The following is a 57671-nucleotide window of genomic DNA, read 5'->3' on the forward strand; positions in this document are numbered from 1 at the left end:
CCAAAGGTTGATCCTTCTCTTGCAAAAATCGTTGTGCGTCACATTGACCAAACAGCTGAAAGCGATATGGCTTTTGCTACACGCCTTGCAGAAGAATATGATGCGGTAGCAAAGCCCGTTGATGGCAAACTTGTGCTTGCCAAACGGGGTGAAGGCAAAGCCATTACCGGTGAAACACTCCCTATTGTTGTTATTCATGAGAAACATTGCACCTCTTGGGATTTTAAATACAGCGCACGAGATGAAGCAGGTGCAGCCAATGGCTTAGAAACGGATGTGGGAGACGACCAAAAAGCCGCTGCTGATGCACGAGAACCAGAAGAGATTGATGATGATGAAAACTTTATCCATATGGATGACAATGACAGAACAGCACCATCATCATCTGAATCGGAAAAAGCAGAAACAACACCTGAGAAAGAAGAAGAAGACAAAGAGAAAAAAGGCGGTGTTCTCGCAACCTATCATGATATCCGCAGTGGTGAAAAAAAAGAAGTCAAAGTTGGTAACCCACCGTTCCATGAACTCAAATACACCTACCATAACCAATCAGAGGCTGTTGCGGCCATTGCTGCTTATCGCAATAAATCATCACGCGGTAAGTCTTCTTTCTCATGTGATATCGGTGGTGATCCGTTTGTGCAAGCAGAAGCAAAGCTTGTTCAAGAGCCCCCTTTCCGCCCCTATATTCCAGCAGAATGGCGCATCAAGAGCGTTAAGCACAAACTTGATAAAACGGGCGGTTACACCACAAAAATAGAGTGCGAACTTTTTGATAAAGCGCAAGAAGATGCGGCTGGAAACGTTGCAAACACAACACCAGACAAGGATGATACCCTTGATCCAAACGCCCCACCAAACGCATGTGACGAAGGCGAAGGCGTCATCCATATGGATGAAGAGGATACATGATAGGTTATAAACCAGATGTAGAGCCCCTCATTAAAAAGATTGCTTAAGTAAAACACATCTCCCCTCCCCGTTCTTAAAATGGGGAGGTGGTTAAGATGCTTCTTCTAAAGCTGTCTGCTCCTTACAATTCTTTTGAATAGGTGTCAAACTCATTTGCAAATCTAAAGCATTCAAAACACTAAGAAAAGTAGAAAGTCGTGGATCACCTTTATCGCTTAAAGAACGATAAAGAGACTCGCGATTTAGTCCTGTCTCTTGAGAAACAGTTGTCATTCCTTGTTTACGCGCAATAATACCTAATACATGTGCAATATAGCCACTATTTTTGGTTTCTAAAGCATCATCTAATAAGATCTTAAAGTCTTCAGGCGTATTAAAATATTCACTTACATCAAATTTAGTAATTTCCATGTTTCATTTCCTTTACTAATTGAAGGGCTTTTTCGATATCTTTTTGTTGTGTGGATTTATCACCAGCATTTAATAACAAAATGATTTGTTTCCCTTGTTTTACAAAATAAATCCTATAGCCTGGTCCATAATTTATTTTTAGTTCACCAATGCCACGGAAATATTTCACGTCTCCTAGAAGCCCATATTCAAGGCGGAAAATACGTGCAGCAATTTTCTTTTGCACTTGTTTGTCTTTTAACGAGTCTAACCACTCTGTAAAATAGTGTGTTTTTTTAACAATAAACATTTGTAGTTTATATGCTACACAATAGATAATGTCAAATACATTCTTTTGTTCCAATGAACAAGCTACATAGGTTTTAACAAGCCATCCTTTCAAATGGGAAAAATATCAATTTTTTAATCCAGCTCTGCTTTTTGCGGAGCTTTTTTTATGGAGAATCATATGCGAAAAATATCATCAGAAGGGCTAGCACTTATCAAACAATGGGAAGGTTTGCGTTTGAACGCCTATAAAGATGCCATTGGGGTGTGGACAATAGGTTATGGACATACAAACAGTGCTGGAAAGCCTTTTGTTTATGAAGGCATGACCATCACGGAAAAGCAAGCAGAAGAACTTCTTTGCCAAGACTTAAGACAATTTGAAAATGTCGTTGAACGCGCTGTTACAGTTTCATTAACAGATGAACAATTCGCGGCGTTAGTGTCGTTTTGCTATAATATAGGAACAACAGCCTTTTGTAACTCGACACTGTTAAAAAAGCTCAATCAAGGTGAATATGAAGCTGTCCCTGCAGAGCTACAGAAATGGACCAAAGCAGGCGGGAAGCGTCTTGAAGGTCTCGCACACCGGCGCGCAGCAGAAACAGGGCTATGGGCAAAAGGGGCTTATGTTTCCTCCAATTATCAAACAGTAGAAACGCAAGTACCAACGGGGGTTTTCAAAGCAGAAGCACTTGCACCGATTATTGGTTCTTTTTCTGGGCTTGGTGGTTTGTTAGCAGGAAATGGACCAATCCAATGGGCTTTGGCAACCATTATGGTTTTAGCCGCATGTGCTGGTATTTTCTTTGTTGCTAAACACTTTCAGGAGCATCGTCTATGATCTTATGGATAAAAAGAAATCTGATGCTAACAGGTGCGGCTTTAGCCGCTTTTTTTATTGCATTAGCTAGAGCATTTACTCTTGGTAAAAAGAGTGAACAACAAAAGCAAACAGAAAAAGCTTTAAAAGCAGCCACAACACGGCTTGAGGTAGAAAATGAAATTAATCAAAAAAGTGATGCTGATGTGCGTGCTGCTCTCTCTGACTGGTTGCGAGACAAATAAATATGTTTCTTCTTATGTTGGCTGGTTGCCAATTTATTTAAGCCGGCAAGATCTGAACGCCATCAGTTCAAACTTAGCAAGAGAAATCTTAAAGCACAATAATCTAGGTGAACGCGTGTGTGGGTGGAAACATGGCTAGAAAAAAAACACAAGACGATATAGAGCTTACAGAAGCAGAAAAAGAAATACTTCAAGAAATCATCATGACCTACAAAAGTGTAAAAGTGATGTCTCGTTATACGAAATGGATTGTACTCATTATACTCTTATTAGCGCTTGATTTTTCACGTATTATGGATGCGTTTGTAAGTATTTTTACACAAAAACCAAATATCCAACTCTAAACATACTCTGAGACGCGCGAAATTCTTTAGAAAATGATTTCTTAATTTTGCTCGTCTCATGGAAGCGATAGAGAATGTCTTCGCCCATTTAAAATAGTGGTTCTCAAACAAAAAATTATTAGAGAACGTTGGAGGAAACAGATGAGCTTTGTAAAAGTATGTTGGAAAATCCTATTCCCGAACTTTTGTTAATGTTCCCGAACCTTAAAAAAGATTACAAAGAATAAATACGTTATACATGGGTAAAAACTGGATGGTGATCCCGACAGGATTCGAACCTGTGACCCACGGCTTAGAAGGCCGTTGCTCTATCCAGCTGAGCTACGGGACCCAACTGATTATTTTCTCAATTCAAAATAGCATCTTTAATTCAATGTGTCCAAGAGTGCTGCCGATCACTGCGAAAATTATCAGAATAAGAAATAGCACGTCGAATCGACGTACGTTTCTTTTCTACACGGTAAGAGATAGCATTCTTACGCGCAAAAGCAATCGCTTCTTCCTTCCTATTAAATCTGATTCTTACCTGATTATTCATATCAGACGTTGCCGTGTACCCCATAAGAGGTTCAAGCATTTTTGCTTTCACCGGCTCATACTCTAGAATCCAAAAACCTGTATTCCTCTTACCTGACTGCATAGCTGTCTTAGCAGGACTATAAATACGTGCGATCATGCCTTTTTCCTTCAGATTACACAACGCTTGAATGATAGTTTTCCACCACACGTACCCAATTGGGTCATTCTCACACACTTAATCAAATATGGTCGGAGCGATAGGATTCGAACCTACGACCCCCTGATCCCAAATCAGGTGCGCTACCAGGCTGCGCTACGCTCCGCCATTTACATTTACTTGATGCACATTTCCTAAAATTTTCACAACAGAAGTGCAAGAGAAAAACACACTTTTTTTTAATTTTGTTGCATTTCTTTACAAAAAAGCACGTTTTAAAAATTTTTTCCCTACTCAATAACATATTTATTGGCAAATAATAGAAAACAACCTCCGGAAAGAATCCAATCTATATTAAAAAAATAATGAATTTCTCTGTAAGGATTTCATAATTTTCATCCTGCTTTAAGCAAACTCTCACTGTATCAAAACGCATTCTACAGATACAATTTTAGAAAAAAACGACTTAAATATCATAGAAAAACTTTCCAAAAGAGAACACAAGCCAAAAAATCAGCTGTATTAAGCTTTTTCCCCTCTTTTTCTATCTTGCAAAGAACTCTTTTATTAAAAATCCTAGAATCTTCTACAATCCAAATCCATAAACAACAAACATTTTTTCAAAGCACGAAAGTTCCATTATAAATAAAATAAAGCGCTTTTTTAGAAAAATTTTCAAATGCAAAGATGGAAAGAATTCAACATCATACAATAAAATCTCAAAGCTATTTAAGATAAACACATGACTAAAGTAAAAAATACTATTTTTCACTCTTAACAGATATCAAAAAAGAAGAAAATTTAAATGACTTGTCTTGCCACATATTGAAACGATAATAGAAGGACAGAATAAGTAAGCCATGATAGGGAGTATTTACGGATTTCTTCTATTCAAAACTTCAGCAATAACAGCACGTGTTATTTTTCTTTTTCTTTGTAATGCCAACTGATCAACAGAATCAATAACACGCTTCAATGAAAATAAAGAACGTTCACAACGACTTACAAGATAATAAACCGTGTCTGGATGTACAATAAGTTGCCTATCGGAAAAAAGCTTAAATGCAACAGCTGTTAATAATGCATCATCAGGCTGATTAATTTCAACGAACATCACCGAATTAAGACGACTTTTTAGATCATTTAACTTTAAATTCCAAGCGGAAGGAAGTGTTCGTGCCGTCATCAATAAAGTAGCTTGTCGTGCATCAAGATTTGCTTGCTTAATACTGTTAATTAAATGAAAAAGTTCTGTCTCATTAATTTCACCTGCACCAATATCCTCTATTAAAAATGATCTGCCTAAAGAAGCCATAGTAACAGCCTGATCAATTTCATTGTGCTGAATCCTGAAAGCATCTGCTTTTTGGAGCCATATATTAGAAAAATGCGTTTTCCCAGATCCTTCTTTTCCAACCAAAACTGCAATAGGTAAGCTCCAATTGGGCCAATGATCAATAAGCTGAAAAGCCATACGATTGCTTTCCGTTACCACTAAATCCTCAAATTGAAAAATCGGATCATAAGGAAAATTTAAAGATAATTGCGTTTCACGCCCATTCATTTTAGCGGCTCCGAATTTCCCCTTCGCGAATACATCTGAGAACTAAGATAAGTATGAAGAGCAAAACGAACTAAAACGCCAACAGCCGCCGCCGCAGGAACAGCAACAAGCATACCAGTAAAACCAAAGAGTGAAGAAAAAGCAAAAAGTGAAAACATCAACCATACGGGATGTAATCCCACTGATGAACCTACAAGCTTGGGTTGAAGAATATAACCTTCAATAAATTGACCAATTAAAAAAAGTGCCATCACAACGATGATTCCTCCCCAATTATTGGGATAAAACTGGACCCATGCAATACCAACAGAAAGGACCAAACCACTCATTGTGCCGATATAAGGAACAAAGCTAATAAGACCAATAAACATACCAATCAAAAGACCAAAATTGAGTCCTGCAATCGTTAAACCAATAGCATAATAGCCTCCCAATATAAGACAAACTGTTCCTTGTCCACGAACAAAGCCTGCAATAGCTCTATCCATTTCATGAAAAATACTCCGAACGGTTTCAAGATGATCACGCGGTATTAACGAATCAATTGCTGTTACCATACGCGGCCAATCTAATAACATATAAAATGCCACCACAGGTGCCACAACAAATAGGCTAACGATATTAACGATAGATTTTCCTGACTTTAAAAGTGAATTCAAAAGAGACGTAATAAAATCAGAACCTTCTCCCAAAAATCCTTTAATATTATTCCGTAATTCATTTGGATCACTTCCAAAATAGCGCCTTATCCAATCAAAATCATGCTCAACAAAAAAGGTTTGAATACGATTAATATAAACAGGTAAACCATCACTCATAAATTGCTGTATTTGCCAACTAATAACAGGAATCAAAATAACTAAAGCAGCAACAAAGGTAATAACAATAAATAAGGTAATGAGGACAGTCCCAAACACACGGCGAATACCAAATCTTTCAAGTAATTGAACAATAGGATTGAGAAAATAAGCCAACACAATCCCTGCCACAAAAGGAAGCAAAATCGATCCAAAAACAAACATAAAAAGAACGAAAAAAATCAGCGTACTAAGCCAAAAAAAGATTTGCCTTTTCATATTATTCGGCAACGGTAATTGAGTATACGCTGGCACATAAGTCTTATAACGATCACGAGATGTATTCTCACCCACTTTCTTTCTCATAAGTTGCCAAGAAGACTGACCGTGATTATCTGATATCTTGCTCATAAAATATCCTAAAAAATTCTTCACAAAAAATTATAAACATCTTCTAAATAAGGTACAAGCAAAGTTGCTTATTTTCTTATCAATATCTCTTGCAGAGAGAACTCTATCATGGCATTGCATAATATCAAAACCCGATTTTCCATTAAAGGAAGGCTCCAATGAGCAATCAAGATCTTACAAATAATAAATCCAAAGTTGGTCTTACCTACGCAAAAGCCGGTGTAAACATCGATATGGGTAATGCCATGGTAGAAAAAATTAAACCCTTTATACGCGCGACAAAACGAGCCGGAGCAGATGCAGAAATTGGCGGTTTTGGTGGTCTTTTTGATTTAAAAGCAGCTGGCTTTACAGATCCTATCCTAGTAGCAGCCAATGATGGTGTGGGAACAAAATTAAAAATTGCCATTGAAGTAGGTCACCATAACACTGTAGGTATTGATCTTGTAGCTATGTGTGTCAATGATTTACTCGTACAAGGGGCTGAACCTCTCTTTTTTCTGGATTATTTTGCAACTGGAAAGCTTGACCCTGAACAAGGTGCTACGATTGTTTCTGGTATTGCAGAAGGATGTAAACAAGCCGGTGCTGCGCTTATTGGAGGAGAAACTGCAGAAATGCCAGGAATGTATGCAGAGGGAGATTATGATCTAGCCGGTTTTGCTGTAGGAGCATGCGAACGCAGCAAGCTACTCCCTTCAAAAGATTTAACAGAAGGGGATATTATATTAGGTCTAAGCGCCTCTGGAATTCATTCCAATGGCTTTTCGCTTGTTCGACGAATCATCCAGCAACATGATCTCAAATGGAATGACCCTGCCCCTTTTGCCCCCGAAAACAGCCTTGGTGTAGCACTTCTTACACCAACACGCATTTATGTAAAATCGCTTCTTCCCATCATGCAAAAATACGAAGGGATTAAAGCTCTTGCTCATATTACGGGTGGAGGCTTTCCTGAAAATATTCCACGTGTTGTTCCATCTTCTCTCTGCGCTGAAATTAATCTTTCTACCATCAATGTTCCAGCAGTATTTTCATGGATTGCCAAACAAGGTAAAATAGAAGAAGCAGAAATGTTAAGAACATTCAATTGTGGTATTGGCATGATCATTATCGTAGCACAGCATGCAGCTGAAACAATTACGCAAGCTCTTGAAAGAAAAGGAGAGAGTGTAACTCCCCTTGGCATTTTAACAAAACGCCAAGATCAAAATAAAGGAATACTTTATAAAGGGGTACTGCATTTATGAAAAAACAAATCGTCGTTTTCATTTCTGGTAATGGATCCAATATGGTCGCCCTTGCTCAAGCTAGTCAGCAAAAGGAATATCCTGCTGAAATCGTCGCAGTTATTTGCGATAATCCGCGTGCAAATGGTATTGAAAAGGCACAAAACCATAACTTACCTATTCATATTGTTGATCGCAAAATTTACAAAACAAAAGAAGAGCATGAAGAAAGTATTTTTACGATTTTAGATCAATATAAACCGGATTTTCTCTGCTTTGCAGGATATATGCGCCTTATCTCACCACGTTTTGTAAAACTTTACGAAGGACGAATTTTAAACATTCATCCTTCTCTTTTGCCTTCATTTAAAGGCTTAAACACACATGAAAAAGCTTTACAAGCAGGCGTAAAAATCACAGGTTGCACTGTTCACCTTGTTACAGAAGACATGGATGCAGGAAAAATCCTTGCTCAAGCAGCCGTTCCAGTCTATCCTCATGATACTGCTGAGAGCTTAGCACAAAGAGTTCTTAAAACAGAGCATAAACTCTACCCCGAAGCCTTAAAAGCATTTATTGAAGGGAACAGCAAAATGGTAGATACGCAGCAACAGCTTTTATCTTTTTGAGTGTATCAACAATCTATTAATCAGCATTTTTCAATATTTTAACATAATTTGTGCTCAGTATCTATAATTGAAAATCTCTATGAAATATTAACATAATAGAGTCTATCTCTTCATAAATTTTTGCGCAGAATGTGTGATTTTTTAAATTTTAGTTAATTTTTTAAATTCTTCTTCTTTATTCAGTTCTATGACATAGTTATAAGCTCTATTTATCAAAATACTCTCGTATTTCGCCTAAAAAATCTTAAAATACGCAATTTTTCTATTGCATAAAAATTTTTGCCTCATGACGAAAGTGTTTCTTTAACTGTTAGAGCTAACTCTTTGAGTGTAAAAGGTTTAGATAAAAAACCAAAAACAGCATCTTGTGGAAGATTTTTAGCAAAAGCATCTTTTGCATATCCAGAAACGAAAAGAAATTTGATATCAGGATAGTTTTTACGTACTTCCTTCAATAAAGTGGGCCCATCCATTTCTGGCATCACAACGTCGGAAACAATAATATCAACAGCTCCTTTTTGGTCCTCAAGAATAGAGAGTGCTTCCACCCCACTCGCTGCCTCTAAAACCGTATATCCTCTCATTTGAAGAGCTCTTACCCCCCCCATTCTGACCGCATCTTCATCTTCAACCAATAAAACAGTCGCAGATCCCGTTAAGTCTATATTTTTATCTTTTTCTTCATCTTTTTCAATCTTTTGAGAAATTTCTCCTTTTATATTGGGGATATAACGGGGAAGAAAAATATGAAATGTTGCTCCTTCACCTTCTTTACTTTCACAATAAATGCACCCACCGCTCTGCTTGATAATTCCATAAACCATTGATAAACCAAGGCCTGTTCCTTTTCCAACTTCTTTTGTTGTAAAAAATGGCTCAAACATTTTTTCTTGTATAGCAGCAGATATACCAGCCCCTGTATCTGAAATAGTCAATTGCACATACTCACCAATTACTAAACCAAGATGATTAAATTCAGCACTTTGTTGCTTTGTAATATTGTTTGTCGCAATCGTAACAATACCTCCATCTAACATGGCATCACGCGCATTAATAACCAAATTCATAATAACACGCTGAAAAGATGCTTGATCAACTTCAACACTCCACAAATCTCTTCCATGGATAATTTTTAACTGAATATTATTTCCCAAGAGTGGTACAATAAGATTGCGAATATCCGATAAAAATTCAGTAAAATCAACTTCTTCAGGTCGAAGTGTTTGCTTTCTAGAAAAAGCTAATAATTGCTGTACAAGAGCAGCTGCACGATTAGCATTATTTTTAATATTGATCAGATCAGCATGAGCAGGATCAGAACTACGATGCGTATTTAAAAGAAGATCACACGACATTAAAATTGCTGTTAAAACATTATTAAAATCATGAGCAATGCCGCCAGCCAATTGTCCAACAGCTTGCATTTTCTGACTTTGCATCATTTTATCTTCAAGCGTTTTTTGTTCGGTTGTTTCAATCACAGAGACAATAAGTAAATCTTGCAATGCATCACCATGATAGGGCGGTACAGACATAATATGAAGCCGTAAATGGCATTCTTCATTTTTTTCCAAAACAGTTTCTAGAGAAACAAAATAATTTTTATTTGTCGCAATTCTCTGAAAAGAACGCTCTAACTGCACACAATCACGACGAGAAATAACATCATAAAAATTGACTGCTTTGTCCACACATCCCGTGAGTGATGAAAAAGCTTTATTCATATGAACCAATTGCCCTTCATGATCCACCACGGCTATTGCAAAAGGACTCGCATCAAAATATTCTCCTAATATAGTGGGTAATTTTAATTGATCGTCCTCTTCTTTTTGTATTTGTTGTGGAATGATCACAATGCGATAAACGGCTTCCTCTTCTAAGAGAGAAGAAACAGAGATAAGACAATGGAATATTTTCTCACAAGTCGCTTGTGAATTTAAACATAACGAAAACTTATAAGGTAATGAGTAACCTGAACTTTGATATCTGTTGGTTTGCAAACAGATATCACTCCATGAGCTCTTAGCGCCAACGCTATCAAATAACGAATCAAAATTATATTGACCAATTGAGAAACTCGCTAAATCAATTGAAAACCATTCGGCAAAAACCGCATTAGCATAAAGAATAGTTCCTTGTGTATTAACTGATACAAAACCAATAGGAGCTTGATCCAAGTGATTGATAGCCTCTTGAAGGTTCGAGAAAAAAACTTCTCGCGTTTGTTGTAAATGCGAAATATCAGCAATACGCCAAAATAAAAGCTTTTTTTTCTGTTTTGTGATAGGTTGAACAGAAATATTATACCAAACAGATTTTTTTGGTGTAGCATCGGTAAAAATTGGTTGTTCTACTCTTAATTCCTCTTGCGCTGCAAGATTATTACAGGCTGCAACCTTTAAGCGATACGAAAGTGCGCCAGCTCCTGGAAGATCAGCAATAACCATATAACAAGACACTTCAGGCTTATAGGTCAGAATTTTTCGATAGTTTTGATTAGAATAATAAACAAAACCAGAAAGGTCAGAGATTACAATTGCATCATCGCTCCCATTAAAGATGCTAAAATCAAAATCTTCATGCAACCACACATGGTATCTTAAAATTCCCATTCCACACAAAACAAGTGTTGCAACGCCGATAATTGCTAGAATCAAAAAAGATATCAATATAGCCTTTTGCAAATAGCTTTGTGGATAAAAAAAACCTAAAATACCCACAATGAAAAGAGAAACTAATATAAAAACAACACTAAAAATCACAACTCTTCGATGAACAGAAGACGCTGATCTTTTATTATTATCAAAACCTTTATCCATCTCTCATTGCCTTAGATTTAGTTGTTTCTTATATCACAAAACTTCCTTTATATTCATTGTTATAAAGTATATACTATGATATTATCTCTAAGAAAGCTCACTTAATGTTAAAAAGTTTATTTCTTGTATTTAAGTGAACCTTTTAAGGGTGTGTTTATAAATTTATCTCGATAAAAAACGATATTTTCACACAAAAATGGGAGAAAATCTATGTATATCTGGTTATCAGAGCAAATAGGTGTATCTGCTGCGAAAATAACGATAAGCTTTTTGTTTTTTATAATAACAATCGTTGCTATTACCATAATTATCTTGTTTTTACGTCGTTTAAGTACGAGAAGATTCAGCATTAATAGAAAAAAAAGTCTATCACGATTAGCATTATGTGAAGTAATTTCTATAGATCGAGCACGCCGCCTTGTTTTAGTCCGTTGCGATAATAAAGAACATTTGCTCCTTATTGGTGGATTAACAGATGTGGTTGTAGAATCCGATATTACCGGTACATCAAAAATACAAAAGGGAGAAACGCTCACACATCCAAATTCCGCCCCTACAGAAAGAAACGATATACCGGATAAAAATCCCTCTCCTTTTACGAATCAAGCGGTAAAAGATTCAGCAATTACCGCCGAAATTGAGGGGCGGCAAGAACCATCTTTATTCATTCCTACCCCTCAAAAATAAAAATATACAATTTTATCACCACGAGTTTTGTTTGTTTATCATTTCAATGACCTTAATCATCGCGATAAACTCTTTCACGTCGTTCGTGACGTTCTTGCGCTTCCAATGACAAAACGGCTATTGGCCGAGCCTCAAGACGCTTTATACTAATGGGTTCGCCGGTTTCTTCACAAAAGCCATATGTCCCATTATCAATGCGCTCTAAAGCAGCATCTATTTTTGAAATAAGTTTCCTCTGACGATCCCGCGCACGTAATTCGATTGTACGATCAGTTTCACAAGAAGCCCTATCAGTCAAATCAGGTTGACCAACATTCTCTTCCTGCAAATTTTCCAAAGTCTCACGAGATTCTTTTAATATATCATTCTTCCAAGAAACCAATTTAGCACGAAAATACGCCTTTTGCCGCTCATTCATAAAAGGCTCATCTTCACTAGGGCGATATTGACCATCAATCTCTTCGCTCATGCAATAAAAAACCTCCACATATGCTATGTGCGGTCTATATATTGTGCAATACCCATCAACACAAGAGTAAAATGTTTTTTCATAACAATCTACAAATATGTCTAAATACACTGTTTAGATTTGATCGCTTTTCTATGTAGATTGGATTCTTGATCAAATCTCATCCAGAACATTTTTCTTGCTTACTGAGAAACTTCAAAAAGAAGGAAATCTAATATCAGATATCAGAGTCATCACTCCCCTGCTTTCTCATCGTTTAAAATCTAAATGAAGCAACAATAAATCATTTCAGCAATGCAAAAAAATAAAATCTTTATAAAGGCAAAGTGTGATATTCACGTTTTAAATACATCAAAGCATCTTTTTCTTTATTACAGTTGATTGCAACAACCTCACCAATCAAAACACAATGGGTTGCGTGCTCGTGCCAACAAATCAAACGACAATCAAACGACGCTAGAGCGTCTGAAAGACTAGGCGCCCCCGTTTGCAAAACTCCCCATTGAGCAGCATCAAAACGCTCATTTTGTGTAAGAGTGCAACACCTCGAAAAAACATCCGCTAATGAACGATGTTTTCCTGCCAAGCTATTAACACAAAAATTTCCATTCTCCATAAACACCTGATTCTTTAAATTATGGCGCATGAGACAAACAAGAAGGGTTGGAGGATTATCAGATAAAGAACAACACGCCGAAACAGTCACCCCGCGTCTTCCCTTAATGCCATTTGTTGTCACAATATGCACAGCTCCTGCAAAAAGACTCATGGCATCTCGATATTCTTGGGAAGAAACCGCAATATTATGTTGAAGTTCAGGCATCAAATATGTTTTATGATTCGACATATCTTTCACTTATAAAGCTTTAAAATTTCAAGCGATCTTTCCATAACAAAGACCTATAATACATATTTTTTCTTTTCCGTCATAACACAAAAGATATTTGTGTATACACAGCGATATGATAAAAACAGCCAATCAAGGAGATTTTAATGCCCCATTCTCATCTCATTTCGCCTTCACTCTTGGCTTCTGATTTTTCTAAACTTGGACAAGAAATGTTAGATGTTGTTGATGCTGGTGCAGATTGGCTTCATCTTGATATCATGGATGGACACTTTGTTCCTAACATCACCTTTGGTCCTGAAATAGTCAAGGCTCTGCGCCCATTAACCAAAGCAACATTTGATGTCCACCTGATGATCGCACCGGTAGACCCTTATTTGGAAGCTTTTGCAAAAGCGGGTTCAGATATTATAACCATTCATGCTGAAGCAAGTCCACATCTTCATCGTTCATTACAAACAATAAAAAAAATGGGAAAAAAAGCAGGAATTGCACTCAATCCAAGCACCCCTGAACATGTACTTGAATATTTGCTTGATCAATTAGATCTCATTCTCATCATGACGGTTAATCCCGGTTTTGGTGGACAAAGTTTTATTCCAGAAATAAAAGATAAAATTAAGCGCGTTAAAAGCATGATTGCAAACCGCCCTATTGATCTTGAAGTTGATGGTGGTATCACCGTTGATACAATTGGGATAGCTGCAAAAGCTGGTGCAAATGTATTTGTCGCAGGCTCTGCAATTTATAAAAACGGAAATAAAGAGCTTTACAAAACACGTATTAATGCATTGCGCCAAGCCGCAATCCTCTCACAAGAAGGAAAAAAATAATGATCGCACGTTATTCCCGCCCTGCAATGGTAGCAATTTGGTCTCCAGAAACAAAATATCGTATTTGGTTTGAAATTGAAGCCCATGCCTGTGATGCCCTTGCTCACTTAGGGATTATTCCGAAAGAAGCCGCCAAAGTCATTTGGGAAAAAGGGGCAGTAGCTAAATTTGATATCAATCGCATTGATGAAATTGAAGCAATTACCAAACATGATGTTATCGCATTTCTGACCCACCTAGCTGAATTCATTGGACCAGAGGCACGTTTTATCCACCAAGGCATGACATCATCTGATGTTCTAGATACAACGCTAAACATTCAATTGATGCGTGCTAGTGATATTTTGCTAGAGGATATAGATCAACTTCTTGAAGCATTAAAAAGACGTGCTTTTGAGCATAAAGAGACAATCACCATTGGGCGGAGTCACGGCATTCATGCTGAACCGACAACATTTGGAATCAAGTTTGCTCTCGCATACGCTGAATTTTCCCGTTGTCGCAAACGTCTTCTTGCAGCACGAGAAGAAATTTCTACTTGCGCAATTTCAGGAGCTGTAGGAACTTTTGCAAATATCGATCCCCGCGTTGAAGAACATGTAGCAAAAGCCTTGAGGATGCGTGCTGAACCGGTTTCCACTCAAGTAATACCAAGAGATCGTCATGCTATGTTTTTTGCAACACTTGGTGTTATTGCTTCCTCTATTGAAAGGTTAGCAATAGAAATACGCCATTTACAACGAACAGAAGTTCTTGAAGCAGAGGAACATTTCTCACCTGGGCAAAAAGGTTCATCGGCAATGCCTCATAAACGTAATCCAGTTTTAACAGAAAATTTAACTGGATTAGCCCGCATGGTACGTGCATTTGCACTCCCAGCCATGGAAAATGTTGCACTTTGGCATGAACGCGATATTTCTCATTCATCTGTTGAGCGTTATATTGCTCCAGATGCGACTATTACACTTGATTTTGCTCTTTCTCGCCTCACATCTGTCATTGAAAATCTCATTGTCTATCCAGAAAATATGCAAAAAAATCTCAATAAATTCCGCGGTCTTGTTCACTCACAACGGGTGCTTTTAGCACTCACGCAAGCAGGAATCAGTCGTGAAGATTCTTATCGGATTGTACAACGAAATGCGATGAAAGTTTGGGAACAAGGAAAAGATTTCTTAGAAGAACTCCTCAACGACAAAGATGTTACCAAAGCTTTAAGTGAAGAAGAACTTCGTGAAAAATTTGATCTTTCTTACCACACCAAACATATCAATACGATTTTTAAACGTGTTTTTGAAGAACAATAAAGGCGACATAGGAAACCCAAATCTATTCTACCTATGATCAAAAATCTATTGTAACAAAGAAAACAATTCATGAAAGCAAATCAACTCGATATTCTTATTGTTCCTGGCTACAAAGGATCTGGTCCAGATCATTGGCAAACACGCTGGGAAAAAAAATTGTCGACAGCCCGCCGCATTGAACAACTCCATTGGTCAAAGCCTGTTTGTGAAGAGTGGGTTAACAAAATTAAAACTGCCATCGCAAAAGCTCAAAGGCCTGTTATGCTTATTGCTCATTCATTAGGAGTTCCCAGCGCTATTCATGCAACGGTACAAAATACAGAAAAAATTTGCGGCGCTTTCTTTGTTGCACCTCCAGATGTCTCCAATGAGAAAATACGTCCCAAACATTTAATGACATTTGGCCCCTATCATCGTCAAAAACTGCCTTTTCCTTCTATTGTCATAGCCAGTCGCAACGATGAGTTTTGTCAATTTTCAGTAGCAGAAAAAATTGCCAATGATTGGGGATCACTCTTTGTTGATGCTGGGTATTCTGGCCATATTAACGCAGAATCCGGACACGGACCTTGGCCTGAAGGGCTTATGGTCCTCTCTCACTTTCTTGCAAAAATTTGATCAAAGAGAGGCAATCTTCTTTCTCATCACTTATGTATCTTCACCTTTGGGTAGACGTGTAATGACAAAAATTATAAAAGTATCATAGCAATATCATTGAGAAATTCTATCAATTAGGATAGTATCATTCACTAATGTTATTAAAACCTCTCAAGATAAATAGAGAATCATGATGAATCGTCGCCACCGTATCTATGAAGGCAAGGCTAAAATTTTATATGAAGGACCTGAACCAGGAACTTATATTCAATTTTTTAAAGATGATGCAACTGCCTTTAATGCAAAAAAACATGAGATTATCGACGGAAAAGGGGTTTTAAACAACCGAATTTCGGAACATATCTTTAGCCATCTTGGGCGTTTGGGCATCCCAACACATTTTATCAAACGTATAAACATGCGCGAACAGCTTATTAAAGCAGTGGAAATCATTCCGTTGGAAGTTGTTGTTCGCAATGTTGCTGCCGGCTCTCTTGCTAAGCGTTTAGGACTGGAAGAAGGAACCCCGCTTCCGCAAGCCATCATTGAGTTCTACTATAAAAATGATTCTCTCGATGATCCTATGGTAACGGAAGAACATATCACAGCTTTTGGGTGGGCTGTCCCACAAGAGCTAGAAGATATCATGCAACTTTCAATTCGTGTTAATGATTTTCTTTCTGGGCTTTTTGCCGGTGTTAACATCCAATTAATTGATTTTAAAATGGAATTTGGTCGCCTGTGGGAAGATGAAACGATGCGTATTGTTCTTGCTGATGAAATCTCACCTGATTCTGCACGACTATGGGATATGCACACACAAGAAAAAATGGATAAAGACCGTTTTCGTCGTGATATGGGTGGGCTTATTAATGCCTATCAAGAAGTTGCCAAACGCCTTGGTATTATGAATGAAAACGAACCAACACGACCAAGTGGTCCCGTTCTCGTAAAGTAAAAACAGGGCAAAAAAAACATCACCTTATATAAGTACCCCTCTTCAAAGGAGAGGTTCTTTTAACAAGCAGGAAGCAAAAAATGAAAGCACGCATTACGGTTACTTTAAGAGAAAGCGTTCTTGATCCACAAGGAGAAGCAATTGTCGGTGCTTTAAAAAGTTTAGCTTTCGAAGGCATTCAATCCATTCGTCAAGGAAAGGTTTTTGATATTGTTCTTGATGATCTACCTTCTGAAACCGCAAAGAAAAAACTTGAACAAATGTGTGAAGAGTTACTCGCAAATACTGTCATTGAAAATTATACAATCGAACTTTTTTAAGTGGAACACTCATGAAAACTGCCATCATTCAACTTCCTGGATTAAATCGTGATCGAGATATGGTTGCAGCATTACACCATATAACGGGAGTTGAGCCACTAAAAATTTGGCAAACAGAAACAACAATTCCAGATGTAGATGTTATTATTATTCCTGGTGGTTTTTCCTATGGAGACTACTTAAGATGTGGTGCTATTGGAGCGCGAACTCCCATCTTAAAAGCCATTCGTGAAAAAGCACAAGAAGGTACTACAATAATAGGTATCTGTAATGGATTTCAAATTTTGTTGGAAGCAGGATTATTACCTGGAACTTTAATGCGTAACGCTTCTTTAAAATTTGTTTGTCGTGAAATCAAACTTGAAGTCGTTAACGCCAAGACGAAATTTTCTCGATATTATTCTCAAGGACAAATTATTCGTTGTCCTGTTGCCCATCACGATGGAAATTATTTTGTTGATAGTGAAACATTAAAGCAAATGGAAGACAATGAACAAATTGTTTTTCGCTATGCAGAAAATACAAACCCGAACGGCTCAATGAAAGATATTGCTGGTATTGTTAATAAAGCTGGTAATATTCTTGGTATGATGCCTCATCCTGAAAACTTTATTGAACCCGCCCACGGAGGTATTGACGGTCGTTTACTTTTTCAAAGTGCTTTAGAGTTGGTAAATGGATGATGTTGAAAAAATACTCGCGCTCTATGATTGTCAAAAACAAGGATCTATACTATTCCTCGCATCGTAAATCTATGAACAAAGCTCTTCACAAACAACAATGGATATTATTTTCTAAACACATAAGTATTTAAGACCATTTTAGTCTTAAATCCCACCAAACAAACGAACAAAAACTTCAGATTAATATCTATAACTATTTATTATTAAACAACATTATTGCTTATAATATAAGCTACTAGATTAAAAAAATAAAAATGCTAAATTTCGATTAATTTAACGGATAAATACTCATGAAGCCTTGCAATAACATCATTATTACACCAGAACTCATTGCACAACACGGGCTAAAAGAGGATGAATATCAACGTATCCTGACGTTAATCGGTAGAGAACCAACATTTACTGAACTAGGAATTTTTTCTGCAATGTGGAACGAACATTGTTCCTATAAATCATCTAAAAAATGGCTAAAGACTCTTCCGACAGAAGGAAAATGTGTCATCCAAGGACCTGGTGAAAATGCTGGTGTTGTCGATATTGGCGAAGGGCAATGTGTTGTTTTCAAAATGGAAAGCCATAACCACCCTTCTTATATTGAACCTTATCAAGGTGCAGCGACAGGTGTTGGTGGTATTTTACGTGATGTCTTTACAATGGGAGCCCGTCCTGTTGCTGCTATGAATGCATTGCGATTTGGTGCTCCTGATCACCCAAGAACACGCCATCTTGTTTCTGGTGTTGTTTCTGGAATTGGTGGTTACAGCAATGCTTTCGGCGTTCCAACTATTGGTGGAGAAGTAAATTTTGATGAGCGTTATAATGGCAATATCCTTGTTAACGCTTTTGTCGCCGGTATTGCAAAGACAAATGCCCTTTTTTATTCTAAAGCGCAAGGTATTGGACTCCCTGTTGTTTATCTTGGTGCAAAAACAGGACGTGATGGTGTCGGTGGAGCAACAATGGCTTCTGCTGAATTTGATGATTCAATCAGTGAAAAACGCCCAACTGTTCAAGTAGGTGATCCTTTTACAGAAAAATGTCTCCTTGAAGCATGTTTAGAGCTCATGGAACTTGGAGCCGTAGTTGCTATTCAAGATATGGGGGCAGCAGGACTCACCTCTTCTGCCGTTGAAATGGGTGCAAAAGGAAATCTAGGGATACAGCTTAATCTCGATACAGTTCCTGTTCGAGAAGAAAACATGACAGCCTATGAAATGATGCTTTCTGAAAGTCAAGAGCGTATGCTCATGGTTCTTAAACCAGAACTAGAAAAGCAAGCAGAAGCAATTTTTCATAAGTGGGGGCTACATTTTTCTATCATTGGAAAAACAACCGATGATTTACGTTTTCGTGTATTTCATCAAGGAGAAGAAGTTGTCAATCTTCCCATCAAAGAGCTTGGTGATGAAGCGCCTGTTTATGATCGTCCTTGGAGTGAACCGGCAAAAAAAACACCCTTGAAAGCAGAAGACGTCAAAAAAGTTGAAAATCTTGGTGATGCGCTTTTGACCTTATTGAATTCTGCTGATCAAAGTTCACGGCGATGGGTTTATGAACAATATGATACCCTTATCCAAGGAAATAGCCTTGTTTGTCCAGGAGGTGATGCAGGCGTTATCCGTGTAGGAAACAACAGCAAACGTGCTCTTGCTTTTTCTTCTGATGTAACACCTCGTTATTGTGAAGCAGACCCTTATGAAGGAGGAAAACAAGCTGTAGCAGAATGCTGGCGAAATATTAGTACGACAGGTGCAACACCACTGGCTGCGACAGATAATCTCAATTTTGGTAACCCTGAAAAACCTGAAATTATGGGACAGCTGGTTTTAGCTATTAAAGGTATAGGAGAAGCTTGTAGAATCCTCGATTTTCCTATCGTTTCAGGCAATGTTTCTCTTTACAACGAAACAAATGGGGAAGCCATTCTTCCAACCCCCACAATTGCTGGTGTAGGACTTCTTAATGATTGGTCTAAAATGGTAACAATAAGTGGTATGCAAAATGGAGATATTCTTGTTTTAGTAGGAAATTTCGGCTCTCATTTAGGACAATCAATTTATGCACGTAACATTTTAAATATTGATGCAGGTGCCCCCCCCCCTGTAGATTTACAACTTGAAAAAAAGCATGGTCAATTTGTTCGAGATGCCATTAATAGCGGTTTTGTTCACGCCGCCCATGACCTTTCTGACGGAGGATTAGCGATAGCACTTGCTGAAATGGTGATTAAAGCAGGTAAAGGAATCAAAGTAACGTTAAGCAATAAATCACCCCATCATGCAGAACTTTTTGGAGAAGACCAAGGACGTTATCTTTTAGCCGTCAAACCTCACTCTCTCAATAGTCTTAAAGAGCGTGCACAAATCAATACAGTTTCTTTAACAGAGCTAGGTCAAGTTGAGGGAACTTCTCTCAATATAGATGGGATATTAACACTTTCAGTAGACAAACTCACAAAAGCCTATGAAAACTGGTTTCCACAATTTATGGGTGAAGAGTAAAAATTGTTTTTTTCTCTTAAACAGCCTTTATAAAAAATGAATAACATAGGAGAATAATGATGGCAATGAGTGCCCATGCAATTGAAACGCTTATTCGTGAAGGCATTCCTGATGCTACTGTAACAATTCGTGATCTTGCTGGAGATGGGGAACATTACGCTGCAGAAGTTATTTCTGAAAGTTTTCGTGGTAAAACCCGTATTCAACAACATAAAATGGTCTATGATGCCCTTAAAGGCAATATGGGAAATGACCTTCACGCCTTAATGTTGCAAACAAATATCCCAAAATAATCTAAAATTTCTTCTTGCATTCACTCATTTAATACGATTAAAAACAGTATGAATATAAATTACACACTTATAAAAATCTGAAATATCGAGGGATAAAAATGACCACTGTTCATGATTTTATTGACAACGAGATTAAAACAAACGACGTCATTTTATTCATGAAAGGAACACCTGACGCTCCGCAATGCGGGTTTTCAGGACAAGTTGTTCAAATCCTTGACTATTTAGGATTGAATTATAAAGGAATTAATATCTTAACTTCTAACGAATTGCGTCAAGGAATTAAAGATTACTCAAATTGGCCAACAATTCCACAGCTGTATATCAAGGGTGAATTTGTCGGAGGCTGTGATATTGTTAAAGAGATGTTTCAAAACAATGAGTTACAGGAACTTTTGAAAGAAAAAAATATTCCCTGTAATCAATCATAGGTATCTTTCATTTTATTCAGACTCTTAAAAAGAGCTGTTTTCAGACGAAATTTCTATTTCAAGGATGCCATATGTCATATTCAGTCGATGAACAAACGCATAGTGATGCGATTAGAAAAAAAATTGGCTATAAAGAATTTGTTATTCTTATTGCTTCGCTCATGGCTATTAACGCTATAGCTGTTGATATTATGCTGCCAGCTATGCCTAATATTTTAGATGGCTTAAATGTTCTCAATGAAAATGATCAACATTATATCATTTCGAGTTATCTTATTAGCTATGGTATTGCTCAAATATTTTTCGGTCCAATAAGCGATAGGTATGGACGACGTAAACTTATTCTTATTGGTCTTGCTTTTTATTCATTTACGGCGATTGGCTGTGCCTTTGTAACTGATTTTTCTCTCTTACTTATTTTGCGTATCTTACAAGGTATTGGAGGGGCTGCTATGCGGGTTCTTACAGTTTCCGTCGTACGTGATCTTTACAGTGGTCGAAAAATGGCAGAAGTTATGTCTATTGTTATGATGGTTTTTCTTGTTGCACCAATGGTTGGTCCCGCAACAGGACAGATCATTTTACTGCTCGGACATTGGCAATATATTTTTATTTTCATGGCAATGATTGGTTTCGGGTTGATGATTTGGATTCAATTCCGCTTGCCGGAAACTCTTTATGCGCAACGCTCTCTTTCCTTTTCTTCAGTCAAACATAATTTATGGATTGTAATAACCAATCGCACAACACTTTGCTATACACTAGCAACTTCGATTATTTTAGGCTGTATCTTTACTGCCGTTAATACATCACAACAAACGTATGAAGGGATCTATAATCTAGGACTTTGGTTCCCTATTGCCTTTGCAGTTGGTGCTGCATTTCAGGCTTTCTCATCATTCATGAACTCTCAACTCGTTGGACGCCTTGGAATGCGGCGTATTGCTCATACTATGCTTTTGCTCTTTTGTATCACTTCATGTGTATGGTTTATTGGCTCTATCTTAACAGATGGTATTCTTCCTTTTGCTTTTTACATGCTGTTATTCTGTATATTGATGTTTGCCTGCGGTGGCATTATGGCCAATTTCAATACACTCGCTCTCGAATCTGTGGGGGAAATTGCTGGAACAGCTTCTTCTGTATCCGGCTTTCTTCAAACATCTATCGGTGCAGGACTCAGCTTTTTTATTGCCCAACAATTTGATGAAACAACCATCCCAAACTCAGCAGGATTTTTCTTTTTGAGTCTCGCTGCCATACTTCTCGTCTTATGGGCTGAACGTGGGCATCTTTTTAGGCAATATCATAGCAATCCTAACGAATAAATATTACTACGAAAGATTAATAACATCTCTCTTGAACAATAAGGAGATAAACCGATCAGACAAATAAAACATCTCCAAATAGAACACTCTTGTGTTAAACAATCACATTGTTTGTTTAAAGGTACAGCTCTGTTTGTTTAAAGATACAGCTCTCAAAATATCAAATCATTTCACGACAGCCCCCATAAATGCTGTAATGTTAAAAAACAGTTTTGATTGATTTAACCTGAACAAGATCGAAATAGAAAAAACTCACGCTTTAGGTTTTTCTTTCAATATAAAAATAATAAATTATCCTTATAAATTAATATCTTACACAATCATGAAACCATAGGGAATTTTCCCCATTTATAAAATACATTTAATTAATAAATTTTCCTGATTTTGGAAATCCTTTTGGAACCAAACGTCCGACGCCTGCACGCGTTCCCATCCATTCAAAGAGATCGTCCGCCTGACGGTTAAAGATTCGTTCAGCTGTATCTTGCCAACTTAAGCCTTCTGATAAATTAAAAGTCTTGGCATCAACAACACCACCTTCTTTATAACGCTGTAAACGAACACCTTTACCGCGATTCATTTCTGGTATTTGTTCAATAGAAAAAATAAGCATTTTACGGTTCTCACCAACCACCGCAACATGATCACCATTTACTTGAACACAAAGCTTTACCTTATCAGGAGCTTTCACATTCATCACTTGCTTTCCTTTTCGTGTATTGGCGATCACTTCTGCAGAAGAAACAATAAAACCATTACCGTGAGATGAAACCAAGAGCAATTTTTCCTCAGCGTGATGCACAAAAGCTGTAAGAACATCGTGCTCATCATCCATATCAACTAAAAGACGAATAGGTTCACCATGTCCCCGCCCTCCAGGTAAACTATTTGCACCAATAGCAAAAAACTTTCCCCCCGTACTTATCAGCACAATCTTGTCGGTCGTAAATGCTGGAAATGCTAACTTTAAACTGTCTCCTTCTTTAAAAGAAAGTGCTTTATAATCGTTCAAATGTCCCTTCAAAGCACGCATCCACCCCTTTTCAGAAATAACAATAGTAATCGGCTCTTTTTCGATCATTGCCTGTTGAATATCATCAAGATCATGTCTAGGTACCTCTTCAAATGTCGTACGTCTTTTTCCTAAGAGTGTTTCAGGACCAAAAGTATTTCGAACTTTTTTGATTTCTTCTGAAATTATTTTCCATTGTTTTATAGGAGAAGCCAACAAATTCTGTAGCTTTTCTTTTTCAGCTTTCAAACTTTCAAATTCTTTACGAATTTCAAATTCCTCAAGCTTACGCAAAGAACGCAAGCGCATATTAAGAATAGCTTCAGCTTGATTTTCTGTTAATTCAAAACGACTAATCAGCTGCTTTTTAGGTTCATCCTCTTCACGAATAATCTGAATAACCTCATCAAGATTTAAATAGGCAATAAGATATCCATGAAGAATTTCTAATCGACAATCAATTTGATCAAGCCGATAATGAGAGCGACGAATAAGGACTTCTCGACGATGTTCGAGCCATTGCTGTAAGCTCTCACGCAAAGAGAGAACATTGGGTATTTTTCCCAAAGACAAAACATTCAGATTAAGGGGAAATCTTACTTCAAAATCAGTCAATTTAAAAAGAGACTCCATAAGAAGCTCCGGATCAACCGTACGATTTTTAGGAACCAGCACGATTCTGATATCTTCTGCTGATTCATCTTGGATATCCTCAAGCATTGGCAATCGCCGTGCAAGCAATAACTCTGCTGTTTTTTCAATAAGACGTGACTTTTGAATCTGATAAGGAATTTCAGTCACAACAATCACATAAGAACCACGGCTACCCGATTCCTGATGCCAACGTGAACGCAAACGAAAGAATCCACGCCCAACACGATAAGATTCCTCAATACTTTTTTTAGGCTCAACTAAAATTCCCCCTGTCGGGAAATCAGGACCAAGAACGAATTGATTTAATTCCTCATCATTTACATCGGGATGCGCAATCAAATGGAGCGCTGCATCACAAAGCTCAGCAACATTATGAGGTGGAATAGATGTTGCCATACCAACAGCAATACCAGAAGAACCATTTGCTAAAAGATTAGGGAAAGCTCCTGGTAAAACAACAGGCTCTTCATCTTCTTCATTATAGGTTAAACGAAAATCGATAGCATTCTCATTAATTCCTTCAATTAACAATGCAGCCACTTCAGTCATACGTGCTTCCGTATAACGCATGGCAGCAGCATTATCACCATCAATATTACCAAAATTGCCTTGCCCATCAACCAACGGATAACGAACAGCAAAACTTTGAGCCAAGCGCACCAAAGCATCATAAATAGACGCATCCCCATGAGGATGAAATTTTCCCATGACATCACCGACAATCCGCGCACATTTCGCATAAGACTGTCCTGGATTTAGTTTGAGAAGACGCATCGCATGAACAATCCGCCGGTGGACAGGCTTCAATCCATCACGTACATCAGGCAATGCACGGTGTGTAATCGTAGAAAGTGCATAAGCCAAATAACGTTCCTCTAAAGCAGAACGTAATTCTATTGGTTCAATATGTTCTTTATCAAAAGGTAAATTCATTTTATCAGACATAGTATTAAAATAACAATTCCCACAATAATAAGAAATTATTTTATAGGATTTATTTAATGAAATCTTCTATGAGTCGACTTTTTTATTAAAAGTCAATTACATAAAAACAAACGCCGCGATTAGAACATGAACAGAAAATTATATCAATTTGAAAAATTTATACATGTCCTTCCCCCTTGTCCTAAGTGATTTATTGAAAGCTTTGTCAAATCCGACAATAATTTAACTGCTCACAAAGAGTTATTTCATCTCTTTTTGGAATGACAAAAGCACCTTTCAAACATCATCTTTTATTATTTCAAACATCATCTTTTATTATAAAGGTAAATTGTATAACAACCCCATTCAGTTTTTCTATGAAAAACTAAAAAAATATTCAAAGCTTATAAAATTTAAACTTTTCAGAATAAGTTCATAGAATAGAAAACCGTATTATTCTCATAAAAACGAAGAGACACAATTCTCTGCTACAACATTGTAAAAACTTCAACAAAAAATAAATAATATATTGACTTATAAAGATAATTCATTTTTTTCAACTAAAATGAGACTCCCAAAACTTATAGAATTCTCTTATTTCTAATTTATTCATGATAAAACAATCACAATCATTTCCTCACCTATCACAAGGGGGAGAGGCATTATAAAAACAAGGAATAAAAATGCCTCGTAAAGAATCAACACAATGGCGTTTTTGTCTATCTAAATTTCACAAACAGCACACACACACGATGCTCTTGAGAGACATCAAAACTTCACTCTACATAAGAAAAAGATGAAAACAATCCATAATCAACTTTATGAGCTATTTTTGTGAGTAGGAGCCATACGGATTCCTAAATCACGTAATTGTGTGGGAGAAACATCAGACGGAGCACTCATCAAAAGATCAAGTGCCTGTTGATTCATAGGAAATAAAGCAACTTCACGCAAATTTTTAACACCTTGCAACAGCATAATGATGCGGTCAATTCCCGCAGCCATACCACCGTGTGGCGGAGCCCCATAATGGAATGCACGATAAAGACCACCGAAACGATCTTTCACAACTTCCTTAGAAAGTCCTACAAGTTCAAAAACTTTAAGCATCATTTCTGGTAAGTGATTACGAATTCCACCTGATGCAATTTCATAACCATTGCAAACAAGATCATATTGAAAAGCTTTAAGAGTAAGAGGATCTTGGGTCTCAAGAGCATTTTCTCCCCCTTGAGGCATGGAAAAAGGATTATGTGCAAAATCAATCTTTTTCTCATCTTCATTCCATTCAAAAAATGGAAAATCAACAATCCAAGCCAAAGAGAAACTCTCTCTATCGAGAAGATCTAATTCTTCCCCTACCCGTGTACGGGCTGCTCCAGCAAAAGATGCGAATTTTTTTGGATCTCCAGCCACAAAAAAACAAGCATCACCACTTTCAAGTCCAAGCTGTATACGGAGCGCTTCAGCTCGCTGTTGACCAATATTTTTGGCGATAGGCCCTGCTCCTTCAAAATTTCCTTTTTCTTCACGCCAAAAAATATAACCGAGCCCTGGTTGCCCCTCGCCTTGTGCCCATACATTCATACGATCACAAAAAGCACGACTTCCACCCGTTTTAGCCGGAATAGCCCACACTTGTGCATTCTCATCATTCGCTAAAATTTGAGAAAAGACTTTGAAACCAGAATTATAAAAATGTTGAGAAACATCTTCCATAATGATCGGATTACGTAGATCAGGCTTATCAGAACCATATTTTTGCATTGCTTCATCATAGGAAATGCGAGGAAAGCTCTGTGTCACAGTTTTTCCATCTGCAAATTCTTCAAAAATAGAACGCATAATAGGTTCCATAGTTGCTAAAACATCTTCTTGCTCAACAAAACTCATTTCAACATCTAATTGATAAAATTCACCAGGAAGACGGTCGGCCCTTGGATCCTCATCTCTAAAACATGGAGCAATCTGAAAATAACGATCAAAACCTGACATCATTAACAACTGTTTATATTGCTGTGGTGCTTGCGGTAGCGCATAAAATTTTCCCTGATGAACACGACTTGGAACCAAAAAATCACGTGCTCCTTCCGGCGATGAAGCTGTCAAAAGTGGCGTCGTAAATTCCGTAAAACCATTATTTTGCATAGCCCGTCTCATAGCCGCAATAATTTCAGTCCGACGCATGATATTTTTGTGCATAGTCTCCCGACGCAAATCAAGAAAACGATATTTTAATCGAATATCTTCTGGATAATCAGGCTCACCAAAAACCGGTAAAGGAAGTTCATCAGATTTTGAAAGAATTTCTACCTCTTGTGCAAAAATTTCAATCTCACCTGTTGGAAGCGTTGCATTAATAACCTCATCAGAACGTGCACATACCTCTCCATCCACACGAATAACCCATTCAGAACGCACTTTTTCAATAACTTTAAAAGCCGGCGAAGCAGGGTCAGCAACAATTTGTGTAATTCCAAAATGATCACGTAAATCCACAAAAAGAATTCCTCCATGATCACGAACACGATGAACCCATCCCGAAAGACGGACTTGTGCTCCTACATCACATCTACGAAGAGCCGCACAATGATGACTGCGATAACGGTGCATGTTTTTTGCCTTTGATTATAATATTCATATGCGCTACAAACGCTTTTTAATAACCATTTGTCAAGATATGAGAATAAAAACTCAAAAATAAAGTCAATAAAGGACAAATTTAATTTATCGAATTATAATAAAATGATGAATCTTATTACACAAACAACAGATCTTGAAATTGCACTTAACGCTCTACGTACCTCTGATTTTGTAACAGTCGATACTGAATTTATCCGCGAGACAACTTTTTGGCCTCAACTGTGTTTAATCCAGCTCGCATCACCAGATGTCACAGTTTTGATTGATCCCATAGCACCAGATATTGATTTACAACCTTTTTTTGACCTTATGATCGATAAAAAAGTTGTAAAAGTTTTTCATGCTGCGCGCCAAGATATTGAAACAATTTATCATCTTGGAGGTGTTATTCCTTCCCCTCTCTTTGATACGCAAATAGCAGGATCAATTTGTGGGTTTGGTGATTCTATCTCCTATGATCAAATTGTACAACGTTGCACGGGGCATCATCTTGATAAATCTTCCCGCTTTACAGACTGGAGTTGCCGACCTTTGTCTGAAAAACAACTGCTCTATGCACTTGCCGATGTAACCTATTTAAGAGATGTTTACCTGTTATTGAAAAAAAGGTTAGAAAAAAATCAACGTGCTCACTGGATGGATGATGAACTAACAATCCTTTTAAATCCTAAAACCTATGATATGCCAGAAGATGAAGCATGGAAAAAAGTGAAAGGACAAATTAAAAAGCCTCGTGAACTTGCTGTATTACAAAAGATAGCAGCTTGGCGTGAACGTGAAGCACGAAGATACAATATGCCACGTCGTCATATCATAAAAGATGAATGTCTTATAGAAATAGCAACCCAACAACCAAAAGATGAATCTGCATTAAAACGATTGCGCAGTCTTAATAAGAATTGGGATAAACTCTCAATTGCTCAATCATTAATCAAAGCTGTCCACGAAGGTTTAGAGGTGGATCTTTCTACTTTACCCCCCATTCCTAAACATAATCCACTCAATGATACGACGGTCGCTGTTATCGATCTTCTTAAAGTGTTATTAAAAATTGTTGCAAGCGAAAACAGCATTGCCCCTAAAATTATCGCAACATCTAATGATTTAGAAAAAATTGCCAATGGAGGAATAAAGAAAAATATTCCCGCTATGAATGGCTGGCGCTATGAAATTTTTGGTAAAAAAGCCGAACAACTGCTAAAGGGGCAGATAGGGTTTTACTTTAACGATGGAAAAATAAGCACAAAACAGCTTTAATTTACATTTTCATTTTTAAAAATCCATTACGCTACTTATTATCTACATAAATTGGTATGCCCTATGGACCAACGCAAATAGGATAACTAAAGCCTACTTCTGACAAAATTAAAAACTTAAATAGTAAACTCTTATTAAAAATGACAGCTAAATCTTTATCCGGTCAATCAAATAGCAATCTTATTAAAAAATCTAAAAAACAAACAGATCCTCATTTAAAAGTTTTAAAAAGAAAAAGTTCTTATAATAAAAGCGCATTCGTTACAAAAATAGCAGCCTAGCAATAGGAACAAACAAAGATATAATGCCTCACGTCACCCTATCGTATTAAAAAAACTACCGAGATTACAATCTAACAATCAAAACCATTCTCTTGCACACCATAAGCGGGGCTGGCGTATGGGTAAAAACTGTACAAGAAAGGACTAAAATGGCTCTTATGAATCGTCTCAAGTGCCAAGGACTGTCGCAACATTGGGAGCTAGCAAATATAATGATGGTGCCGGCTTGCTTCTTCACAAACGTAAAGATAGTGGTGCTCAATGGCTTTATCGTTATACAATTCATGGACGCCGCCGTGAAATGGGCTTGGGTGCCTTGAGAGATGTCTCTTTAAAAAAGGTCGTGACCCTATTAAAGTATGAAATCGCAGAAACCATCCTAGGTCATACAGTCGGAAGACAAGTAGAGCGGTGCCCTATCGTCGAACAGACTATCTAGAACAGCGCCGTGTCTATATGGATAAATGGACGGCTTATGTTACAGATCAAAGCTAAGATATGGGATACATAACCCCATTATTTGTGGATGACTTTCTCTCCCTTTTCTCTCATATCGTCTCAATAAGAAGCATAAATAATCACATCAGAAATTATATAATAAAATATTGTTTTTTATAAATTAAATACCTTTCAAAGGATTCGAAAATATGGTTAATAAATGCTTATGATTTGTTTCTATTTTTTATAGTGAAAGAATTTTATAATGACAGAAAATGATATTCTTTTAGCGGGCCGTGAAAGTGCAAAACTGTTTCATATGAGTGTTTCAACATTCCGGCGTCATATTACCAATGGATCTTTACCAAAACCTTTCAAATTTAGTTTTTTATCGCGTTTATTACAATCGAATCTTTTGAATGTCATCGAGCAAGCTAAATAGCAACGTCAAAATGACACAGCATAAAAAGAAAACCTTGTCACGTAAGGATGGACAAGGCTTTTCATTTTCACACGAAGCTTATGACATGCAAAATCCATTCTGTGATGCAAGTAACTGGATAAAAAAATTATATTTTCTTTTATGAATGCTCAGGGCATTACAAATGCCTTACGTGGGGGATGACACGGGCGTTATGGAACAAAAAGCCCCCCCGTTGTCCAGCTCATGATGATAGGTTGCCTAATTTATCCCTTGTCAATGGCACTATTATAAGACATAAAGCCCGAATAAATTAGAAAAAAATCAAAAAATTTCAAAAGCAAAAGGTTTTTTTATTATTTTTGATAACTTCTTTAATCGTCCAAGAGGACGTTCTCCTAATAACCCAGCGTAATTCTTTGGGATCTGCAAAATAATATGATCTGCTTTTTTACGCCACAATAGATGAGGTAAAATACCTGCAACAGAAGCACTAAAAAGATGAGCAATCCGCATAGTTTCGCCAAGAATACGTGCTTTTTCAATTATATTTTGAGTTGCTAATTGAAAAATGGGGAGAGATTCTTTATCAACCAGTAAACTTGTATTGCGAAAAAAAACAGCAAGCGCCGCATAAAGGCGCCCTTCATGAGAAATTCCTGGATAAGATCCTAAAGCTATTTGATTTGCTGCTTCATTGCCTCGATAATCTGGATGTATACGCCAACCAATATCCGCAAGAAGACAAGCGGCTTGACGATAACGGCATTCATTTTCAGTTTCTGAAATTCCAAAAACTTCAAAAGCATTCGTCGTAAAATCAATGAGTTCTTCTGCTTGTTTTGGTGAACGTGCCCGTAAAATAGCCATTTCTGTGCATGCTGCAATGAGAGGATCTGAAAGTCGAAGCGCCTGCGGCAATCGTGAATAAAGAAAACCTTCACGAACGCCAGCACCAGAAAAAATTATCTTTTCAAACTCCATACACTGAATGAGTTCAATAAGAACTATTGCCCCATAAGATAAAAGTTTCCGACGATTCTGAGAAACCGCTGCAATCCCTCTCATATTATCAATATTGCCACGTGCTACAAGACGTAAAAAGTTCTCCATTTCAACGGCATCAACTTCATAGCCATGCATAACAGGGAGCCGATAGTGTTTCATTGCCATATGGAGTTTTGCCAAATTACGCCATGTCCCCCCTACTGCATAAAAATAACGTGCTATACCTTTACGAGTCCGAACAACAGACGATTTATAAAGTTGCTCATGTACAATTTTTGTAGCTACAGCACTATCATTATTTGACATATACTGTAGCCTTAAACCACCCAATGGGAGAGTTATCCCTTCACCAACATCAGAATGATTAATATCAATCAGCTCAAGACTTCCACCACCAAGATCCCCAGAAATACCTTTTGGTTGATAAAAAGTAGACACAACTCCATATGCTGAATACATAGCTTCTTCACTTCCTGAAAGAAGATATATTTTACTTTGCAAAATATCTTCAGCATGCTGAATAAATGCTACGCCATTCTTTGCATCTCGTGCTGCTGCTGTTGCTAAAGTATAGACCTCATCTGCCCCAATCTGTCGACAAAGCGTACGAAACCGTTTCAGTGTTTGCAACGCCATTTTCATCGATTTTTCTTCTAAAAATCCTGTTTTTGCCACACCATGACCGAGACCACAAAGAATCTTTTCATTAAACAAAACCGTTGGTGAGCGAACAAGCCCCTCATAAATAACCAACCGAACAGAATTTGAGCCAATGTCAACAACAGCAACAGGCTTACGCCCTTTTAACCGACCTTGAGCATCTATATATGTCATTGGATTTTAATCTTTATGTATTTCGGCTTGTTGCCGACGCAACGCAATCAAGCGCGAAACAGAAGATTCAAAGGACTCTTTTCTCCCCGCAAAACTTGTATTAGCCATAAAATACTCCTGCGCATTAAACAGACTTTCACCTATCTGCGGTGTGATACGTTTTGATGTTCCATCCTTAAGTATATCAAAGCTTTGTTGATTATCAATGATATTAGCCAACATAATTTGTAAAAGAATTTTTTGACGCACTATTTTATTAAAAACTGGAACCAATATTTCAATACGATAGTCTAGATTACGAGGCATCATATCAGCAGAACCTAAGTAAACAAGTGCATTTTCATTAGGCAAATCTTGACCATTCCCAAAACAAAAAATGCGACTATGTTCAAGAAAACGCCCGACAATTGATTTTACACGAATATTATCTGAAATTCCTAGAATACGAGGACGTAAACAACATATCCCCCGCACAACCAAATCAATTTGCACCCCTGCTTGACTGGCACGATATAAAGCATCAATAATTTCAGGATCAACCAATGCATTAACTTTCATCCAAATAGCAGCAAACCTTCCCTGTTGTGCATGAGCAATTTCTCCCTCAATATGCTCTAAGATACGACCACGCAATGTTAAGGGTGAAAAAGCAATCTTCATTGTTTCATTCGGACGCTCATATTGCGCAATATAATTGAACAATAACGCAACATCATGAGCGATATCATCATCCTTGGAAAAAAAAGAAAGATCCGTATAAGTTTTAGCGTTAATGGGATGATAATTCCCTGTTCCAAGATGAACATAAGAGCAAAGACGTTTTCCCTCACGTCTCACAACCAATGACATCTTGGCATGAGTTTTTAATGCAATAAAACCAAAAATAACTTGAACCCCAGCACATTCAAGATCCCGTGCCCAACGAATATTTGCTTCCTCATCAAAACGTGCTTTAAGTTCTACCAAAGCAGTCACAGACTTTCCCTGTTCAGCTGCTTCAATCAAAGCTCCAACAATTGGACTATCGTTTGATGTACGATAAAGTGTTTGTTTGATTTCCACAACATCAGGATCGCAAGCAGCTTGACGTAAAAATTGGACAACAACATCAAATGTCTCATAAGGGTGATGAATCACAATGTCATTTTCACGAATAGCCGCAAAACAATCCCCTTTATGTTCACGAATACATTCTGGAATACGGGGAATATAAGGAATAAATTTGAGATCATTACGGGGGATAGAAACAATTTCTGATACCATATTAAGCGCTAAAAATCCATCAAGAACATTAATACAATTATCAGGAACAGCAAGACTATTCGCTATAAACTGGCGTAAACTCTCTGGCATTTTTGCGTCAAATTCAACTCGAATAACCTGCCCACGGCGCCGCCTTTTGAGAGCAGTTTCAAAAAAATGAACAAGATCCTCAGCTTCTTCTTCGACTTCAATATCACTATCTCGGATTACTCTAAATGTACCAATTCCTTTAACCTCATAATTAGGAAATACATGTTTAATAAAAAAGCAAATAACATCTTCAGCTGCAATAAAACGAAAATGATTGCCCTCTTGAGGAAGAAGAATAAAACGCCTCAAAAGCATTGAAATAGACAACAGCACTGTGTGTGAGTTATGATCAGTTTCTCCAGACAATTGAAGCGCAATAGAAAGCCCTAAATTAGGAATAAATGGAAAAGAATGGGTAGAATCAACAGGCAAAGGTTTTAAAACAGGAAAAATTGTCTCAAGAAAATACTTTTCAAGCCATGATTTTTCAATTTCTGAAAGATCATCAGAACAAATAATTTCAATATTATTCTTTTTTAATTCATCACGTAAAACATTCAATTCTCGTAGTTGGTGAGCCTGCAGCTTTGAAATCTCAGCTAATACAATATCAAGTTGTTCCTGTGGAGTGTGCCCATCTGCACTGCACGCTGTAACGCGAGCACGAATTTGAGTTGCTAGCCCAGCAACACGAACCATAAAAAACTCATCAAGATTTGCAGCTGAAATAGAAAGAAATTGTAGGCGTTCTAATAAAGGATGTTTCGAATTAGCCGCTTCCATCAAAACACGATTATTAAATTGTAGCCATGAAAACTCTCGATTAATAAACCGTACCGGATTTTTCATTGTTATATTCGATATAGAAATTTTATCTACCACCCTCTGTTCCATATATCCTAAATAATTTTCTTTTATATTTTCTAAAATCCTTGATGAAATATCTCATATAACATTTTATAATATGTTATCATCATAGTAATATATCAATGCCTAACTTTTCTCATCGTGTTTTCATTTAATATTTAAAAATACTTGAAACTATTTCTATGCGCAAAGCGCTAAAAACACGACAATTATTCTAATATAGCATAAAGGAGGAGAAATTTGTCTTAAAAAGCAGCTTGCATTATTATAAGCTTTATTACAAACTCACGCCTATAAAATAGAAGAGCCTAATTATAGCTGATGAGACAATTTATTCTGGAGTTTGTACGCCATGGCTGATCACAATATTCCCCATTTCCAAAATGACCTTGGATATAAAATAATCGAAATTGGTGTGAAAGAATTTATGTGTGTAGGCGCTACACAACCATTCGATCATCCCCATATCTTTATCGACATGGGAGAAGCAGATGAGAAAATTTGCCCTTATTGCTCAACCCTTTATCGTTATGTTCCCTCGCTATCATACGATCAAACAAACCCAACAGGATGTTTATATCATCCAGAAAAGCTATTATAATCGCGTTTTTGGGCTTTCTTAATAACCACTCTTTTAATTCTGCTTGTTTAATATGGAATCATTTGTGAACCGATCGCCCTTCATTGTTGGAGGAGGAATTGCTGGTTTAAGCACCGCTTTAGCACTCGCTCATAAAGGAATTGCAAGCACCATTATCGAAAAGTGTAAGCAACTTGAAACAATAGGCGCTGGTATTCAACTGACACCAAATGCAACATCTATTCTTGCTCGCTGGGAACTTCTTAACAAACTCACTGAAGTCGCTACAATCCCACATTTTCTTGAGTTAAAAGATGGATTGTCTTTAAAAATACATCTACGGGCTCATCTTATCAATCTAACAGAAAAATATTGGAAAGCCCCTTATATGACGATCCACCGCGCAGCTTTACAACAAATTTTATATGATGCAGTGATTGAAAATCCTTTGATCAAATACAAAGCAGGTGAAACGATTGTATCTTCTACCCAATCTGCAACCAACATTAAAATAAAGACAATAAAAACAGATACAACAACAGAACAGCTTCATTCAACGCCCCTTCAGATCGGATGTGATGGAGTTTGGTCAACATTACGGCAACAATCTCCCTTTCATGAAAGAGCAAATTTTAGTGGCTTTATTGCTTGGCGTGCAACAACAACATTTGATAATCTTCCTCAAAAATTTCGTTCTTCATTGCAAAATATGAAGACAATTACAGCTTGGATGGGACCCAAAAATCATCTTGTTGTCTATCCCATTCAATCGTCAGAAAAAATTTTTAATTTTGTCGCCATTACGCATGGAGAAAATTCAAAAGAAGGATGGGCTCATAAAGGAGATAAAGAAAAACTCAAATCTCTTTTTAAAGGTTGGAATTCAAAAATCTTACAAATCTTTGATCATATCGATGAATGGAGCTATTGGCCACTCTTTCAAATGAAACAAAATCGTTTTATCGGCTTAGAGAGACAAGTATTTGTTGGCGATTGTGCACATGCAGCCTTACCTTTTGCAGCGCAAGGTGCCGCTATGGCAATCGAAGATGCTGCCACATTAGCAGAAGCACTTTCATTGAAAGATTTTTCATTAACGAAAGCACTTTCGCTTTACGAAACAACACGCACCCCCCGTATTGTAGCAGTAAAAAAACGCGGAGATTTCAATAGATTGGTCTATCACGCAACCGGTCCTATAGCAATTGCACGCAATCTCATGATGAAAATTCGTACACCAGAGAGCATTATGTCAGATCTCGATTGGCTTTACATGTATGATGCGATGAATTCCATAAAAAATAATGATAAAAACTTATAAAATTCTTCCAGTATTTTGAATATTACGAAAGGAAGAGATTTTTTGACACTATGACACTAAAAAACATCATAATTTACTCAAATAAAAGCAATATTTTTCGAAACCTACAATCCGATTTTAAAAGCTCAATTTTTAGCTCTCCTAAAAGCAAAAACACCACTCAAAATCAGCTCCCATCTTTAATCTTTCTGTTAACTCAATTCTACATCAACAACACCCTGAATTAATTTCATAGCATTTGCGACATGTGAATTTACCTTATATCGCTTAGGAAGCGCAATTTCGACTTCTCGCAATCCATCCTCTTGTATTAAAATAAGCCCAACCTCTCCATTCCCCCCAAGATTTAAATTTTGTTCAATTTGTGGAAGCATATCAACTGTTTTTATAAAAAGACGCATCATTTTATGCTGTTTTAATGATTCCTGTTCCAACGACTGAATTGTTTCAATTCGCAAACTAACTCCTTCAGAACGATTTTCTGCGCTCACCGTAATAATAAAAGATTTTCCGGGTTCTAGCATCTCTTCATAATCCGAGAGTGCCTCAGAAAAGAGAACAGCTTCATATTGTCCACTTGTATCAGAAAAATGAATAATTCCCATTTTTTTACCAGATTTTGTTTTGCGCACGTTTTTTGCCACAACAGTTCCAGCAAGCCGTGCAGCCGTTGCTCCTCCTTTAACGGCATTGGCAAAATTAACCCAAGTCTGAATGCGTTTTTTGTCTAGAATAGCTTGATACTCCTCCAATGGATGCGCAGAAAAGTAAAAACCTATAGCTTGAAATTCTCGATAAAGTTTCTCAGCCAGCAACCAAGGGGTTGTTTGCGATAAGATCAATGGTTCTTTTAATCCGCCTGCCATTCCAAATATATCAACCTGCCCGCTAGAATTGTCATCGAGAATACGAAGTGCACGCGCATGAAGGGTTCCAAGATTGGCTAATAAAACCTCACGTGCAATGTTAAAACAATCAAAAGCACCAGCACAAACTAAACTTTCCATCGCACGCTTGTTAACAATACGAGGATCAACACGCGCACAAAAATCTTCCAGATCCTTAAAAATCTTATCCCCTCGACAAGTAACAATATGATCCACAACAGTTTCTCCCACTCCTTTAATGGCAGCAAGAGAATAATAAATACAGTTATCACCAACCTCAAAAACACGATGAGATGTTTGTATAGAAGGTGCAATAACTTCAATACCCAGCCTTAATGCTTCACGCCGAAAATCATTAAGTTTATCTGTATTCGTCATATCATACGTCATTGAAGCTGCTAAAAACTCAACGGGATAATTTGCTTTCATATAAGCTGTTTGGTAAGAAACAATTGCATAAGCAGCAGCGTGCGATTTATTAAAACCATAATCAGCGAATTTTGCTAAAAGATCAAAGATAATATCAGCTTGATCTTTATCAACACCACCTGCAACAGCTCCATTGACAAAACGCGTACGCTGTTTTTGCATTTCAGCATGAATTTTTTTCCCCATAGCACGACGTAATAAATCGGCTTCTCCAAGCGAATAGCCAGCAAGCACCTGAGCAATCTGCATCACCTGTTCTTGATAGACAATAACACCTTGTGTTTCTTTGATCAGATGATCTATTTTAGGATGAATAGAAGCAATTTCCTCTTCCCCATGTTTGCGTGCATTATAGGTTGGAATATTCTCCATTGGACCTGGACGATAAAGTGCGACCAGCGCAATAATATCTTCAATACGGTCTGGCTTCATTCCAATCAACGCCTTGCGCATACCAGAACTTTCCACCTGAAACACGCCAACCGTTTCACCACGTGCCATCATAGCGTAGGTTGCTTCATCATTCAGAGGGATATTTGATAAATCTATTTTAATCCCCTTTCTGGCAACAAAATCGACTGCCATTTTCAAAACAGTAAGCGTTTTTAATCCAAGAAAATCAAATTTTACCAGCCCTGCCTGTTCAACATATTTCATGTTAAATTGTGTAACAGGCATATCAGAACGAGGATCACGATACATCGGGACAAGCTCCCAAAGCGGACGATCTCCGATAACAATCCCAGCAGCATGAGTCGAAGCATGACGATAAAGTCCCTCCAACTGGAGTGCGATATCTAATGCGCGTCCAACAACGGGATCTTTTTTCTTTTCCTCTTCAAATTTAGGTTCATCCTTAATAGCATCAGCCAATTCTACCTGACTTCCTGGTGTGGCAGGAATTAATTTTGTAAGATAATCCACCTGACGATAAGGAACTTCTAAAACACGCCCCACATCACGCAAAACTGCACGTGCCTGTAACTTACCAAAGGTAATAATTTGAGCAACTTGATCACGTCCATATTTTTTTTGAACATATTGAATAACTTCTTCGCGCCGCTCTTGACAAAAGTCGATATCAAAATCTGGCATCGAAACACGATCTGGATTGAGAAAACGTTCAAAGAGAAGAGAAAACCGCAATGGATCAACATCAGTAATCGTCAATGCATAAGCAACAAGTGAACCAGCACCAGAACCCCGCCCTGGTCCAACGGGAATATCATGAACCTTTGCCCATTTTATGAAATCTGAAACGATAAGAAAATATCCAGAAAATTGCATACGCGTAATAACTGAAATTTCATAATCAAGCCGCTGCTCATAATCTGCAATCGTATACCCTTCAGCTAATCCAATTGTTTCAAGCCGCATCTTCAAACCAGCTTTAGCCTGATTTAACAACTCACTATCTTCTACTTCTAAAGTATTTTCTGAATTAGCAGATTGTTCTATAAAACGAGGCAATATCGGTTTTCGAAGAGGCGTGGCAATATGACAACGCAATGCAATTTCAACACTATTTTCTAAAGCTTCTGGAAGATCAGAAAACAGTGTAACCATTTCATCTTGTGACTTCAAATAATGATCTGGCGTCACACGTTTACGATCTGGATTAGAGACTATTTGTCCTTCTGAAACAGCCATCAGCGCATCATGCGCTTCATACCCTTCTCTCTTCAGAAAAAAGGCTTCATTTGTTGCAACAAGAGGAATTTCATGCGCATAAGCCAATTCAATAAGATCAGCTTCTACTCTCCGATCATAAGAGCCATGCCGTTGTAATTCCACATAAAGACGATCAGCAAAAGATTTTTTCAAATAAATTAAGCGTTCAACAGCATGTTCTTTTTTCTCTTCTGCTAAAGAAAGATTAATAGGCCCTCCCTTGCCTCCCGTTAAAACAATTATTCCTTCACTGTGTGCCGACAACCAATGAGCTTTAATATAAGGAGGATCAGTATCACATTTATCAAGATAAGCACGGCTCACAAGACGAACCAAATGAGCATAACCGGTTTCACTAGCAGCCAACAGAACAATAGAGCAAAAATCAGAAGGATTACGCCATTTAGCCAAACGTGAATGATCATTTTCATCACAAAAATCAACAGTAAGCTGACAACCAATAATAGGTTGTACCCCATGAGAAAGACAATGCTGTGAAAATTCCAAAGCACCAAATAAATTATTGGTATCGGTAATAGCAACCGCTGGTGCATGATCTGAAATCGTCTGTTGAATAATTTGGGGGATTTTTAAAGCCCCTTCGAGCAAGGAATAAGCTGAATGCACTCTCAAATGAATAAAGCGAGGAAGAGAATTTTTGTTCTCTTGCATTTTATTTTTATTTTTTACCACTCTCACAATTTCCCACTACAAAATAAATGCCAAACAGCACCCCTTATAAAAGAAAAAAACTTCTGTTTATCATAACTTTAAAGCTATAAATTCATCATCCTACATAGGAGCAATATCCCAATTTTATTAATATTTATAAGAGAATTATATCAAGAAAATGCTTCTATTCACAGCAAATAAACAGCTAAAATAAAAAGAAAAATAATATAGCTCATCTAAGCACTTTAATTTTAGCTCCCTTTTATTGTATTTATCTTTAAATATTAATTTTCTTCCTAAAATTCAATGTGTAAGTAAAGCAACCTCCTCTTTATAACTTTATCCCCAAAAAGCTCTTCTAAAGGTCTAGAAAAAACAAAAAGAGCAGGTTAAATTTGCTCATGCCTCCAAGTCTTCTTACCCCTCTTTTTAATTCTATTCGAACTCTTTCTGGTATTACACCTAAAGTCTATGGTTTACTGACCAAACTCTTAAATGTTAATCCTACACAACGCGAAGCAACTCTTATTGATCTTCTTCAATTAATGCCTCATTCCGTCATAGACCGCAGAATGCGTCCCAACATTGCTTGTGTAACAGAAGGAGACACTGTTACACTCGAAATTATCATCGATCAACATCAACCACCGCCCCGTGGTCACAACAAAATCCCCTATCGTGTTATTGCCCATGATCAAACAGGAAAAATAAATTTAGTCTTTTTTCACGCTCAGCCTCTTTGGCTAAAAAAACAACTCCCTGAAGGAAAAAAAGTCACTGTATCAGGAAAAGTTGAATGGTTTAATGGGCAATTTTCAATGGCGCATCCCGACTATATTGCTCCAAGCGAACAATCAAATCAGATTCCTCTCATCGAACCTGTCTATCCCTCTACTGCAGGACTAACTGCAAAGACACTAAGACGCGCCATACAAAACGCTCTTGATTTTATTCCTCTCCTCCCAGAATGGATAGATGAAAATGTGAAAAAGCAGCAAAATTTTTCTTCTTTTTCTGTTGCTTTACGCCGTATCCATGCGCCCATTAATACCAACGATCTATCCTTAGAAAGTACAGCACGCAAACGTCTTGCCTATGATGAATTGCTCGCTTGTCAATTGGCGCTAGGACTCGTGCGTTTGAAAACCAAATCTCTTGTTGGCACTTCTCGACCATCAACAGGAATTTATACTAAAAAATTGCTTAATGTCCTCCCCTTTCAACTCACAACCGGACAAAAAAAAGCAGTAGAAGATATCGCGAAGGATCTTGCTTCGCCAGAACCGATGCTAAGACTGCTTCAAGGTGATGTAGGCGCAGGAAAAACTGTTGTTGCATTGATGGCAATGGCACAAATTGCTGAAAATTCAGGACAATCAGCTTTAATGGCACCAACCGAAGTGCTTGCCAGGCAACATTTTTCCACCATTGCTCCTCTTGCCGAAAAAGTCGGATTACAAACAACTCTTTTAACAGGACGAGAAAAAGGGAAATTGCGGACAAATATCTTGAATGATATTCAATCAGGTCAAGTTTCTATTATCATCGGAACCCATGCTCTCATACAAAACAGCATCACTTATAACAATCTTGCCTTAACCATTATCGATGAACAACACCGTTTTGGTGTCCATCAACGTATCGCTCTTACAGAAAAAGGCAATAAACCTGATATGCTGGTTATGACCGCCACGCCCATTCCGCGCACACTTGTCTTAACAGCTTTTGGTGATATGGATGTATCTAAAATTACAGAAAAACCAATGGGACGACAACCCATTACAACAGCAATGCTTTCTTTGAAACGTCTTCATGAGCTTATAGAGCGAATCGCAATTGCATTAGAAAAAGGAGAAAAGCTCTATTGGATTTGTCCTTTAGTGGAGGAATCGACAGTTCTTGATCTCACTTCAATTGAAAACCGCTTTACATTTCTCCATGAACGCTTTGGAGCACACGTTGGTATGATCCATGGAAAAATGTCTACAGCAGAAAAAGAAGCCGCTATGGCATCTTTTAAATGTGGAAATACACGTATTTTAGTTGCAACCACCGTCATTGAAGTGGGAGTAGATATTCCAGATGCTTCGATCATTATCATCGAACACGCGGAACATTTTGGCCTTTCACAATTGCACCAATTACGTGGACGTGTAGGACGAGGCAATAAAAAATCTTCCTGCATTTTGCTCTATAAAGATCCACTGACTAAAACAGCAGCAACACGCCTTAATATTATCCGCAATACAGAAGATGGTTTTGAAATCGCTGAAGAAGATTGGCGCCTGCGAGGCGAAGGAGAGCTTTTAGGTACCAAACAATCCGGAGTCCCTGAATTTCATATAGCAAACCTTGCAGTTCATAGCGATCTTTTGTCAATGGCAAGAAAAGATGCTCGTTTATTTTTACAACGCGATCCTCATCTTTCTTCTCAGCAAGGACAAGCTTTACAGTTGCTGCTTTATCTTTTCGGACACGATGATGCTACACGCCTCTTGCGAGCAGGATAACAAAGCCCCTCTAATAAAAAATTAAAATACCTCTCTGTTCAAATACGATTTTCTCTCTTAGAATAAACCATAAATAATCTATACAATCCCTTACCATCTTTATGCTTCATGAAAGAGTGACAAACCAACAACAGCATCTTTTCTTTCAATCTAAATTATTCTTGCATTAAAACAGTAGAAGAAATATTGCGCCTTTTTCTATCATTATATTCACATAGCTGATCCATTTTTTGACAGGTCAGAAAATATTTTTTATTTTATCGTAAAGAATTTAGAAAGAAAAATCCCGTCTCCGATATTCTCGTTCAACAGAGAAAAGTGGAAAAAATAAGCTATCATTATAAATCAATTTCTTACACTTGATTATTCTCCCAAAGATTCAGAAATATACTTTTATTCAACCGTGACTGATTTTGCTAAATTACGGGGTTGATCGACATCTGTTCCTAATAAAACAGCCGTATGATAAGCGATTAACTGAACAGGGAGTGCATAAATAATAGGAGAAATAAATTCTGGAACTTCTGGCAAAGTGATCGTTGATAAAGTCTTAAGACAAGCTACTTCTGCTCCTTTTTTATCGGTTATTAAAATAATACGACCATTACGTGCTACCACTTCTTGCATATTAGAAAAAGTTTTTTCAAACCACCGATCATAAGGTGCAACAACAATAACAGGTATTGTCTCATCCACCAAAGCAATTGGTCCATGCTTCAACTCACCCGCCGCATAACCTTCAGCATGAATATAAGAAAGCTCTTTCAATTTAAGGGCTCCCTCCAAAGCAATCGGATAAGAAGTCCCACGTCCCAGATAAAGAACACTTTTTGCATTCACTAAATCACGACAAATACATTCAATTTTGCTCTCTAATTTTAAGACCTCATTTAAAATACGTGGAACTTCTGCCAATTGTTGAACCAATTGCTGTTCCATTTGAACCGAGAGATAGCCACGTTGTTTAGCAGCACTAAGTGCTAGTGAAGCAAGCGTTGCCAATTGACAGGTAAAAGCTTTTGTTGACGCAACACCAATTTCCGGTCCGGCAAGTGTTGGGAGAATAAAATCAGCCTCCCTTGCCATTGTTGATTGCTCTACATTCACAATTGTTGCTGTTTTTACACCCCGCTCACGACAATAACGCAAAGAAGCCAATGTATCAGCTGTCTCACCAGATTGAGAAACAAACAGCGACAACACATCAGACGTTATAGGAGGTTCACGATAACGAAACTCCGAAGCAACATCATTATCAACACTTAAAGCGGCAAATTTCTCAAACCAATAGCGCGCAACTAAGGTTGAATAATAAGCCGTTCCACAACTCGCAAAAAGGAGACGATGAATATTTTTCCAATCAATCAAATTCTCAAATGATCGAACGGCATAATTTCCAAGATCAAGATAATGCGCCAAATTATGAGAAATCACTTCAGGTTGTTCAAACATTTCCTTGTGCATAAAATGACGATGATTACCCTTAGAAATCAATAAAGCCTCTTCAAGTAATGTTGTCACAGGACGTTTTACCGGTTGATTATATACATCATAAATTTTGACGCCTTCCCGTGTGAGAACAGCCCAATCCCCATCTTCCATATAGCTAATATGATCAACGAATGGTGCCAAAGCAATCGCATCTGACCCCACAAAAAATTCATCTTTTCCATAACCAATTGCCAGAGGTGGACCAGAACGAGCCGCAATCATAAGGTTATCTTCACCTTCGAAAATAAGAACAATAGCAAAAGCCCCCTGCAGCCTTTTCCAACTGGTACGTACAGCTTCTTGCGGAGAAAGACCTTCTTTTAATGCACGCGTTATTAAATGTGCAATAACTTCCGTATCCGTCTCTGTTTCAAAGATATAACCATCTTCTATGAGTTCCTTTTGCAATTCTACAAAATTTTCAATAATACCATTATGAACAATCGCAAGTTTTTCAGTCACATGGGGATGCGCATTGCGTTCAACAGCAATTCCATGCGTAGCCCAACGGGTATGACCAATCCCTAAACTTCCCTCAAGAGGTGTTTTTTTTAATTTTTCTTCTAAATAAACAAGCTTCCCCTCAGCACGTACACGATAAAGATGCCCATTATGGACTGTTGCCACCCCAGATGAATCATACCCTCTATATTCAAGACGTTTTAACCCCTCAACCAAAGAGGACGTAACACACCTCTTTCCAATAATTCCAATAATTCCACACATTAAAAAGCTCCAACCCACATCTTAAGATTTAAATCTTATAAAACAATCCAACAGCCTTTATTTAAAACTATAAATAATAAAATAATTCAAACATGGAGTACGGCAATCTTTAAGAATAAACATCCTATCCATCGTTAGATTCACACGAAACAAAGGAATAGACTGAAAATAATCATTTTTTCTGTTTGTTTTCTAACAAGCGCTCTCGAAATTTTGTCGCATAGCCCTCTTTTATAACCTGTCGTGCACGCCCAAAAGCCATACTGTTCATAGGAATATTTTCAGTAATAACACTTCCTGAAGCAACATAAGAGCCATCCCCTACTACTAATGGGGAAACAAGTGCCGTATTAGACCCAACAAAAGCATAATCACCAATCATGGTTTTATATTTGTTAAATCCATCATAATTGCAAGTAATCGTACCGGCTCCAATATTGGTATGTGCACCAATTTCGGCATCACCAATATAACTTAAATGATTGATTTTAGAAGATTCTCCTACCTTAGCTTGTTTGACTTCACAAAAATTTCCAATCTTTACGGACTTCGCCAACTCTGTTCCAGGACGCAAACGTGCATAGGGACCAATCTGTGCATCCTTACCAACCACAGCACCCTCGAGATAACTAAATGCATGAATAACAGCACCAGATTGTACTTTCACGCTTAATCCAAAATAAACATTTGGTTCTATCACAACCCCTGGTTCAATTTCTGTATCATAAGAAAAATAGAGTGTCTCTGGTTTTAAGAGTGTAACACCCGATAACATTAAATCGCGCGCTTTACGTTTTTGCCACAAAGAATCAGCCTCAGAAAGCTCAAGACTGTTATTAATTCCTACAATATCTTCAAAAGGAACTTCAACAACACGCACATCTAATCCTTCGCGTGTTGCAAGAGCAGCAATATCTGTTAAATAATATTCTTTTTTCACATTGTTATTACCAACCTTCTCTAAAAGAGAAAGTGCATGTTTTCCACGCATAGCGAGTATTCCACCGTTACAAAAAGAAATCTTTTTTTCTTCATCGCTAGCGTCTTTTTCTTCTACAATTGCGATCAATTGACCATTTTTCTCGAGAAGACGCCCATAACCTGTTGGATTTTGGGTATGAAAACCTGCAAAAACAACATCTGCTCCATCAGCAAGCTGTGCACGCATTTGGTGCAATGAATCTTGCTGAATGAGAGGCGTATCCCCCAAAACAATGAGAATATCATCCACTTCCTTTTGCAAAGCTAAACGAGCAGATAAAACAGCATGAGCTGTTCCTAAACGCGCTTTTTGTTCAAAAATCATCGCATCTTTTACAAATGACTGAACAACGTGCGTAACCTCCTTAGCACCAAATCCCACAACGACTGCTAATTGTGAAGAGCCTGCCAATTCTATTTGTTTTAGAACATGGCATATAAGAGGCAATCCAGCAATTTTATGAAGTACCTTAGGCAGAGACGATTTCATGCGTGTCCCTTCACCTGCAGCAAGAACAATAGAAAGACAACTTCTAACCATAAAAACACATAAGACTAACGAGAAAATCCAAAAAAATTCATAATATCGTGCCAACGAATATCTTCAATATAACTCAACGAAGGATAATGTTCTAAAAGCCAAAATGAAAGATCCTGCATAGAGCCTGTTAAAAACAAAATCCCTGTAAGAATAAGAAAAACACCAATAATTTTTTCAACTTTTCCTAAATGAATACGAAAAGCTCCTAAAAATCGCATAAAACTGCTCGAAAATAAAGCTGCCAACATAAAAGGAATAGCAAGACCTAATGCATAAACCGCTAATAGAACAGCTCCCTCTCCCACAGTTTCTTTTGTTCCAGCAAGCGTTATAATAGGGCCTAAAATGGGGCCAATACACGGTGTCCAACCAAAAGCGAAAGCTAACCCAATAATATACGCGCCTAAAGGACCAGCAGGTGTTTTTTTGGTCTGAAAACGCGCTTCACGAAATAAAAAAGCGATCTTGAAAATCCCCAAAAAATTTAAACCAAAAATAATAATGACAATTCCAGCAGCAAGGGCGAACCAATCACGATAATAACCGATGAATTTCCCAATTGTGCTAGCACTGGCACCTAAAGCAACAAAAACAGTCGTAAACCCGAGAACAAAAGCAATAACAGAAGACAATAAAGCCCACCGTATAAAGACTTTCTCATCACGATTTTCTGAACGAAAATCATCAATACCAACACCTGCCATATAGCACAAATAAGGAGGAACTAATGGCAAAACACAGGGCGACAAAAAAGAGAGTGCCCCAGCAAAAAACACACCAACTGTTGAAATTTCAATCAAAACTCATACCCCGTCTCTCATCATAGTTTACCCCCATAAACAACGATCAATCCACATCTTCATCAATTCGTTGCATATTTTGCTCATTCGCCACCACACTTATATCTTCATCATGACCAGAAACGACTGAAAAAACTTTTTGATAGATTTTATCTTTATTTTTAGCAATTGCAATATACTCTCCCTCCGCTAACACGAGTGAAACATAAGCACCAACTGTTTCATAAACGATATCACCAGAATCATTGGCAAGAGACCAACTTGTATCTGCAAGCGCTTCCCCTCCTTCTTGTCGTACCAGCTTTAAGACAATCTGAGCAGCCTGATGTTCAAGGGTAACTTCTGTCATTTTACCAGCATCCACTTGAATATCGGAACGAGCCGTCGCATTAATAGAACCATAATGGGAAGCAACATGGTAGCGTCCAGCTTTTAAACGTACAACTGATTGGGGTTTAACATTTGATAAAATCACCCCCGTATCATCATTTTCTTTTTCATCCTCATAAATGGTAAAACGTAATTCCTTTTCATTCATTACACCATTAAGCAGTGTTGCATTTAAAATGACACCACCAGCCTCAAGATTAAAGTTTTTTACAAGACTCTGTCCATTTTCTAGGCGAATATGGCGCACAGCACTCATATGACCAAATGAGACATGAACAAGATAACTTCCTGGTTCGAGATCAAAACGCGCACTTCCCCCCTTATAGGTTGCCACTAATGGTAATTTATTATCAATCCCTAGAATAGGGGCATAAACCCGCCAGACAAGCCCTTTTTCAATATCCGGATGACTATTTATTAATCGAGCATTCAAAATGAGTTGTGTTTGAGATGCTAAATTTTCTTTTCCCTGCTCTTGAGACTTTACAATAAAACTCCTTGATTGTCCCTGCTGCTGATCTTGCCCTTCTTCTTCAGAAAAAGCACAGTGACTCCAGATCAATAAAGTAAGCACCACGCACAACCATACACATCGGTGCACTATTTTCATAAGAATACCCATTTTCACATTGTTGACCAACATGATATTTTTTTCAAGAAACAATATCACAAAGCCATCATTTTAGATTGAAAAACTTACACCACAACCACATGATGAAACAGCATTGGGATTGTGGATTTGAAAAGACTGCCCCATAAGATCATCAACAAAATCAATCTCAGCTCCTTCCATGAAAGGAAGTGATAGTAAATCAATAAACACAACTGCCCCATCTTTTTTGAGAACGAGGTCATCTTTACACATTTCAGAAACCAAGTCATATTTATAAGAAAAACCAGAACACCCACCACCTTCAACAGAAATACGTAATGCTATTTTATCGGGTTCACGCAAAAGTATCTGTGCAATTTTTTGGGCAGCAACATCTGAAATTTTCACATTCATTTTATATATCCTTGCATTAAACCATCAAGAAAGAGTATCCCATACTCAAAGAGAAGTTTATTTGTCATAAACCACTCTCAATTTTAAGATGATAATGGGCAGCTTGCAATGGATATAGGCACTATCAACTTCAATTACCAATCTCGAGCAGTGTACAGTGCTCATCCGCAAACAAGCCGTGGTAGATTATTCCATGAAACGATGAGCACCACACGCTCACCTTTTCAACGAGATAGAGATCGTATTATCCATTCTAATGCATTTCGACGTCTTAAACATAAAACGCAAGTGTTTATTGCTGATGAAAGCGATCATTATCGTACTCGCCTAACCCATTCCATAGAGGTCTCTCAAATTGCAAGAACATTAGCCCGTGCCCTGTGCCTTGATGAAGACCTTGCCGAAGCCATTGCCCTTGTTCACGACTTTGGACACACGCCCTTTGGCCATGCTGGAGAAGATGCACTTAATGAAGCCATGGTACATTATGGCGGCTTTGATCATAATGCACAAGCATTACGCATTGTCACAAAACTAGAACAGCGCTATGCAAATTTTGATGGACTTAACCTTACATGGGAAACCCTCGAAGGACTTGTAAAGCATAATGGTCCTCTTTTAGGTCCTCACGCGAAGAATAAGGAGGTTCCTATCGATATTTTACAATACAATGCAGAGCAAGACCTTGCACTCGATTGTTTTGCAGGACTAGAAGCGCAATGTGCTGCTATTGCAGATGATATCGCATACAATGCGCATGATATTGATGATGGTCTACGTTCGCAATTTTTAACACTCGATCAATTTGAACATGTTTCACTAACAGCAGCAATATTAAAAGATATAACAGATGAGCATCCCCACCTCGACCAAACGCGTCGCGGTTACACACTTGTACGAAGACAAATAACAACCATGGTTGAAGATGTTATCAAACAATCACAAGAAAATTTAGCACGCATCAAACCAACAAGCATAAACGATATTCACCAAGCAAAACAAACTATTGTTACCTTTTCACCAACAATGACCGTTTATGAAAAAGAACTAAAAAACTTTTTATTTAAAAATCTTTACTACCATGAACAAGTTCTTAGTCGTCGCAATGCAGCAAAATGCATTGTACAAAAATTATTCAATTGTTATTATGAAAATCCAAATACAATGCCTGAAAGTTGGCAGAGCAAAACAGTGCACTTAAAAAATCAAGAGTTAGCACGTTTGATTGCTGACTTCCTTTCAGGCATGACAGATCACTACGCTCTACGTGAATATCACCGTTTATTTGACCATACAGATAATTTCGTTTAATGGCTTTTGGCATCATCATGGAAGCTAAATATGAATATCTTTAAAAACTTCGAAAAAAAAATTAAGAGATCAATTGAATTATCTGATATAAAAGGAAAAAATGGAGAAGATCTAGATTTATCAAAAATTACTGTTGATCCTCCGCGTGATTCCTCCCATGGTCATTTATCAACCAATGCTGCTATGGTGCTTGCAAAATCTATTGGAATCAATCCACGTGCACTTGCAGATAAAATCATAGAACTTCTTAAAAATGATTCCTCTATCGAAAATATAGATGTTGCCGGTCCTGGTTTTATAAACATAAAGCTTACAAAATTATTTTGGCAAGATGCTATAAAATCCATGCTTGAATCAGGCACTTCTTATGGTCGTATCCCAATGGGACAAGGAAAACGCGTCAATGTTGAATATGTCTCAGCAAATCCGACAGGACCAATGCATGTAGGACACTGCCGCGGAGCGGTTGTTGGAGATGTTCTCTCCAATTTGCTGCAATTTACGGGCTATAACATTACGAAAGAATATTATATCAATGATGCTGGTCAACAAATCGAAGTCCTCGCCCACTCTGTACTATTGCGCTATCGTGAGGCTCTTGGGCAAGAAATTAATGAAATTCCAGAAGGGCTCTATCCTGGAGAATACTTGATACCATTGGGACAATCGCTTGCTCAAGAGTTTGGGGACCAACTCCTCACGATGGATAAAGATGAAGCCTTATCTCTTGTGAAAGAACGTGCAATTCATGCAATGATGACCATGATTCGCGAAGATTTGGCTGCTCTTAATATTTATCATGATATCTTTTTCTCTGAGCGAATGCTCTATGCAGATAATGCACGCGCCATTCGTAACACCATCAACGACCTCACTTTAAATGGTTATATCTACAAAGGAAAACTCCCCCCTCCCAAGGGACAAAATACAGAAGATTGGGAACCAAGTGAACAAACTTTGTTCCGTTCAACAAATGTTGGTGATGACCAAGACCGTGTTTTAGTTAAATCTGATGGTTCTTACACTTATTTTGCTGCTGATGTTGCTTATTTTCGGGATAAATTTAATCGTCATTTTGATGAAATGATTTATATTCTAGGCGCAGACCATGCTGGCTATGTAAAGCGGCTAGAGGCAATGGCAAAAGCAATTTCTGGGGATAAAGCTAAATTAAGCGTCTTCTTATGTCAATTGGTAAAACTTTTTCGCAACGGTCATCCTGTACGCATGTCAAAAAGAGCAGGATCTTTTGTCACTCTACGCGATGTTGTCGAAGAGGTTGGGCGTGATCCTGTGCGTTTTATGATGCTATACCGTAAGTGTGAAGCACCTCTTGATTTTGATTTTGCAAAAGTAACAGAACAATCAAAAGATAACCCCATCTTTTACGTACAATATGCAAGTGCACGTTGTCACTCAGTCTTTCGTCAAGCACAAGAAGCGCTTCATATTAAAAGCTTTTCAAATGATACATTAATCGCCCATCTTCATCGATTAACAGATGACCATGAAATATTGTTAATACGCAAACTTTCTGAATATCCACGTATCATTGAACAGGCCGTCGTTCATAAGGAACCGCATCGATTAGCGTTTTATCTTTATGACCTTGCTTCCAGCTTTCACACCCATTGGAATAAAGGGAGTGAAAATCTCAATTTACGCTTTATTCAACCTGATGATAAAGAGTTATCCTTTGCAAGATTGGGATTGATACAAGCTGTTATCAATATTTTATCATCAGGACTTACCATCATAGGAGTCGAAGCACCAATAGAAATGCGTTGAAAAAGTTCTATAAATACATACAATAGGTACTCTATTGATAAACTTTTTCATGTATCCTTGCATGAGAGGGGGAAAATTTATAATTTTAATATAACAAATCAAAATCAACCATTGATTGCACGCAGATGCAAATCACCATGTGAGAAAAGCTATGAGCGATAACGATCGCAAAAATCTACACGAAACAAAACACGATCATGAACACCATGATCCTTTGGAAAGGCTTACGCGCATTTTTAATCCGCACAAACAAAGCGGAAACCAAAATGAGCAATCTTCTTTACAGACAGATCGATCAACATCTCACCCCGAAACATCATCCCATGATGATGATTTTGATTTGTCCTTTCTAGAAGAGGAACTTGAAAATAATTTAGCACATGACTTACCGTTTGATGATCAAAAAAAACAATGGGACTTGCATGCAACCAGCAACGCAACAGCCTCAGATATTGCACAAACTGTTTCTTTCAACCATTCAAAACAAAATAATTTATTTGAAGAGAAATATTCTTCACCTAGCAGTCATGATGAAGAACAAATTTTAGATGAGCTTTCTCCATTACCAATCCCAAAGAATCAATCCCCTCAACAGAAAACAACAGCAACCAGTGCTGATCCGTTTCTTAAAAAAAGTAATCTTATTTCACAATCAGAATCAGAAAATTTCTTTTTTGATAAATCTGAAAGGCGCGAAAATAAGAAAGAGATTCCAGAATCTGTTGAACAAACCAATCGGTTTTCACAAACAAATTCACAACAGCCTAAAACTACGAATATACAACAAACTTATGATGACAATCAAAACCTCTATGACACTCCTGTAAACCATCCCTATAAAATTTCAGCTGATCAAGAAAATTGGATCAAAAAAGATTATTCTGATGTCTCCTCTTCTTATCCTGATATCTCCTCTTCTACAGAGGCAAATGAGTTTTTCTCATCTTCTAACCTTATGTCAGAAAGACAAAACACTGCAAGAAATCAAACAAAAAGTACATTCTCCTCACCTTTGGATTCTCCACCAGTTGATAGACAATCTTATTTAAAGGGGGCTTCACAAGAGGATCATACAACCAATTATCCCCATTTTTTTGAAGAAAACCCTTCACAACAAGAAACTTATAGCGAAAAAGTTCCAATATATAATGAGGCTCAAGCCCAATACATCAATAACACCGAAGGTACCTCTAACCCAAATAGAGAAATTTCATATAATGAAAATAATTCAGATGAGTTTCTTTCCTCATCAGCCTCTTTGAATACAAAACAAACGGATGGCTTTTTTGCCCATAACTATACGCACAGAGATACTCCCCCTCCCAATGTTGATACTTATAAATTTTCAGAGGAAATCGTAGAAAAAACTGGCCCTATTATGGTTCCAGAAGTCCCGTATGAAGCGCCAGAATATGATGTGCCAACTAGTGGTGGTTTAGAAGAAGAATTTGCTGATGTACTTAATGTAGGAAATGTCCCAACGGATAATTTTTCTCAAAAACAACAGAAAAATGAGGTTTTTCATCAGTCTATGCAAAATTCAAAAGAAAGTGTTTATATAAACTCTAAAGAACAAAATTCCGACTATTTTTCTTCTGCCAATATGGAATATAATTTTCCCCCTTTTAGCGAGAATTCATCATACACAAGCTCAAATGAAGTTCCCACGCATCCACCAGCTCCTCCTCCCTTAAAAAGTTTTATTTTTGGTAAAAATTTCATTAAAGGTATTTTTATACTTATTTTAATAGGAATTGGATTTGCTGGTTATTCGCACTTTTTTATGCCATCACAAAAAAATGAAGAAACGATCATTATCCACGCTGATAATGCGCCTTTTAAATTCAAACCAGAAACAACTGAACCGAAAAATGATGTTGCACATAATTTAGATATCTATAAACAAACAACTGAACAAAATGAAAAACAAGAAAACACACAACAATTTCTTATTGATAACTCTGAACAACCTGAAAATTTAAAAGAATTAAATCCTGAAGAATCTTCAAACGCTTCATCTTCTTCTTTAAATGAATCTGATGTTGAAGATGCAGTCACAGAAGCCATAAACCATACTATTCCCACGCAAGAAGTACAAACTGTTATTGTAAATCAAGATGGTACAGTTACACTAGCTCCCGTACATCAAACAAAGAGCAAAACTGCTGCTCAATCTGAAGAAAACATTGATCAAACTCCTAATGAACTTCAAGATTCGTCCCTTGTTTCGTCGCATGATTCGGATATAAACAATCAAGAAATAGACCTTGATCTCAAAAATAATATTGATAAAATAATCGCAGAAAATACTTCTAGCTCAAATATTGAAGAAAAATTTATCCCTATTCCTTCTCATGCAGAAAGAAATACACAAGTTGAAACACCCGCCGCATCTCGCCCCACATCACCAAACAGAGTCGCAGCACAAAATTCAGAAAGTTATTACGTACAACTTGCATCTCAGCCAACGCATGAGCTAGCTAGAAGTTCTTTAAAAAATATGAAATCTAAATTTGGATTCCTTATCGGTGCCCGTTCTTTAAATATTCAACCCGCTTTTATACCAGGAAAAGGTACTTATTACCGTGTTCGGATTCAAACACAAGACCGTAATGAAGCCATAATCCTTTGTGAATCCATTAAAAGTTCTGGAGGAAGTTGCTTCATCACACGCTAAACCAATAATGCAACGGTTGTTAAAACCGTTGCATTATTTATTTCCATACCATTTAATTACTTATCAAAAACTTCAGAAATTAAAATCGTCTAATCTTTTTTATGTCTTTGTTCTGACTTTATTCTTTAATCTACGTCGATTTGCGTCCTATCTAAAAGATTATATTTATGAAAAAATCACTACGTACCCTTATAAGTATAAGGTACAGAAGGAAGCGAATTTAAATCTTTTTTGGGCGTTGTTACGCTTTGGCTTGTTTCTGGAGTATTATAACGCGAACTATGTTCAGGAGATTTTGCAAAAAAAGATCCTAAAAAACCAAAAACAAACCAGATAATAACGACCGCAAGAAGAATAGCAAAAATACCCTTAGCAATTGAAACACGTTGTTCACTATCTCTTCTTTCTGCTGCCATACGTTCTTCATATGTGTGATAATTTTTATCAATCATAGTAGATTCCTTTTCTCAATTCCCTTACCTTTTAATTTCTAGACAATATGCATATATGAAATTATTCAGATACCTATTTTGAGAAAACGATAATTATAGAAAAAAGTTCCAGCTTACTTTATAAAGTTGAGAAAAAGAGGCGAGAGTAGAATTAAAATATCTATAATAGCCTTTGAATTCTATAATAAACCTCTTTGTGTTTTATAATAAAACATTGACACAAAGGTTTTGTTAATAATAGAGTTGTGATCAAAATATCTCATTATTTTTATTAATAAAAATGAAACATACTCAAAAGGTTTTTTATGAAATCTCCTATATCGTCGCTTCCCTTTAAAATAGAAAAACACCCATCTCCTCTGTCAGAAGAAAAATGTGAAGAAATTTTAAAAAATCCCGGTTTTGGTCAATTTTTTACAGACCACATGTGTACTATTCAATGGACTGAAGACAAAGGCTGGCATAATGCCATCATTTCTCAATACAAAGCTTTAGAAATTAACCCTGCAAGTACCGTTTTACATTACGGACAGGAAATTTTTGAGGGTTTAAAAGCATATCGAGCAAAAGATGGGCGCATCTTGCTCTTCCGTCCTGATGCCAATGCACAACGCTTTATAGAATCAGCGAGGCGTTTAGCTATGCCAGAATTGCCAAAAGATATTTTTCTGGATGCCGTTCATCAATTAGTAAAAATTGATCAAAAATGGGTTTCTGATCATCCCAACGCTAGCCTCTATATCCGTCCATTTATGTTTGGCAATGAAAACTTTTTGGGAGTCCGCCCTTCTCAAGAATATCTTTTTTGTATCATAGCCTCTCCAGTTGAATCCTATTTCAAAGGAGAAGAAAAATCTGTCAGTGTATGGATTGAAACAGATTATAGCCGCGCTGGTCCAGGGGGCACAGGCGCTGCAAAATGTGGCGGAAACTATGCAGCAAGCTTACTGGCACAAAAGTGTGCAACGCAAAATAATTGTAGCCAAGTACTCTTTCTTGATATGATTGAACATAAATGGATTGAAGAACTTGGTGGTATGAATGTCTGCTTTATTATGGCAGATAGTACACTTGTAACCCCTGCGCTTAACGGCACTATTCTTCCAGGGATAACTCGTGATTCAATCTTAAGATTAGCTCAACAAATGGGATTAAAAATAGAAGAGCGTCCTTATTCTTTTGCAGCGCTTCAAGAAGATGCAAAGAGTGGACACCTTAAAGAAGTCTTTGCTTGTGGTACAGCTGCCGTTGTCACATCAATTGGTCGTTTTAAATATAAAGGGGGAGAATTTATTATTGGAAATGAAACAGTTGGAGAAGTTACAAAGCAGCTTCGTACACAATTGGTTGGCCTTCAAAAAGGGAACATAGAAGATAAAAATGGCTGGGTTCATTCTGTCCAGCTCTCATAATAATAAGATATTCTCATATCTATAAATGCTTCCATGAAAATAGATTCATGGAAGCGTATTTCCTAAAAAACTCCCTCTATTTTTAATGACGAAAAAAGAAAACATTAATCAAATTTTGAATGATCTCTATGCTGCGCTTTAATATTACGGACTGTACCCGTATGGGAGCGCATTACGAGAGTTTCCGTTTGAATGTAACGAGATGTAAATTTAACACCAGAAAGCATATTGCCATCTGTTACCCCTGTTGCTGCAAACAAAACATCACCCTTTGCCATTTCTTCCATTGTATAAGCTTTATTGGGATCACTAATCCCCATTTTAGCTGCACGAGCAATTTTCTCTTCTGTATCTAGCAGCAAACGACCTTGCATCTGTCCTCCAATGCAGCGCAAAGCAGCAGAAGCTAAAACACCTTCAGGTGCTCCCCCAATCCCCATATAGATATCAATACCTGTTTCTTCTGGATCAGTTGTATCAATAACAGCAGCAACATCTCCATCCCCAATCAAGCGAATCGATGCCCCTGTCGCTCGTACTTCATTAATTAATTTTTCATGACGAGGCCTATCCATAATACAAACAACAATCTGATTAACAGCCACTCCTTTAGCCTTCGCAAGAGCATGGATATTATCGGTAGGACAAGCATCTATATCTACTACTCCCTTTGGATAACCAGGACCAATAGCAATTTTTTTCATATAAACATCAGGAGCGTAAAGGAGATTACCTTTTTCAGCAATTGCAACTACTGCCAAAGAATTGGCAATATTTTTAGCACAAAGTGTTGTTCCCTCTAATGGATCAAGTGCAATATCGATCGCCAATCCACTTTGAAGACCTACTTTTTCTCCAATATAAAGCATAGGCGCTTCATCCCGCTCACCTTCACCAATCACCACTGTACCATCAATAGGCAATCGATTAAGTTCCTGCCGCATTGCATCTACAGCAGCCTGATCCGCAGCTTTTTCATCGCCACGCCCGCGCCAGCGTGCAGCAGCAACAGCAGCACGTTCAGTAACACGTACCAATTCAAGCGTCAAAATACGATCAAGTCCATTTAAAATCTTCTGAGTTGTGGGCATATGAAAAAATCCTACCGAATGAATACCAGAAAAAATATGAGTCCTTATTAAATACTAAGAATAAAGTTTTTGGCAAAGATGAAAATTTTCCACAAGAGACAAAAGAACTCAAGCTTGCCTTTTTGTCATTATCAAGAAAGTTATCAATTCTCTGCCATAGGCTCAATACGAATAAATTGAGATTTTGCAACAAGATGTCCATCTTTTTCAATTTCTGCAAGTGCCTGTCGTACATTCACCTCTGTTGTTTCATGCGTAATTAAAATAATTGTTTTTTCAATTTGATCTTCTACAAAAGATCTTTGAACAATCGACTCCAATGAGATGTGATTATCAGCCATATGCCTTGCAACCGCGGCAAAAACACCAGTACGATCATGAACATTTAAACGAATAAAATAACCCCCTGCATGATGAGAAATACGTGCTTTTTTATGAGGAGTAAGTTCTAATGCTGGACGTCTTAAAACAGGTGCATACTGAAAACCAGAACGCGCTTTTGCTATATCAGCCAAATCACCAATAACGGCTGATGCTGTTGCCATTCCTCCGGCGCCAGGACCAGAAAACAGTAATTCACCTAATAAATCACTTTGAATAGAAAGAGCATTGGTTACGCCATTTATCTGTGCAATCATTGAAGATGTTGGTACCATTGTCGGATGAACGCGTTGCTCTATTCCAGAATCCGTTTTTAATGCAACCCCTAAAAGCTTAATCCGATACCCTAATTCATCAGCTGCTCGAATATCAATTTGCGAAATATTATGAATTCCTTCAACATAAACATCATCTAACGAAACAGCTGTTCCAAATGCCAAGCTTGTCAACAAAGCTAATTTATGAGCAGTATCATTTCCCTCAATATCAAAACTTGGATCTGCTTCAGCATACCCAAGTCTCTGTGCATCTGCTAAACAAT

At 37.4% G+C, this 57671-nt stretch carries 47 protein-coding genes, 2 tRNA genes and 1 pseudogene (1 of these 50 running past the window's edge); 27 read left to right on the forward strand and 23 right to left on the reverse strand.

Features of this window, described 5'->3' with window-relative positions; translation table 11 throughout:
- A partial coding sequence (locus tag ACFIJ7_RS04640; RefSeq protein ID WP_375644724.1) for a late control protein occupies nucleotides 1-912 on the forward strand: 912 nt, incomplete at its 5' end.
- A gap of 90 nt (nucleotides 913-1002) precedes the next feature.
- On the opposite strand, the gene ACFIJ7_RS04645 is transcribed toward ACFIJ7_RS04640, so the two are convergent.
- Entirely contained in the window at nucleotides 1003-1323 is a 321-nt protein-coding gene (locus ACFIJ7_RS04645; RefSeq protein WP_375620577.1) for an addiction module antidote protein, read from the reverse strand.
- A complete protein-coding gene (locus ACFIJ7_RS04650; protein WP_006589072.1) occupies nucleotides 1310-1612 on the reverse strand; it encodes a type II toxin-antitoxin system RelE/ParE family toxin in 303 nt (100 codons plus the stop codon). Before ACFIJ7_RS04650 ends, ACFIJ7_RS04645 begins: the two co-directional genes overlap by 14 nt.
- Before the next feature lie 159 nt (nucleotides 1613-1771).
- On the opposite strand from ACFIJ7_RS04650, the gene ACFIJ7_RS04655 reads away from it, so the two are divergent.
- From ACFIJ7_RS04655 to ACFIJ7_RS04665, 3 genes are all read left to right on the forward strand, one after another.
- On the forward strand, nucleotides 1772-2434 hold the full coding sequence (locus ACFIJ7_RS04655) for a lysozyme (RefSeq protein ID WP_375644725.1): 663 nt from the start codon (nucleotides 1772-1774) through the stop codon (nucleotides 2432-2434).
- Entirely contained in the window at nucleotides 2431-2658 is a 228-nt protein-coding gene (locus ACFIJ7_RS04660; RefSeq protein WP_375644726.1) for a hypothetical protein, read from the forward strand. Before ACFIJ7_RS04655 ends, ACFIJ7_RS04660 begins: the two co-directional genes overlap by 4 nt.
- Before the next feature lie 131 nt (nucleotides 2659-2789).
- Entirely contained in the window at nucleotides 2790-3002 is a 213-nt protein-coding gene (locus ACFIJ7_RS04665) for a hypothetical protein (protein WP_375644727.1), read from the forward strand.
- Nucleotides 3003-3256: 254 nt separating this feature from the next.
- On the opposite strand, the gene ACFIJ7_RS04670 is transcribed toward ACFIJ7_RS04665, so the two are convergent.
- The 5 genes from ACFIJ7_RS04670 to ACFIJ7_RS04690 form a co-directional block, all read right to left on the reverse strand.
- Nucleotides 3257-3333: transfer RNA gene (locus tag ACFIJ7_RS04670), tRNA-Arg, on the reverse strand.
- Between the two features lie 39 nt (nucleotides 3334-3372).
- Nucleotides 3373-3678 carry an ETC complex I subunit gene (locus tag ACFIJ7_RS04675; protein ID WP_375644728.1) on the reverse strand — a complete coding sequence of 102 codons (306 nt, stop codon included), beginning with the start codon at nucleotides 3676-3678 and terminating at the stop codon, nucleotides 3373-3375.
- Nucleotides 3679-3767: 89 nt separating this feature from the next.
- Nucleotides 3768-3844 (reverse strand) — tRNA-Pro (locus ACFIJ7_RS04680).
- A gap of 708 nt (nucleotides 3845-4552) precedes the next feature.
- Nucleotides 4553-5242, reverse strand: a complete 690-nt coding sequence (gene hdaA, locus ACFIJ7_RS04685; protein ID WP_026500728.1) for a DnaA regulatory inactivator HdaA — start codon at nucleotides 5240-5242, stop codon at nucleotides 4553-4555.
- On the reverse strand, nucleotides 5239-6450 hold the full coding sequence (locus ACFIJ7_RS04690) for an AI-2E family transporter (RefSeq protein ID WP_015856481.1): 1212 nt from the start codon (nucleotides 6448-6450) through the stop codon (nucleotides 5239-5241). The genes hdaA and ACFIJ7_RS04690 overlap by 4 nt, the downstream gene beginning before the upstream one ends.
- 158 nt (nucleotides 6451-6608) lie before the next feature.
- Here ACFIJ7_RS04690 and purM point away from each other — a divergent pair, with 158 nt between their 5' ends.
- Together purM and purN are read left to right on the forward strand one after the other, a co-directional pair.
- Nucleotides 6609-7700, forward strand: coding sequence for a phosphoribosylformylglycinamidine cyclo-ligase (purM, locus tag ACFIJ7_RS04695; protein ID WP_375644729.1), 1092 nt, complete (start codon nucleotides 6609-6611; stop codon nucleotides 7698-7700).
- Complete coding sequence (gene purN / locus ACFIJ7_RS04700; RefSeq protein WP_375644730.1) at nucleotides 7697-8308, forward strand: phosphoribosylglycinamide formyltransferase; 612 nt, start codon at nucleotides 7697-7699, stop codon at nucleotides 8306-8308. The genes purM and purN overlap by 4 nt, the downstream gene beginning before the upstream one ends.
- Before the next feature lie 284 nt (nucleotides 8309-8592).
- On the opposite strand, the gene ACFIJ7_RS04705 is transcribed toward purN, so the two are convergent.
- Nucleotides 8593-11127, reverse strand: a complete 2535-nt coding sequence (locus ACFIJ7_RS04705; protein ID WP_375644731.1) for a response regulator — start codon at nucleotides 11125-11127, stop codon at nucleotides 8593-8595.
- Between the two features lie 210 nt (nucleotides 11128-11337).
- Between ACFIJ7_RS04705 and ACFIJ7_RS04710 the strand changes: the two genes are divergently transcribed.
- Nucleotides 11338-11814: a flagellar biosynthetic protein FliO gene (locus tag ACFIJ7_RS04710; RefSeq protein WP_015856485.1), complete on the forward strand. Its 477-nt coding sequence runs from the start codon at nucleotides 11338-11340 to the stop codon at nucleotides 11812-11814.
- A gap of 52 nt (nucleotides 11815-11866) precedes the next feature.
- Here the strand turns inward: ACFIJ7_RS04710 and dksA are convergent, their stop codons facing one another.
- Both dksA and ACFIJ7_RS04720 read right to left on the reverse strand, forming a co-directional pair.
- Nucleotides 11867-12283: an RNA polymerase-binding protein DksA gene (gene dksA / locus ACFIJ7_RS04715; protein ID WP_375635910.1), complete on the reverse strand. Its 417-nt coding sequence runs from the start codon at nucleotides 12281-12283 to the stop codon at nucleotides 11867-11869.
- A gap of 313 nt (nucleotides 12284-12596) precedes the next feature.
- Entirely contained in the window at nucleotides 12597-13130 is a 534-nt protein-coding gene (locus tag ACFIJ7_RS04720) for a flavin reductase (RefSeq protein WP_026500725.1), read from the reverse strand.
- Nucleotides 13131-13276: 146 nt separating this feature from the next.
- On the opposite strand from ACFIJ7_RS04720, the gene rpe reads away from it, so the two are divergent.
- From rpe to ACFIJ7_RS04770, 10 genes are all read left to right on the forward strand, one after another.
- Entirely contained in the window at nucleotides 13277-13963 is a 687-nt protein-coding gene (gene rpe / locus ACFIJ7_RS04725) for a ribulose-phosphate 3-epimerase (RefSeq protein WP_375644732.1), read from the forward strand.
- Nucleotides 13963-15270, forward strand: coding sequence for an adenylosuccinate lyase (gene purB, locus ACFIJ7_RS04730; protein ID WP_015856489.1), 1308 nt, complete (start codon nucleotides 13963-13965; stop codon nucleotides 15268-15270). Before rpe ends, purB begins: the two co-directional genes overlap by 1 nt.
- Before the next feature lie 69 nt (nucleotides 15271-15339).
- Nucleotides 15340-15888, forward strand: a complete 549-nt coding sequence (locus ACFIJ7_RS04735; protein ID WP_375635908.1) for an RBBP9/YdeN family alpha/beta hydrolase — start codon at nucleotides 15340-15342, stop codon at nucleotides 15886-15888.
- A gap of 172 nt (nucleotides 15889-16060) precedes the next feature.
- Nucleotides 16061-16825, forward strand: a complete 765-nt coding sequence (purC, locus tag ACFIJ7_RS04740) for a phosphoribosylaminoimidazolesuccinocarboxamide synthase (protein WP_375635931.1) — start codon at nucleotides 16061-16063, stop codon at nucleotides 16823-16825.
- An 80-nt stretch (nucleotides 16826-16905) separates the two neighbouring features.
- Complete coding sequence (purS, locus tag ACFIJ7_RS04745; protein ID WP_375623949.1) at nucleotides 16906-17145, forward strand: phosphoribosylformylglycinamidine synthase subunit PurS; 240 nt, start codon at nucleotides 16906-16908, stop codon at nucleotides 17143-17145.
- Between the two features lie 11 nt (nucleotides 17146-17156).
- Nucleotides 17157-17828, forward strand: a complete 672-nt coding sequence (gene purQ / locus ACFIJ7_RS04750; RefSeq protein ID WP_273788188.1) for a phosphoribosylformylglycinamidine synthase subunit PurQ — start codon at nucleotides 17157-17159, stop codon at nucleotides 17826-17828.
- 290 nt (nucleotides 17829-18118) lie between these two features.
- Nucleotides 18119-20329, forward strand: coding sequence for a phosphoribosylformylglycinamidine synthase subunit PurL (gene purL / locus ACFIJ7_RS04755; protein ID WP_375644733.1), 2211 nt, complete (start codon nucleotides 18119-18121; stop codon nucleotides 20327-20329).
- A 59-nt stretch (nucleotides 20330-20388) separates the two neighbouring features.
- Nucleotides 20389-20622 (forward strand): BolA/IbaG family iron-sulfur metabolism protein, encoded by a 234-nt coding sequence (locus ACFIJ7_RS04760; protein WP_375635930.1) that lies wholly within the window; start codon nucleotides 20389-20391, stop codon nucleotides 20620-20622.
- Nucleotides 20623-20720: 98 nt separating this feature from the next.
- Nucleotides 20721-21053: a Grx4 family monothiol glutaredoxin gene (gene grxD, locus ACFIJ7_RS04765; RefSeq protein ID WP_015856495.1), complete on the forward strand. Its 333-nt coding sequence runs from the start codon at nucleotides 20721-20723 to the stop codon at nucleotides 21051-21053.
- A 71-nt stretch (nucleotides 21054-21124) separates the two neighbouring features.
- Complete coding sequence (locus ACFIJ7_RS04770) at nucleotides 21125-22381, forward strand: multidrug effflux MFS transporter (protein WP_375644734.1); 1257 nt, start codon at nucleotides 21125-21127, stop codon at nucleotides 22379-22381.
- A 361-nt stretch (nucleotides 22382-22742) separates the two neighbouring features.
- Here the strand turns inward: ACFIJ7_RS04770 and parC are convergent, their stop codons facing one another.
- Nucleotides 22743-24992, reverse strand: a complete 2250-nt coding sequence (parC, locus tag ACFIJ7_RS04775) for a DNA topoisomerase IV subunit A (RefSeq protein WP_375644735.1) — start codon at nucleotides 24990-24992, stop codon at nucleotides 22743-22745.
- A 798-nt stretch (nucleotides 24993-25790) separates the two neighbouring features.
- Nucleotides 25791-27584: an aspartate--tRNA ligase gene (aspS, locus tag ACFIJ7_RS04780; protein ID WP_375635895.1), complete on the reverse strand. Its 1794-nt coding sequence runs from the start codon at nucleotides 27582-27584 to the stop codon at nucleotides 25791-25793.
- A 132-nt stretch (nucleotides 27585-27716) separates the two neighbouring features.
- On the opposite strand from aspS, the gene rnd reads away from it, so the two are divergent.
- The 3 genes and pseudogenes from rnd (at nucleotide 27717) to ACFIJ7_RS04795 (ending at nucleotide 30032) form a co-directional block, all read left to right on the forward strand.
- On the forward strand, nucleotides 27717-28871 hold the full coding sequence (gene rnd / locus ACFIJ7_RS04785; protein WP_375644736.1) for a ribonuclease D: 1155 nt from the start codon (nucleotides 27717-27719) through the stop codon (nucleotides 28869-28871).
- Between the two features lie 430 nt (nucleotides 28872-29301).
- Nucleotides 29302-29492, forward strand: a pseudogene (locus ACFIJ7_RS04790) (Arm DNA-binding domain-containing protein); the annotation flags it as partial.
- A gap of 363 nt (nucleotides 29493-29855) precedes the next feature.
- Nucleotides 29856-30032 carry a helix-turn-helix transcriptional regulator gene (locus ACFIJ7_RS04795; protein WP_375635893.1) on the forward strand — a complete coding sequence of 59 codons (177 nt, stop codon included), beginning with the start codon at nucleotides 29856-29858 and terminating at the stop codon, nucleotides 30030-30032.
- A gap of 303 nt (nucleotides 30033-30335) precedes the next feature.
- Here the strand turns inward: ACFIJ7_RS04795 and ppx are convergent, their stop codons facing one another.
- Together ppx and ACFIJ7_RS04805 are read right to left on the reverse strand one after the other, a co-directional pair.
- Nucleotides 30336-31853, reverse strand: a complete 1518-nt coding sequence (ppx, locus tag ACFIJ7_RS04800; protein WP_375644737.1) for an exopolyphosphatase — start codon at nucleotides 31851-31853, stop codon at nucleotides 30336-30338.
- A 6-nt stretch (nucleotides 31854-31859) separates the two neighbouring features.
- Entirely contained in the window at nucleotides 31860-34040 is a 2181-nt protein-coding gene (locus ACFIJ7_RS04805; protein ID WP_375635891.1) for an RNA degradosome polyphosphate kinase, read from the reverse strand.
- Nucleotides 34041-34365: 325 nt separating this feature from the next.
- Here ACFIJ7_RS04805 and ACFIJ7_RS04810 point away from each other — a divergent pair, with 325 nt between their 5' ends.
- Together ACFIJ7_RS04810 and ACFIJ7_RS04815 are read left to right on the forward strand one after the other, a co-directional pair.
- Nucleotides 34366-34614 carry a zinc-finger domain-containing protein gene (locus ACFIJ7_RS04810; RefSeq protein ID WP_375635890.1) on the forward strand — a complete coding sequence of 83 codons (249 nt, stop codon included), beginning with the start codon at nucleotides 34366-34368 and terminating at the stop codon, nucleotides 34612-34614.
- Nucleotides 34615-34666: 52 nt separating this feature from the next.
- Complete coding sequence (locus ACFIJ7_RS04815) at nucleotides 34667-35914, forward strand: FAD-binding protein (protein ID WP_375635889.1); 1248 nt, start codon at nucleotides 34667-34669, stop codon at nucleotides 35912-35914.
- 191 nt (nucleotides 35915-36105) lie between these two features.
- On the opposite strand, the gene dnaE is transcribed toward ACFIJ7_RS04815, so the two are convergent.
- Nucleotides 36106-39573, reverse strand: coding sequence for a DNA polymerase III subunit alpha (gene dnaE, locus ACFIJ7_RS04820; RefSeq protein ID WP_375635929.1), 3468 nt, complete (start codon nucleotides 39571-39573; stop codon nucleotides 36106-36108).
- Nucleotides 39574-39974: 401 nt separating this feature from the next.
- Between dnaE and recG the strand changes: the two genes are divergently transcribed.
- Nucleotides 39975-42083, forward strand: a complete 2109-nt coding sequence (gene recG, locus ACFIJ7_RS04825; protein ID WP_375644738.1) for an ATP-dependent DNA helicase RecG — start codon at nucleotides 39975-39977, stop codon at nucleotides 42081-42083.
- A 393-nt stretch (nucleotides 42084-42476) separates the two neighbouring features.
- On the opposite strand, the gene glmS is transcribed toward recG, so the two are convergent.
- The 5 genes from glmS to ACFIJ7_RS04850 form a co-directional block, all read right to left on the reverse strand.
- A complete protein-coding gene (gene glmS, locus ACFIJ7_RS04830) occupies nucleotides 42477-44300 on the reverse strand; it encodes a glutamine--fructose-6-phosphate transaminase (isomerizing) (protein ID WP_375635887.1) in 1824 nt (607 codons plus the stop codon).
- A 172-nt stretch (nucleotides 44301-44472) separates the two neighbouring features.
- A complete protein-coding gene (gene glmU / locus ACFIJ7_RS04835; RefSeq protein WP_375644739.1) occupies nucleotides 44473-45822 on the reverse strand; it encodes a bifunctional UDP-N-acetylglucosamine diphosphorylase/glucosamine-1-phosphate N-acetyltransferase GlmU in 1350 nt (449 codons plus the stop codon).
- A gap of 14 nt (nucleotides 45823-45836) precedes the next feature.
- Nucleotides 45837-46622: a cytochrome c biogenesis CcdA family protein gene (locus ACFIJ7_RS04840; RefSeq protein WP_273788202.1), complete on the reverse strand. Its 786-nt coding sequence runs from the start codon at nucleotides 46620-46622 to the stop codon at nucleotides 45837-45839.
- A 46-nt stretch (nucleotides 46623-46668) separates the two neighbouring features.
- Nucleotides 46669-47655 carry a carboxypeptidase regulatory-like domain-containing protein gene (locus tag ACFIJ7_RS04845; RefSeq protein ID WP_375644761.1) on the reverse strand — a complete coding sequence of 329 codons (987 nt, stop codon included), beginning with the start codon at nucleotides 47653-47655 and terminating at the stop codon, nucleotides 46669-46671.
- 39 nt (nucleotides 47656-47694) lie between these two features.
- Entirely contained in the window at nucleotides 47695-48018 is a 324-nt protein-coding gene (locus tag ACFIJ7_RS04850) for a HesB/IscA family protein (RefSeq protein WP_375644740.1), read from the reverse strand.
- Between the two features lie 108 nt (nucleotides 48019-48126).
- On the opposite strand from ACFIJ7_RS04850, the gene ACFIJ7_RS04855 reads away from it, so the two are divergent.
- The 3 genes from ACFIJ7_RS04855 to ACFIJ7_RS04865 all read left to right on the forward strand — a co-directional run bounded on the left by ACFIJ7_RS04855 (nucleotide 48127) and on the right by ACFIJ7_RS04865 (nucleotide 53794).
- The gene (locus ACFIJ7_RS04855; protein WP_375644741.1) at nucleotides 48127-49329 is read left to right on the forward strand and encodes a deoxyguanosinetriphosphate triphosphohydrolase; all 1203 of its coding nucleotides are present in this window, start codon (nucleotides 48127-48129) and stop codon (nucleotides 49327-49329) included.
- A 30-nt stretch (nucleotides 49330-49359) separates the two neighbouring features.
- On the forward strand, nucleotides 49360-51117 hold the full coding sequence (gene argS, locus ACFIJ7_RS04860) for an arginine--tRNA ligase (RefSeq protein WP_375635884.1): 1758 nt from the start codon (nucleotides 49360-49362) through the stop codon (nucleotides 51115-51117).
- 151 nt (nucleotides 51118-51268) lie between these two features.
- Nucleotides 51269-53794, forward strand: a complete 2526-nt coding sequence (locus ACFIJ7_RS04865) for an SPOR domain-containing protein (RefSeq protein ID WP_375644742.1) — start codon at nucleotides 51269-51271, stop codon at nucleotides 53792-53794.
- 179 nt (nucleotides 53795-53973) lie between these two features.
- On the opposite strand, the gene ACFIJ7_RS04870 is transcribed toward ACFIJ7_RS04865, so the two are convergent.
- A complete protein-coding gene (locus tag ACFIJ7_RS04870; RefSeq protein WP_015856514.1) occupies nucleotides 53974-54246 on the reverse strand; it encodes a membrane protein in 273 nt (90 codons plus the stop codon).
- A 305-nt stretch (nucleotides 54247-54551) separates the two neighbouring features.
- Here ACFIJ7_RS04870 and ACFIJ7_RS04875 point away from each other — a divergent pair, with 305 nt between their 5' ends.
- Nucleotides 54552-55658: a branched-chain amino acid aminotransferase gene (locus ACFIJ7_RS04875; protein ID WP_015856515.1), complete on the forward strand. Its 1107-nt coding sequence runs from the start codon at nucleotides 54552-54554 to the stop codon at nucleotides 55656-55658.
- A 104-nt stretch (nucleotides 55659-55762) separates the two neighbouring features.
- Here ACFIJ7_RS04875 and glpX read toward each other — a convergent pair whose 3' ends face one another.
- Nucleotides 55763-56749 (reverse strand): class II fructose-bisphosphatase, encoded by a 987-nt coding sequence (gene glpX, locus ACFIJ7_RS04880; RefSeq protein WP_015856516.1) that lies wholly within the window; start codon nucleotides 56747-56749, stop codon nucleotides 55763-55765.
- Nucleotides 56750-56892: 143 nt separating this feature from the next.
- On the reverse strand, nucleotides 56893-57671 hold the 3' portion of the coding sequence (locus ACFIJ7_RS04885) for a homoserine dehydrogenase (RefSeq protein ID WP_375644743.1). Its footprint extends 538 nt past the window's final position; the window shows 779 of its 1317 coding nt (coding positions 539-1317); the start codon falls outside the window, past its right edge; its stop codon occupies nucleotides 56893-56895.

Source organism: Bartonella sp. MR100HLJHH, assembly GCF_042194215.1.
In the GTDB taxonomy this organism is placed as follows: Bacteria; Pseudomonadota; Alphaproteobacteria; order Rhizobiales; family Rhizobiaceae; genus Bartonella; species Bartonella grahamii.

Bases quoted from the DNA above. Each gene is read 5' to 3' on its own strand.
- ACFIJ7_RS04645 (WP_375620577.1), bottom strand. From the start codon at position 1,323: ATGGAAATTACTAAATTTGATGTAAGTGAATATTTTAATACGCCTGAA.
- ACFIJ7_RS04650 (WP_006589072.1), bottom strand. From the start codon at position 1,612: ATGTTTATTGTTAAAAAAACACACTATTTTACAGAGTGGTTAGACTCG.
- ACFIJ7_RS04655 (WP_375644725.1), top strand. From the start codon at position 1,772: ATGCGAAAAATATCATCAGAAGGGCTAGCACTTATCAAACAATGGGAA.
- ACFIJ7_RS04660 (WP_375644726.1), top strand. From the start codon at position 2,431: ATGATCTTATGGATAAAAAGAAATCTGATGCTAACAGGTGCGGCTTTA.
- ACFIJ7_RS04665 (WP_375644727.1), top strand. From the start codon at position 2,790: ATGGCTAGAAAAAAAACACAAGACGATATAGAGCTTACAGAAGCAGAA.
- ACFIJ7_RS04675 (WP_375644728.1), bottom strand. From the start codon at position 3,678: ATGATCGCACGTATTTATAGTCCTGCTAAGACAGCTATGCAGTCAGGT.
- hdaA (WP_026500728.1), bottom strand. From the start codon at position 5,242: ATGAATGGGCGTGAAACGCAATTATCTTTAAATTTTCCTTATGATCCG.
- ACFIJ7_RS04690 (WP_015856481.1), bottom strand. From the start codon at position 6,450: ATGAGCAAGATATCAGATAATCACGGTCAGTCTTCTTGGCAACTTATG.
- purM (WP_375644729.1), top strand. From the start codon at position 6,609: ATGAGCAATCAAGATCTTACAAATAATAAATCCAAAGTTGGTCTTACC.
- purN (WP_375644730.1), top strand. From the start codon at position 7,697: ATGAAAAAACAAATCGTCGTTTTCATTTCTGGTAATGGATCCAATATG.
- ACFIJ7_RS04705 (WP_375644731.1), bottom strand. From the start codon at position 11,127: ATGGATAAAGGTTTTGATAATAATAAAAGATCAGCGTCTTCTGTTCAT.
- ACFIJ7_RS04710 (WP_015856485.1), top strand. From the start codon at position 11,338: ATGTATATCTGGTTATCAGAGCAAATAGGTGTATCTGCTGCGAAAATA.
- dksA (WP_375635910.1), bottom strand. From the start codon at position 12,283: ATGAGCGAAGAGATTGATGGTCAATATCGCCCTAGTGAAGATGAGCCT.
- ACFIJ7_RS04720 (WP_026500725.1), bottom strand. From the start codon at position 13,130: ATGTCGAATCATAAAACATATTTGATGCCTGAACTTCAACATAATATT.
- rpe (WP_375644732.1), top strand. From the start codon at position 13,277: ATGCCCCATTCTCATCTCATTTCGCCTTCACTCTTGGCTTCTGATTTT.
- purB (WP_015856489.1), top strand. From the start codon at position 13,963: ATGATCGCACGTTATTCCCGCCCTGCAATGGTAGCAATTTGGTCTCCA.
- ACFIJ7_RS04735 (WP_375635908.1), top strand. From the start codon at position 15,340: ATGAAAGCAAATCAACTCGATATTCTTATTGTTCCTGGCTACAAAGGA.
- purC (WP_375635931.1), top strand. From the start codon at position 16,061: ATGAATCGTCGCCACCGTATCTATGAAGGCAAGGCTAAAATTTTATAT.
- purS (WP_375623949.1), top strand. From the start codon at position 16,906: ATGAAAGCACGCATTACGGTTACTTTAAGAGAAAGCGTTCTTGATCCA.
- purQ (WP_273788188.1), top strand. From the start codon at position 17,157: ATGAAAACTGCCATCATTCAACTTCCTGGATTAAATCGTGATCGAGAT.
- purL (WP_375644733.1), top strand. From the start codon at position 18,119: ATGAAGCCTTGCAATAACATCATTATTACACCAGAACTCATTGCACAA.
- ACFIJ7_RS04760 (WP_375635930.1), top strand. From the start codon at position 20,389: ATGGCAATGAGTGCCCATGCAATTGAAACGCTTATTCGTGAAGGCATT.
- grxD (WP_015856495.1), top strand. From the start codon at position 20,721: ATGACCACTGTTCATGATTTTATTGACAACGAGATTAAAACAAACGAC.
- ACFIJ7_RS04770 (WP_375644734.1), top strand. From the start codon at position 21,125: ATGTCATATTCAGTCGATGAACAAACGCATAGTGATGCGATTAGAAAA.
- parC (WP_375644735.1), bottom strand. From the start codon at position 24,992: ATGTCTGATAAAATGAATTTACCTTTTGATAAAGAACATATTGAACCA.
- aspS (WP_375635895.1), bottom strand. From the start codon at position 27,584: ATGCACCGTTATCGCAGTCATCATTGTGCGGCTCTTCGTAGATGTGAT.
- rnd (WP_375644736.1), top strand. From the start codon at position 27,717: ATGATGAATCTTATTACACAAACAACAGATCTTGAAATTGCACTTAAC.
- ACFIJ7_RS04795 (WP_375635893.1), top strand. From the start codon at position 29,856: ATGACAGAAAATGATATTCTTTTAGCGGGCCGTGAAAGTGCAAAACTG.
- ppx (WP_375644737.1), bottom strand. From the start codon at position 31,853: ATGACATATATAGATGCTCAAGGTCGGTTAAAAGGGCGTAAGCCTGTT.
- ACFIJ7_RS04805 (WP_375635891.1), bottom strand. From the start codon at position 34,040: ATGGAACAGAGGGTGGTAGATAAAATTTCTATATCGAATATAACAATG.
- ACFIJ7_RS04810 (WP_375635890.1), top strand. From the start codon at position 34,366: ATGGCTGATCACAATATTCCCCATTTCCAAAATGACCTTGGATATAAA.
- ACFIJ7_RS04815 (WP_375635889.1), top strand. From the start codon at position 34,667: ATGGAATCATTTGTGAACCGATCGCCCTTCATTGTTGGAGGAGGAATT.
- dnaE (WP_375635929.1), bottom strand. From the start codon at position 39,573: ATGCAAGAGAACAAAAATTCTCTTCCTCGCTTTATTCATTTGAGAGTG.
- recG (WP_375644738.1), top strand. From the start codon at position 39,975: ATGCCTCCAAGTCTTCTTACCCCTCTTTTTAATTCTATTCGAACTCTT.
- glmS (WP_375635887.1), bottom strand. From the start codon at position 44,300: ATGTGTGGAATTATTGGAATTATTGGAAAGAGGTGTGTTACGTCCTCT.
- glmU (WP_375644739.1), bottom strand. From the start codon at position 45,822: ATGGTTAGAAGTTGTCTTTCTATTGTTCTTGCTGCAGGTGAAGGGACA.
- ACFIJ7_RS04845 (WP_375644761.1), bottom strand. From the start codon at position 47,655: ATGTTGGTCAACAATGTGAAAATGGGTATTCTTATGAAAATAGTGCAC.
- ACFIJ7_RS04850 (WP_375644740.1), bottom strand. From the start codon at position 48,018: ATGAATGTGAAAATTTCAGATGTTGCTGCCCAAAAAATTGCACAGATA.
- ACFIJ7_RS04855 (WP_375644741.1), top strand. From the start codon at position 48,127: ATGGATATAGGCACTATCAACTTCAATTACCAATCTCGAGCAGTGTAC.
- argS (WP_375635884.1), top strand. From the start codon at position 49,360: ATGAATATCTTTAAAAACTTCGAAAAAAAAATTAAGAGATCAATTGAA.
- ACFIJ7_RS04865 (WP_375644742.1), top strand. From the start codon at position 51,269: ATGAGCGATAACGATCGCAAAAATCTACACGAAACAAAACACGATCAT.
- ACFIJ7_RS04870 (WP_015856514.1), bottom strand. From the start codon at position 54,246: ATGATTGATAAAAATTATCACACATATGAAGAACGTATGGCAGCAGAA.
- ACFIJ7_RS04875 (WP_015856515.1), top strand. From the start codon at position 54,552: ATGAAATCTCCTATATCGTCGCTTCCCTTTAAAATAGAAAAACACCCA.
- glpX (WP_015856516.1), bottom strand. From the start codon at position 56,749: ATGCCCACAACTCAGAAGATTTTAAATGGACTTGATCGTATTTTGACG.